General features: G+C 41.3%; 57 protein-coding genes and 2 pseudogenes. 27 read left to right on the forward strand and 32 right to left on the reverse strand.

Annotated elements, in window-relative coordinates:
* Positions 1-77: 77 nt before the first annotated feature.
* The 3 genes from V7K56_RS02190 to V7K56_RS02200 form a co-directional block, all read right to left on the reverse strand.
* Positions 78-473, reverse strand: a complete 396-nt coding sequence (locus V7K56_RS02190) for a hypothetical protein (RefSeq protein ID WP_334907166.1) — start codon at positions 471-473, stop codon at positions 78-80.
* 287 nt (positions 474-760) lie between these two features.
* The gene (rlmN, locus tag V7K56_RS02195) at positions 761-1,852 is read right to left on the reverse strand and encodes a 23S rRNA (adenine(2503)-C(2))-methyltransferase RlmN (protein ID WP_334907168.1); all 1,092 of its coding nucleotides are present in this window, start codon (positions 1,850-1,852) and stop codon (positions 761-763) included.
* Between the two features lie 79 nt (positions 1,853-1,931).
* Positions 1,932-2,285, reverse strand: coding sequence for a phenylpyruvate tautomerase MIF-related protein (locus V7K56_RS02200; protein ID WP_334907169.1), 354 nt, complete (start codon positions 2,283-2,285; stop codon positions 1,932-1,934).
* A 197-nt stretch (positions 2,286-2,482) separates the two neighbouring features.
* On the opposite strand from V7K56_RS02200, the gene V7K56_RS02205 reads away from it, so the two are divergent.
* Positions 2,483-2,698 carry a hypothetical protein gene (locus tag V7K56_RS02205; RefSeq protein ID WP_334907171.1) on the forward strand — a complete coding sequence of 72 codons (216 nt, stop codon included), beginning with the start codon at positions 2,483-2,485 and terminating at the stop codon, positions 2,696-2,698.
* A 79-nt stretch (positions 2,699-2,777) separates the two neighbouring features.
* Here the strand turns inward: V7K56_RS02205 and V7K56_RS02210 are convergent, their stop codons facing one another.
* Positions 2,778-3,713 (reverse strand): putative 2-dehydropantoate 2-reductase, encoded by a 936-nt coding sequence (locus V7K56_RS02210; protein ID WP_334907173.1) that lies wholly within the window; start codon positions 3,711-3,713, stop codon positions 2,778-2,780.
* A gap of 164 nt (positions 3,714-3,877) precedes the next feature.
* On the opposite strand from V7K56_RS02210, the gene V7K56_RS02215 reads away from it, so the two are divergent.
* Both V7K56_RS02215 and V7K56_RS02220 read left to right on the forward strand, forming a co-directional pair.
* On the forward strand, positions 3,878-4,279 hold the full coding sequence (locus V7K56_RS02215) for a fasciclin domain-containing protein (protein WP_334907175.1): 402 nt from the start codon (positions 3,878-3,880) through the stop codon (positions 4,277-4,279).
* Positions 4,280-4,481: 202 nt separating this feature from the next.
* Positions 4,482-4,817 (forward strand): hypothetical protein, encoded by a 336-nt coding sequence (locus V7K56_RS02220; RefSeq protein ID WP_334907177.1) that lies wholly within the window; start codon positions 4,482-4,484, stop codon positions 4,815-4,817.
* A gap of 209 nt (positions 4,818-5,026) precedes the next feature.
* Here the strand turns inward: V7K56_RS02220 and V7K56_RS02225 are convergent.
* The 6 genes and pseudogenes from V7K56_RS02225 to V7K56_RS02250 form a co-directional block, all read right to left on the reverse strand.
* Positions 5,027-5,272, reverse strand: a pseudogene (locus V7K56_RS02225) (GNAT family N-acetyltransferase); the annotation flags it as partial.
* Positions 5,251-6,606, reverse strand: coding sequence for a UDP-N-acetylmuramoyl-tripeptide--D-alanyl-D-alanine ligase (locus V7K56_RS02230; protein ID WP_334907179.1), 1,356 nt, complete (start codon positions 6,604-6,606; stop codon positions 5,251-5,253). The pseudogene V7K56_RS02225 and the gene V7K56_RS02230, both read right to left, overlap by 22 nt.
* 338 nt (positions 6,607-6,944) lie before the next feature.
* Positions 6,945-7,097: a hypothetical protein gene (locus tag V7K56_RS02235; RefSeq protein ID WP_334907181.1), complete on the reverse strand. Its 153-nt coding sequence runs from the start codon at positions 7,095-7,097 to the stop codon at positions 6,945-6,947.
* 673 nt (positions 7,098-7,770) lie between these two features.
* On the reverse strand, positions 7,771-7,974 hold the full coding sequence (locus tag V7K56_RS02240; protein ID WP_334907293.1) for a DUF5615 family PIN-like protein: 204 nt from the start codon (positions 7,972-7,974) through the stop codon (positions 7,771-7,773).
* A gap of 145 nt (positions 7,975-8,119) precedes the next feature.
* Positions 8,120-10,768, reverse strand: a complete 2,649-nt coding sequence (leuS, locus tag V7K56_RS02245; RefSeq protein WP_334907183.1) for a leucine--tRNA ligase — start codon at positions 10,766-10,768, stop codon at positions 8,120-8,122.
* A gap of 264 nt (positions 10,769-11,032) precedes the next feature.
* Entirely contained in the window at positions 11,033-11,485 is a 453-nt protein-coding gene (locus tag V7K56_RS02250; RefSeq protein WP_334907185.1) for a hypothetical protein, read from the reverse strand.
* A gap of 44 nt (positions 11,486-11,529) precedes the next feature.
* Here V7K56_RS02250 and V7K56_RS02255 point away from each other — a divergent pair, with 44 nt between their 5' ends.
* A complete protein-coding gene (locus tag V7K56_RS02255; RefSeq protein ID WP_334907187.1) occupies positions 11,530-11,718 on the forward strand; it encodes a hypothetical protein in 189 nt (62 codons plus the stop codon).
* 17 nt (positions 11,719-11,735) lie between these two features.
* Here the strand turns inward: V7K56_RS02255 and V7K56_RS02260 are convergent, their stop codons facing one another.
* Complete coding sequence (locus tag V7K56_RS02260; RefSeq protein WP_334907188.1) at positions 11,736-12,407, reverse strand: alpha-ketoglutarate-dependent dioxygenase AlkB family protein; 672 nt, start codon at positions 12,405-12,407, stop codon at positions 11,736-11,738.
* 478 nt (positions 12,408-12,885) lie between these two features.
* Here V7K56_RS02260 and V7K56_RS02265 point away from each other — a divergent pair.
* Positions 12,886-13,020, forward strand: a pseudogene (locus V7K56_RS02265) (gamma-glutamylcyclotransferase); the annotation flags it as partial.
* Between the two features lie 16 nt (positions 13,021-13,036).
* Here the strand turns inward: V7K56_RS02265 and V7K56_RS02270 are convergent.
* From V7K56_RS02270 to V7K56_RS02280, 3 genes are all read right to left on the reverse strand, one after another.
* Positions 13,037-13,651: an anti-sigma factor family protein gene (locus tag V7K56_RS02270; RefSeq protein WP_334907190.1), complete on the reverse strand. Its 615-nt coding sequence runs from the start codon at positions 13,649-13,651 to the stop codon at positions 13,037-13,039.
* A 157-nt stretch (positions 13,652-13,808) separates the two neighbouring features.
* Positions 13,809-14,465 carry a sigma-70 family RNA polymerase sigma factor gene (locus V7K56_RS02275; protein ID WP_322730156.1) on the reverse strand — a complete coding sequence of 219 codons (657 nt, stop codon included), beginning with the start codon at positions 14,463-14,465 and terminating at the stop codon, positions 13,809-13,811.
* A 365-nt stretch (positions 14,466-14,830) separates the two neighbouring features.
* Complete coding sequence (locus V7K56_RS02280; RefSeq protein WP_199784648.1) at positions 14,831-14,983, reverse strand: hypothetical protein; 153 nt, start codon at positions 14,981-14,983, stop codon at positions 14,831-14,833.
* 684 nt (positions 14,984-15,667) lie between these two features.
* Between V7K56_RS02280 and V7K56_RS02285 the strand changes: the two genes are divergently transcribed.
* On the forward strand, positions 15,668-16,285 hold the full coding sequence (locus V7K56_RS02285; protein WP_334907295.1) for a L,D-transpeptidase: 618 nt from the start codon (positions 15,668-15,670) through the stop codon (positions 16,283-16,285).
* Positions 16,286-16,367: 82 nt separating this feature from the next.
* On the opposite strand, the gene V7K56_RS02290 is transcribed toward V7K56_RS02285, so the two are convergent.
* From V7K56_RS02290 to V7K56_RS02310, 5 genes are all read right to left on the reverse strand, one after another.
* The gene (locus tag V7K56_RS02290) at positions 16,368-16,907 is read right to left on the reverse strand and encodes a late competence development ComFB family protein (protein WP_190909652.1); all 540 of its coding nucleotides are present in this window, start codon (positions 16,905-16,907) and stop codon (positions 16,368-16,370) included.
* Positions 16,908-17,028: 121 nt separating this feature from the next.
* Positions 17,029-17,964 (reverse strand): M23 family metallopeptidase, encoded by a 936-nt coding sequence (locus V7K56_RS02295; protein ID WP_334907196.1) that lies wholly within the window; start codon positions 17,962-17,964, stop codon positions 17,029-17,031.
* Between the two features lie 518 nt (positions 17,965-18,482).
* Complete coding sequence (locus tag V7K56_RS02300) at positions 18,483-19,175, reverse strand: DevA family ABC transporter ATP-binding protein (RefSeq protein ID WP_334907297.1); 693 nt, start codon at positions 19,173-19,175, stop codon at positions 18,483-18,485.
* An 80-nt stretch (positions 19,176-19,255) separates the two neighbouring features.
* A complete protein-coding gene (gene devC, locus V7K56_RS02305) occupies positions 19,256-20,428 on the reverse strand; it encodes an ABC transporter permease DevC (protein ID WP_334907299.1) in 1,173 nt (390 codons plus the stop codon).
* Between the two features lie 72 nt (positions 20,429-20,500).
* Positions 20,501-21,697, reverse strand: coding sequence for an ABC exporter membrane fusion protein (locus tag V7K56_RS02310; protein WP_334907301.1), 1,197 nt, complete (start codon positions 21,695-21,697; stop codon positions 20,501-20,503).
* An 826-nt stretch (positions 21,698-22,523) separates the two neighbouring features.
* Between V7K56_RS02310 and V7K56_RS02315 the strand changes: the two genes are divergently transcribed.
* The 9 genes from V7K56_RS02315 to V7K56_RS02355 all read left to right on the forward strand — a co-directional run bounded on the left by V7K56_RS02315 (position 22,524) and on the right by V7K56_RS02355 (position 28,246).
* Positions 22,524-22,673: a hypothetical protein gene (locus V7K56_RS02315; protein ID WP_334907197.1), complete on the forward strand. Its 150-nt coding sequence runs from the start codon at positions 22,524-22,526 to the stop codon at positions 22,671-22,673.
* 127 nt (positions 22,674-22,800) lie between these two features.
* Positions 22,801-23,325: a hypothetical protein gene (locus V7K56_RS02320; RefSeq protein ID WP_334907199.1), complete on the forward strand. Its 525-nt coding sequence runs from the start codon at positions 22,801-22,803 to the stop codon at positions 23,323-23,325.
* Positions 23,222-23,482, forward strand: a complete 261-nt coding sequence (locus tag V7K56_RS02325) for a hypothetical protein (protein WP_442939902.1) — start codon at positions 23,222-23,224, stop codon at positions 23,480-23,482. Before V7K56_RS02320 ends, V7K56_RS02325 begins: the two co-directional genes overlap by 104 nt.
* Positions 23,479-24,516: a variant leucine-rich repeat-containing protein gene (locus V7K56_RS02330; RefSeq protein ID WP_334907203.1), complete on the forward strand. Its 1,038-nt coding sequence runs from the start codon at positions 23,479-23,481 to the stop codon at positions 24,514-24,516. Before V7K56_RS02325 ends, V7K56_RS02330 begins: the two co-directional genes overlap by 4 nt.
* A 24-nt stretch (positions 24,517-24,540) precedes the next feature.
* Positions 24,541-25,938: a hypothetical protein gene (locus V7K56_RS02335; RefSeq protein WP_334907205.1), complete on the forward strand. Its 1,398-nt coding sequence runs from the start codon at positions 24,541-24,543 to the stop codon at positions 25,936-25,938.
* Between the two features lie 27 nt (positions 25,939-25,965).
* Positions 25,966-26,657, forward strand: a protein-coding gene (locus V7K56_RS02340) for an IS1 family transposase (RefSeq protein ID WP_334907207.1) whose coding sequence is annotated in 2 segments (ribosomal slippage) — positions 25,966-26,290 and positions 26,290-26,657 — 693 coding nt in all. Because the reading frame shifts where the segments join, the coding sequence is not laid out codon by codon here.
* Positions 26,654-27,109: a hypothetical protein gene (locus V7K56_RS02345; RefSeq protein WP_334907209.1), complete on the forward strand. Its 456-nt coding sequence runs from the start codon at positions 26,654-26,656 to the stop codon at positions 27,107-27,109. The genes V7K56_RS02340 and V7K56_RS02345 overlap by 4 nt, the downstream gene beginning before the upstream one ends.
* A 25-nt stretch (positions 27,110-27,134) precedes the next feature.
* On the forward strand, positions 27,135-27,755 hold the full coding sequence (locus tag V7K56_RS02350; protein ID WP_334907211.1) for a hypothetical protein: 621 nt from the start codon (positions 27,135-27,137) through the stop codon (positions 27,753-27,755).
* A 98-nt stretch (positions 27,756-27,853) separates the two neighbouring features.
* Positions 27,854-28,246, forward strand: coding sequence for a hypothetical protein (locus tag V7K56_RS02355; RefSeq protein WP_334907213.1), 393 nt, complete (start codon positions 27,854-27,856; stop codon positions 28,244-28,246).
* Positions 28,247-28,454: 208 nt separating this feature from the next.
* Here V7K56_RS02355 and V7K56_RS02360 read toward each other — a convergent pair whose 3' ends face one another.
* From V7K56_RS02360 to V7K56_RS02370, 3 genes are all read right to left on the reverse strand, one after another.
* The gene (locus V7K56_RS02360; RefSeq protein WP_334907215.1) at positions 28,455-29,159 is read right to left on the reverse strand and encodes a DevA family ABC transporter ATP-binding protein; all 705 of its coding nucleotides are present in this window, start codon (positions 29,157-29,159) and stop codon (positions 28,455-28,457) included.
* Between the two features lie 67 nt (positions 29,160-29,226).
* Positions 29,227-30,402 (reverse strand): ABC transporter permease DevC, encoded by a 1,176-nt coding sequence (gene devC, locus V7K56_RS02365; RefSeq protein ID WP_334907217.1) that lies wholly within the window; start codon positions 30,400-30,402, stop codon positions 29,227-29,229.
* Positions 30,399-31,709: an HlyD family efflux transporter periplasmic adaptor subunit gene (locus tag V7K56_RS02370; protein WP_334907219.1), complete on the reverse strand. Its 1,311-nt coding sequence runs from the start codon at positions 31,707-31,709 to the stop codon at positions 30,399-30,401. The genes devC (V7K56_RS02365) and V7K56_RS02370 overlap by 4 nt, the downstream gene beginning before the upstream one ends.
* Positions 31,710-32,117: 408 nt before the next feature.
* Here V7K56_RS02370 and V7K56_RS02375 point away from each other — a divergent pair, with 408 nt between their 5' ends.
* Positions 32,118-32,732, forward strand: a complete 615-nt coding sequence (locus V7K56_RS02375) for a TetR/AcrR family transcriptional regulator (RefSeq protein WP_334907221.1) — start codon at positions 32,118-32,120, stop codon at positions 32,730-32,732.
* Between the two features lie 159 nt (positions 32,733-32,891).
* Here V7K56_RS02375 and infC read toward each other — a convergent pair whose 3' ends face one another.
* Positions 32,892-33,404 (reverse strand): translation initiation factor IF-3, encoded by a 513-nt coding sequence (gene infC / locus V7K56_RS02380; RefSeq protein WP_334907223.1) that lies wholly within the window; start codon positions 33,402-33,404, stop codon positions 32,892-32,894.
* Between the two features lie 43 nt (positions 33,405-33,447).
* Here infC and V7K56_RS02385 point away from each other — a divergent pair, with 43 nt between their 5' ends.
* Complete coding sequence (locus V7K56_RS02385) at positions 33,448-33,669, forward strand: hypothetical protein (protein ID WP_334907225.1); 222 nt, start codon at positions 33,448-33,450, stop codon at positions 33,667-33,669.
* Positions 33,670-33,811: 142 nt separating this feature from the next.
* Positions 33,812-35,464 carry an adenylate/guanylate cyclase domain-containing protein gene (locus tag V7K56_RS02390; protein WP_334907226.1) on the forward strand — a complete coding sequence of 551 codons (1,653 nt, stop codon included), beginning with the start codon at positions 33,812-33,814 and terminating at the stop codon, positions 35,462-35,464.
* Between the two features lie 155 nt (positions 35,465-35,619).
* Here the strand turns inward: V7K56_RS02390 and V7K56_RS02395 are convergent, their stop codons facing one another.
* Positions 35,620-36,243 (reverse strand): Uma2 family endonuclease, encoded by a 624-nt coding sequence (locus V7K56_RS02395; RefSeq protein WP_334907228.1) that lies wholly within the window; start codon positions 36,241-36,243, stop codon positions 35,620-35,622.
* Positions 36,244-36,502: 259 nt separating this feature from the next.
* On the opposite strand from V7K56_RS02395, the gene V7K56_RS02400 reads away from it, so the two are divergent.
* The 4 genes from V7K56_RS02400 to V7K56_RS02415 all read left to right on the forward strand — a co-directional run bounded on the left by V7K56_RS02400 (position 36,503) and on the right by V7K56_RS02415 (position 44,366).
* Positions 36,503-37,870, forward strand: coding sequence for an NAD-dependent succinate-semialdehyde dehydrogenase (locus tag V7K56_RS02400; RefSeq protein WP_334907230.1), 1,368 nt, complete (start codon positions 36,503-36,505; stop codon positions 37,868-37,870).
* 155 nt (positions 37,871-38,025) lie between these two features.
* On the forward strand, positions 38,026-39,669 hold the full coding sequence (locus V7K56_RS02405) for an acetolactate synthase large subunit (RefSeq protein WP_334907232.1): 1,644 nt from the start codon (positions 38,026-38,028) through the stop codon (positions 39,667-39,669).
* Between the two features lie 428 nt (positions 39,670-40,097).
* Positions 40,098-41,189, forward strand: a complete 1,092-nt coding sequence (locus V7K56_RS02410) for an ATP-binding protein (protein ID WP_334907234.1) — start codon at positions 40,098-40,100, stop codon at positions 41,187-41,189.
* 693 nt (positions 41,190-41,882) lie between these two features.
* Positions 41,883-44,366, forward strand: coding sequence for an AAA family ATPase (locus V7K56_RS02415; protein ID WP_334907236.1), 2,484 nt, complete (start codon positions 41,883-41,885; stop codon positions 44,364-44,366).
* Positions 44,367-44,398: 32 nt separating this feature from the next.
* Here V7K56_RS02415 and V7K56_RS02420 read toward each other — a convergent pair whose 3' ends face one another.
* Complete coding sequence (locus V7K56_RS02420) at positions 44,399-44,713, reverse strand: hypothetical protein (RefSeq protein ID WP_322691125.1); 315 nt, start codon at positions 44,711-44,713, stop codon at positions 44,399-44,401.
* 365 nt (positions 44,714-45,078) lie between these two features.
* On the opposite strand from V7K56_RS02420, the gene V7K56_RS02425 reads away from it, so the two are divergent.
* Complete coding sequence (locus V7K56_RS02425; RefSeq protein WP_334907240.1) at positions 45,079-46,161, forward strand: class I fructose-bisphosphate aldolase; 1,083 nt, start codon at positions 45,079-45,081, stop codon at positions 46,159-46,161.
* Positions 46,162-46,235: 74 nt separating this feature from the next.
* Here V7K56_RS02425 and V7K56_RS02430 read toward each other — a convergent pair whose 3' ends face one another.
* Both V7K56_RS02430 and V7K56_RS02435 read right to left on the reverse strand, forming a co-directional pair.
* Positions 46,236-47,696: an inorganic phosphate transporter gene (locus tag V7K56_RS02430; RefSeq protein ID WP_334907242.1), complete on the reverse strand. Its 1,461-nt coding sequence runs from the start codon at positions 47,694-47,696 to the stop codon at positions 46,236-46,238.
* A 428-nt stretch (positions 47,697-48,124) separates the two neighbouring features.
* Complete coding sequence (locus V7K56_RS02435; RefSeq protein WP_334907244.1) at positions 48,125-48,742, reverse strand: ribonuclease T2 family protein; 618 nt, start codon at positions 48,740-48,742, stop codon at positions 48,125-48,127.
* A 179-nt stretch (positions 48,743-48,921) separates the two neighbouring features.
* Between V7K56_RS02435 and V7K56_RS02440 the strand changes: the two genes are divergently transcribed.
* Positions 48,922-50,088: a pyridoxal phosphate-dependent aminotransferase gene (locus tag V7K56_RS02440; RefSeq protein ID WP_334907246.1), complete on the forward strand. Its 1,167-nt coding sequence runs from the start codon at positions 48,922-48,924 to the stop codon at positions 50,086-50,088.
* Between the two features lie 186 nt (positions 50,089-50,274).
* Positions 50,275-50,904 (forward strand): hypothetical protein, encoded by a 630-nt coding sequence (locus tag V7K56_RS02445; RefSeq protein ID WP_334907248.1) that lies wholly within the window; start codon positions 50,275-50,277, stop codon positions 50,902-50,904.
* Positions 50,905-50,919: 15 nt separating this feature from the next.
* Here the strand turns inward: V7K56_RS02445 and V7K56_RS02450 are convergent, their stop codons facing one another.
* The 5 genes from V7K56_RS02450 to V7K56_RS02470 form a co-directional block, all read right to left on the reverse strand.
* Positions 50,920-51,483, reverse strand: a complete 564-nt coding sequence (locus V7K56_RS02450) for a Uma2 family endonuclease (RefSeq protein WP_334907250.1) — start codon at positions 51,481-51,483, stop codon at positions 50,920-50,922.
* A gap of 124 nt (positions 51,484-51,607) precedes the next feature.
* Positions 51,608-52,741, reverse strand: coding sequence for a tetratricopeptide repeat protein (locus tag V7K56_RS02455; RefSeq protein ID WP_334907252.1), 1,134 nt, complete (start codon positions 52,739-52,741; stop codon positions 51,608-51,610).
* A gap of 187 nt (positions 52,742-52,928) precedes the next feature.
* Entirely contained in the window at positions 52,929-53,114 is a 186-nt protein-coding gene (locus V7K56_RS02460; protein WP_334907254.1) for a hypothetical protein, read from the reverse strand.
* 18 nt (positions 53,115-53,132) lie between these two features.
* Complete coding sequence (locus V7K56_RS02465; protein WP_334907256.1) at positions 53,133-53,699, reverse strand: Uma2 family endonuclease; 567 nt, start codon at positions 53,697-53,699, stop codon at positions 53,133-53,135.
* Positions 53,700-53,792: 93 nt separating this feature from the next.
* Complete coding sequence (locus V7K56_RS02470; RefSeq protein ID WP_334907258.1) at positions 53,793-54,980, reverse strand: tetratricopeptide repeat protein; 1,188 nt, start codon at positions 54,978-54,980, stop codon at positions 53,793-53,795.
* Between the two features lie 523 nt (positions 54,981-55,503).
* Here V7K56_RS02470 and V7K56_RS02475 point away from each other — a divergent pair.
* Both V7K56_RS02475 and V7K56_RS02480 read left to right on the forward strand, forming a co-directional pair.
* A complete protein-coding gene (locus V7K56_RS02475; RefSeq protein ID WP_334907260.1) occupies positions 55,504-56,787 on the forward strand; it encodes a proton extrusion protein PcxA in 1,284 nt (427 codons plus the stop codon).
* 151 nt (positions 56,788-56,938) lie between these two features.
* Positions 56,939-57,415, forward strand: coding sequence for a hypothetical protein (locus tag V7K56_RS02480; protein ID WP_334907262.1), 477 nt, complete (start codon positions 56,939-56,941; stop codon positions 57,413-57,415).
* The last annotated feature ends 256 nt before the right edge of the window (positions 57,416-57,671 follow it).

Genomic DNA, 57,671 nt, shown 5'->3' on the forward strand with positions numbered 1-57,671 from the left:
CCGAGAGTTCAGCCTTTAGTGTCAGTAATCTGCTGACGGGCTGGATTAGTTATGTACGGACTGATTACCGTGATTCACTAATCAACGAATCGCACGAGTTGTTGATCTTGTATTCTCAATTGTTGCTGTCGTGTAAATTCTTGCTGTTGTAGTCTTGTTTCTTGCTGTTGTAATCTAAATTGTTGCTGGCGTATCAGTTCTTCCCGTTGTCGTGTAAAATCTTGCTGTTGTATTTTCTGTTGTTGTAGTTGTTGTGGTTGTTGAAGGTTTAGGCGTAGCCATGTATCCTTAAATTGCTCTTGTGTTTGCTGAGTTCGCTCCTCTTGTTGTTGTCTCATTCTTTCTTGAAAAGACTCAGGTTGCTGAGGAATCGGTTGAATTATTTGTCCATAGGCAGGAGAATTCATCGGCAAAGCTTTTGCAAGAACAATCGCTAGTAGCCAAAGTTTAAGCGTCAATGATCGATTCAACATACAGTTACTTGTTATCGGTTGGGTTGAGCGATCGCTTAACCTTAATATAACAATTTCTACCGCTGCCTTATTGCACCAATTGGGACTAACGTCAAGATATTTGTGAGAGGATGTTTGAAAAGTCCTCAAGCGTATGTTTCACTACCCTGGCTACCAAGAAACTGCTACCAGAGAATCGGAGTTTTGGGATTTGAGAGTGTACCCCTGAGTCATACTTGAGGCTCAAGCCAACCCTTTTCAAACAACCTCTGAGATTAAAGTAATTAAATTTACTGACTGCAACAGATTTAATTCTTACTTGCTCTTAGTTGCCCACAAGCAGCATCAGCTTCTAAACCACGGGAATAACGGACACTAACAGCAGTATTTTGCTGCTTGAGAACGTTCACAAAAGCTTGAATGCGATCGCGGTTGGGGCGTTTATAGTCTACTTCTTGGATGGGGTTATAGGGAATTAAATTCACATGACTTTGGAATCCTCGCAAGCATTTTGAAAGTTCTAATGCATGTTCTGGTAAATCATTAACACCAGCAAGGAGAATATATTCAAAAGTAACCCGGCGCCCAGTGATTTCTACATATTCTCGACATTCAGCCAGTAAATCTTCCAGAGGATAGGCGCGGGCGCTGGGGACGAGTTTTTCTCGTAGTGCTTGGTTGGGTGCGTGGAGACTTACAGCCAGAGTGATTTGCAAATGGTTTTGCGCGAACTGACGGATGCGATCGCGAATCCCCACTGTAGAAACTGTAAGCGATCGCTGCCCAATACCGATATCTTGATTGAGAGATTTCAGGGCTGCTAGGACATTTTCAGTATTCAACAACGGTTCACCCAGTCCCATAAACACCACATTGCTAACTCGTTGCTGAAAATCTTCTTGCACAGTCAACACCTGATCGATAATTTCGTGCCGTGCTAGGTTGCGCTTGTAGCCTCCTTTACCAGTAGCGCAGAAATCACACGCCATTGGGCAACCCACCTGAGTAGAAACGCAAACTGTCAGACGGGCTTTTGGGCCTTCTCCCCTTTCTGCGAAGGTGGGAATGCCAACAGTTTCAATAATTTGCCCGTCTGCTAATTGTAAAAGATATTTCACCGTACCGTCGGGAGCCTCAGAGCGGTAATGTAAAATTGAGCGCCCAATAGGGATTTCTGCTACTTCTTTGCGCCATTGCTTGGAGAAGACAGAAATATCAGCTAGCGATCGCACCCCTTTGTCATAAATCCATTCATGCAGTTGCTTTCCTCTGTAAGCAGGTTGTCCTTGTTGCTGCACCCAAGTAGTTAACTCTGCCAGAGAAGCACCTAGAAGGGGAGGGATGAATTCTGATTTTTCTGGGTTGAAGTCAACCTGAGATACTAGAGGCGTAGCAGACATAAAAAGATCGCGAGTTGATGTTGGATCTCTATCCTACACCTGCTAGATCGAGTTAGTCTTGACTAAAGAAGATGAGGAATTAACCAAAAGTTGTGCTATTCCACCCCCACATTGCACCCTTTGCGTCTGCAAACTCTATGTAAATGCGATTTTTCGGTACACTTAGAGTTTGGTTAATCTGCTGGCAAAAGTCTTGACTCATTGCTGCGGTTTGCTCTGGTTTCATCGTGCCAACGCTCTTAATTTCAATGTAGCAAACTGGGTCTGTATTTCCTGCAAAAGTCATAGGAATTCCCGGTTCAAAAGCAGTCATTACATAGGATTCTGGTTTTCCCAAATGTTTCGCTAACTTGGCTGATAGGTTTAAAAGCATTGACTCAATTTCAGCTTTTTCAGGAGCAGATGCAGAAGTTTGCACTTTAATTAATGGCATAGTACGAAATTAGATTTTTGGATTTTATTTACATTGTTAAGTTTATCAAACGCAGAGGCACAGAGTACAAATATCAAGGAGATAAAGAGTAAGAGATAAGAGGACAAGGGGAATTAGATACTCGTTCATCCACCTTTGATACTCATTAATGAATTTCTAGATGCTCCCAGGACTGAAGTTGATGTTCGATTCGGTTAGTGCCTGATGCGTTTGTTGAGGAAGTTAACACTATCAGTTTAGATGAATTGAATGAACGTGGGTTAATTATTTGGGTTGAGGATCTTGATAGTGGTGCTGTTATTTTAGCTGAGGATTTGGAGCCAATTAATAACGAATTACTGAACTTTACAACAGTTTTTGCTTCCACTGGGAATTATCCTGTTGTGTTTAATGACAATAGCAGTCATTTTTGAATCCCTGCGTTAAAAATTGGAGGAGTGGCAAGTTAGGAGTTAGCAGTTAATAATTGCCTCTCTTATCTCCCCATCTTCCTCACTTTCCCTTGGCATCTAAAAACTTCAACTGGTGGTATAAACAGCTAATCTGCACTAAATCCACACCTACTGCTTGGGCTTTTCGTAATGGGTTGCCGAAAATTGCTTCTATCTCCAAGGGACGATGTTCGTCGTAGTCAATTTTCATACTGGGGCGGTAAGGTGTCATTTTGACAGTATAATCGAGCATTGTTTGAATGAAGCGATCGCTGATAATCCGCCCATAACTTTTCGCCCCCGCCGCTACTTCATACATCAACTGTTCAACTAACTTGCTAGTGTACTCATGCGCCATTAATTCATCTGTTCTAGCATTGAGAATCACAGAAAGCCCATTGTACGGGATATTCCACACCAACTTTTTCCAACGTGCTAGTAGTAAATCTTCAGCTAGTTCAATTGAGATACCAGCGCTTTCAAAGTCATCAGCAATTTGCTGCATCCTCTGAGTTATCCCACTAGGCTGATAATTAGGAGTATATTCACTGAAGGTAATTTGCCCATAGTCTAGATGATGTATATGCCCTGGCCCCACTTTGTTAGAACATAAAAAGCACAATCCACCGATAACAGTTACATTATCAATAATTTCAGCGACTTCCTCTTCTACACCAAGTCCATTTTGTAATACCAACACCGCCCCATTATCTTTAACTACAGGTGGCAACATCTTTGGTAGTAAATGGTTTTGCGTCGTCTTCAGTGCCACCACCACCACATCGCATTGTGGCATCTTTTCTACGTCGTTGTAGGCGTGGACTTTGGGAAGGTTAAAGTCACCGTCTTTGGACTCTACCACTAAACCATATTTCTTTACCTGTTCGTAATCACTCTTGAGCAAAAAGTGGACATCCAACCCAGCTTTTTGGAGTCTAGCGCCATAGAATCCACCTAATGCTCCAGTTCCCAGAATGGCATACGTGCGATCGGACATTTTTTCTCTAACGGAATTTTCCTAGAAACATCATAAGGTGATGTCTGACGGGAGTACGCGTCTAGGTGTAGTTTATTCAACGCCTGATTTTAAATTTATTTTGTTTAATAAAACTTAAAATAGGTTTATTATCCTTTAAAATTGCAGAGATTTAGGTAAGATATATGGCTGATATTGTTGATGTTGCAGTTACGGCTGAGTCGTTTAAAACACTAGTGGCGGCTGTACAAGCTGCTGGTTTAGTAGAAACATTAAAAAGTCCTGGGCCGTTCACTGTCTTTGCACCAAATGACGATGCTTTTGCAAAGTTACCAGCGGGAACTATCCAAACTCTGTTACAAAACATTCCCCAGCTAACGCGTATTTTAAAGTATCATGTCGTTCCAGGAAAGCTACTACAAAGTGATTTGGCACAACTCGGTACGGTTAATTCTGTAGAAGGTTCACCGATTAAAATTGATTCTTCTGATGGTTTTGAAGTTAAAAATGCCACAGTTTTAGCAGCAGATATTGAAGCTGACAATGGTGTGGTACACGTTATCGATACAGTGATTTTACCGGGTTAATTCAGCTAGGGTGGGTGTTTTCCACCCTACTTATCCAAAATCTTTATAATTAACTAACTATTGAGTAGTATCAAAACGCAATTCAATATTTTAATTTATGTTATGTTTGCAATGTGATTACTCACTCATCTGTTAATGTAAATTTAGTTATTTTAAAATAAATTAAGTTCTTAAAAAGCCAACATCTATCCCAAGAAAATTAATGCTCGATTTTAACACCTTAGTAGAGTTCTCTCGTGGCAACTGTATAAGTATTTGTGCGTTTCTCGTACCAGCAAACTTAATTGTCACAATTTTAACGATGAGCCTAGTAGCCTTACGTCGTCCATCGTATCAAGTGTGGCAATCTGCTGGAATTGCCGGCTTTTTCGCTTCTGTAATGATACTGCACGTATATACTTGGTTCATGATTGGTGTGGTGATGGCTCCTACTTATATCTTAATGTGGCTAGCAATCACCTGTTTAGTGACTAATTTGGCAGCAATTCTTTTTCAAAGACGCTACAGTAATAACCCTAGTCTTTCCAACAACGCCTGAAATCTATACATACTCCCGTTAGTTGTATTGACACCTCTTTCCATCCACAAATCAAACCATCATCGAATTTACTCCAAAAAGGGGAGAGAGGCCGCCTTGCAAAAAGCGAAAAAAATTCGGGGGTATGGTAATGGGGTATGGTCGCTCCCCCGACCGAACACCGAGCATCCAGTTTTACGCCACTCCACACCACGCTAAACCAGACTAAACTGCTTTCGGGGTTTTAAAGTTACTGCTAAGGCAAAATGTTGACGAGGTTCTTCCCCTTGCAATGAAATCTCTGTTTGCAAAAAGTTTTTGGTATCTTCTTCGCTATTCGGGCCAAAGGTTAAATAACACACAACTTTAGGATCGCTAGCGTATTTATGAACTGCTGGCCAATCTGATTCTACAAAGTCTCGCAGTATGAGACGTTGGGTTTCTAGTGGTAGATTCACTTGGGAAATTCTGCACATAACTGATTGACTACCCGATCTAGTCCTATAGAATGGGCGGCTTTGAACAATAAACGATCGCCTGTTTGCACAAATGTCTTCAACCTAGCCACCAACTCGGCATGAGTTGCAAAACACTCCGATGGGATACCTTCAGCACTAAGAGCGATCGCTTCGGCATCTTGTCCATCTACCAAAACCAACAAGCCGTCTAAATTCAACTTTTGCACTGTTTCTCCCACTCGCTGGTGCAACTGCTGCGATCGCTCTCCCAATTCTTTCATTGCACCCAATACGGCAATCTTCCGCTTTCCGGGTGTATCTGCCAATAATTGTAATGCTGCAATCATAGCTTCTGGTGCAGCATTATAAGTTTCATCTAAGATTACCACATCATTGGGTAAAGTAAATCGCTGCGATCGCCCTGTGGGCATATCCACCATTACACCTGCTTTTAAGGATGCCCAATCGATCCCTAACACCTTTGCCACCGCTAAAGCTGCCAAGAAATTAGTCGCATTATGACGACCTGGTAGAGGTAGAGGTAGTTGGATTCCTGCGACTTCTACAGTCTTGTTATCAATTAACTGCCCTTGAATATCCCCACCAGAAAAGCCGTAAGTTAAAACTTCTCCATGCCAAACTTTCGCCGCTGTGGCAATTAATAGGGGATTGTCGTAGTTGAGAATTGCCACGCTATCAGCAGACATTTTTGCTAATAACTCACATTTTGCCTCAGCGATCGCTTCTTCCGAACCCAATAACTCAATATGTGCCGTTCCCACATTAGTAATCACTCCAATTGTTGGCCGTGCTATTTGCGTTAGTTCGGCAATTTGTCCCCTACCCCGCATCGCCATTTCAATCACGGCATAGTCATTTTCGGCGCCAAGTTCTAGGAGAGTTTTCGGGACACCAATTTCGTTGTTGTAATTTCCATAAGTTTTGTGAACTCGTCCTTTTGTTCCTAAAACTGCGGCGATCAATTCTTTGGTTGTAGTTTTACCCACCGAACCAGTTACACCAATTACAGGAATATTAAAGCGATCACGCCACCATCTACCAAGCTTTTGATATGCCTTAAGGGTGTCTTTTACCTGTAATACAGGAAATCCCGGATTTTCATATTCAAAATCTACGATTGCAGCTATTGCACCCTTGGCGATCGCAGTTGGCACGAATTCATGTCCATCAAACTTATCGCCTCGGAAAGCGACAAATATTTCACCTGGCTTCAAGGTACGGCTATCTGTTTGGATACCGCTAGTTACTTGTGTTAAAGCAGTTTCAGATAAGTTTACAGAATGGGCAAAAATAACTTCAACCAGTTGGATTAGGGTGGCAGAACAACGCATAAGCAATTTACAATTTAAAGTTCAAAATCATAAAATCGAATTATGACATAATATTGTTGAGATGAGATAATTTATACGATCAATATAGAGACGTTGTAATGCAATATCTCTAAGAGGATGTCTGAAAAGTTCTTGATAGGTAATTTTAGTCACGCAAGTTGCTTGAGCATTAGACGAATCATAGGCATTCGCCACGCGCAACCCGCACTATAGCAAAGTGCTGAGTGCTGTTAGCGTCAGCGGGGCGTTTAGCCCGTGCTGAGCGGAGCCGGAGACTCCGAAGCTCCGGTCTGAGTACAAACCCAGTGAAATCAAGGCTTTTAGCAATCAACATTGTCCTAATCTATGTGGCTACGGCTATATAGGATGGCATTAATGATCGCCTGCATATCAACACTACGTTTTCGACCACCAGTTTTTGGCTGAGGAATTAGTCCTGATAGTAGTTCCCACTGTTGTAAAGTCAGATTACTTGGATACGATGGATTCATAGCTCTGGTAACGCTGTCATACTTAAGTATTTTTTCTACTGACAGGATACCGTTACGTGGGCTTTCTTACTTCTCAGACATCCTCTTAGTAGTAAGCGATGCTGACGGCAGGCACTAATAAACTATAAGTTTTTATACTATACTTATAAAATTGCTACAATCGTGCTTAGTCTTTTGAGTTACTATTCATGGTGAGTCGTTTTTAACTAGTGTTCAGTTCATAAACTGTCACTCACTAGATCCCCGGTATTGTTGCAAAAGAGATATTCTTAGTTAGTGCAAGGAGTGATACCATTTCACCACATGTTTGTCACAAGTTATCCCCGTAATACTCTCTTCTCAGGGAGTGTTGCAGAGTTCAAATTTTGCATCAAACGAGTGAGTTGGTATAAGCTTTTACGGAAAAGCGCTTGAGTGAGCAAAACTCTCAAGCGCTTTTTTGTGTATAAATAAAACAATCCAACTCTCTGCCCGATCGGATAAATGTTTTTAAATACACATACACCAGAGAAATCAACTACTGCTAAAAGAGTTGTTGCAACATATACTTGACGACTTTAGCATTTGGTGTTCCATCAAAACCTTTTTAAGTAAGTGGATGTACTACACGAATTAATTTTCTTTGCAACGATTCTTCTGCTGTTACAGCCTCATCTATCTGTGCTGCAAATTGTTACCAATTACGATTATTCGTGCAAACAATAATACTGAAGTGGTTAGAATCACGATGATACAAACAGATAAAATCAACTTTGTTGATACTTAATATTGAGCATTCTTGACTTATGGCAAATGCTAGTATTTCCCGATCAGGTATAGAAGTTGTTGTTCTAACTCTTTGAGTGTCACAGATGTAAATCCTCTGATGTTTTGTCAGGCTACATTTACAATTTTATCGATTCTAAGTACAACATTTTATTAATTCGTGGCGAATTATCTGCGCCCCTACCCTGCTGAAAGGCGAAGCGCACCTGCGTTTAAATTTAAACCATCAATTCGCCACGAATTTATGCAAACTATACTTAGCTAACTACAAAATTCACCAACTTTCCAGGCACTACAATTACCTTTTTAATCTCTTTGCCTTCGATGTAACGCTGGGCAATTTCTGATTCACGGGCATACTTCTCCTGTGCTGCTGCATCTGCTTGTGCTGGCACTTGAATTACGCCGCGAGTTTTGCCATTAATCTGAATCGCCAGAGTGATTTCATCAGCTACCAAAGCAGTCGGGTCAAATGATGGCCAGGTTTGAGTGTGAACTGAATTACTTTCACCTAATAAATGCCACAATTCATCAGCAATGTGTGGTGCAAAGGGTGCTAGTAACACCACCAAAGTCTGAATTCCTTCTGCGTAAATTGGTGAATTTTTCGTTTCGGCATCAGTTAAGGCATTACTTAACTTCATCAATTCTGAAATAGCTGTGTTGAATTGATATTCGTCTTCTACGTCTTCTGTCACCGCTTGAATAGCCATGTGAATTGCCCGCCGCAACTCCTTTTCTGCTTTAGTTAAATCAGAGAGTTGAGCTTTTTTACGAGATACCCCAGCCGCAATATAATCTGTTACCAAACGCCAAACCCGATTTAAAAAGCGGAATTGTCCTTCCACATCGGCTTCATCCCATTCCAAATCTTTTTCTGGCGGCGCTTTGAACAAGATGAACATCCGCGCTGTATCTACACCGTATTTGGAAATTACATCTTCTGGTGCTACACCGTTGCCCTTTGATTTAGACATGGTAGCATAGAGACGTTGTAACGGCTCACCTGTCTGGGGGTCACGCGGATCGGCTGAATTTACCAGATTAGAAGGAATCCATTTATCTTTACCACCCTTATTAGGATTTAGGTAAGTTAAACCTTGCACCATACCTTGAGTTAACAGGCGTTGGAAAGGTTCGTCAAAGTTTAACAAACCTCTGTCCCGCAGAACCTTAGTAAAGAACCGCGAATACAACAAATGTAAAATCGCGTGTTCAATCCCACCCACATACTGATTGACTGGCATCCAGTCATTGATTTTACTTGAATCGAAAACCTGTTGTTCATTCTTAGCGTCAGGGAAGCGCAAAAAATACCACGAGGAATCAATAAAAGTATCCATCGTGTCAGTTTCCCGCTTTGCCGGAGTGCCACAAGTCGGACAAAGTACATTTACCCAGTTCTTTAACTGAGTCAAAGGTGAACCGCCACGTCCAGTAAATTCTACCTCTTCCGGTAACTGTACAGGTAAATCTTTGTCAGGAACTGGTACTATCCCACAGTTGAAGCAGTGAATTACAGGTATCGGTGTGCCCCAGTAACGCTGCCGCGAAATCAACCAATCCCGCAAGCGATATTGCACCCGCACTTTACCAAAACCTTGTTGTTGGGCGTATTCAATTATTGCTTGTTTAGCATCTGTGGAAGTCATACCAGTAAAAGCCCCAGAATTAATTAAAATTCCTGGTTCAGTGTATGCCTGATTGTATTCAATTTGAATAAGTTGTGTGACTTCATCAATCTCTGATGTTGGGGTTAAGTCAAAACCTGCAACATCATCCGGGGAAACAATGACAAAATCAACTGGCAAATCGTAATTTTTGGCAAACTTAAAATCCCGGACATCGTGTGCTGGTACACCCATAACTGCTCCAGTACCATACTCATACAGTACATAGTCAGCAATCCAAATCGGCACTTCTTCCCCTGTAAATGGGTTAATTGCCTTACCACCTGTGGGGATACCCCGCTTGGGTTTATCTTCAGAGGTACGTTCCAACTCACTTTGATGGGAGACTTCTTTAATAAAGGCTTTTACCGCTGCTTGTTGTTCTTTTGTAGTGACGCGCTTTGTTAAGGGATGTTCTGGTGCTAAAACTAGGTAGCTGACACCATAAACTGTATCTGGGCGTGTGGTGTACACTCCGATTTTTTCATCTATCCCAATGATGGGAAATTCTAAGTAAGCGCCTGTAGATTTGCCAATCCAGTTTGCCTGCATCGATTTGACGCGTTCTGGCCAACCTGTCAATTGATGCAAGTCATTGAGTAATTCTTCGGCATAGTCGGTAATCTTGAAAAACCACTGGCGTAATAATTTGCGCTCAACTATTGCCCCACTCCGCCAAGAACGTCCTTCGTTATCAACTTGCTCATTTGCCAGTACAGTTTGATCAATCGGGTCCCAGTTTACAGCTGCTTCTTTTTGATAAGCTAATCCTGCTTGCAAAAACTGCAAGAAAATCCATTGTGTCCACTTATAATAATCTGGTGAACAGGTAGCAAGTTCACATTCCCAATCAATGGATAAACCAAGACGCTGCAATTGTTGCCGCATCTGAGCCATATTCTGATAAGTCCACTTTGCTGGTGGTACACCACGGTCAATGGCGGCGTTTTCTGCTGGTAAGCCAAAGGCATCCCAACCCATTGGGTGTATTACCCGATACCCTTGCATTCGCTTGAGGCGGGCAATCACATCGGTAATCGTATAATTACGGACGTGACCCATGTGTAGGCTGCCCGATGGATAAGGGAACATGGAAAGAGCATAAAATTTTGGCTTGTTACTAACTGTAGGTGTTTTATCTAAGCCAAGTTCTACCCATGTTTTTTGCCATTTTTCTTCAATTGCTGCGGGATTGTATCGGGAATCAACTGATTTTGGTATTTCCAATGGTTTCATGCCTATTACGCTTTATTTCTACTAATCCTAAGTATTTAGCTGTCTTTAGTACATATAAACTACTAAATAATTTTTATGTCTAGTAATTTTGAAAATTAAATTATAAAATAAATTTATAAATCTCCTATATTTTGTATTCTTATCTATCTTATATCGCTAAAGTTCTTAGGCTATCAGGGACAGTCTTTATTTGCCTATCGCGAAGTTTTATAAAAAACTCCCCATTGCTGAGGAGTGCGTTATGAATGCTGTAAGTGTGGACTACTAACTCACCAGTGCTATCACCTGTTCAAGCCTCATCTTAGCCAGATGTAAGTTCAGCAACCTTTCTTGCTCAAATCTATCTGGGTAACTCATTCGCCTACCTTCGAGTGTGATTTTAATCAGCGCTATTTGCTCATTAGTAGGTGTACCCATCTCATCTATCGCTGAACTAAAAACCTGGACAGAAGCAAGGGAAGGTGACTTTAACCCTCTCTCTATTTCCATCTGTTGAATCGCTAAAATTGGGAATGCCATTAAAGAAGTGATATAGCTTGCTTTGTACGCTGCACTCCCTGTAGGGCGAATACCGTATAGACGGCATAAATCCTGTAATTCAGGAACAGTCTTTATTTCGAGTTCTGAACGTGTAAACATAGAGTTACCACTTCTCAAAAGTGGTATCGGTGGTGAACCATTTGTCAGGTGAGAACACCACCGATTTAAAACTCTCATTGCTCGTTTGCACGCAGTTCAAGCTATATTTACATCTCTCAACAATGCCTAATCCTAAGAGTAGTCCAGAAAATTTAAAAAATTTCACTACAGACAGAGAGGAACCATTAACGACTACTATTAGTTTCCGTGCTACTGAAAAAATGAAGCAAGAGGTGAAAGCACAAGATGACCCTGCTGAATTCTGTAGAGAAGCGATTCAGAAAGCACTGGATGAAAAAAAAGGAAAGTAGTACTTACACTTAATTGTTTAACTATTAATTACCCGGAAAGTTAAATTGATTCTTGGTTGAACCCGCTTCGATGTCTTGGGGATTTGATGCTGCCAAAAATGCTGTGTTGCACCTGCCATCAAAAGGAAGCTACCATGTATTAACTCAATTTCAGCTTTTAAATCCTGATTGTGTTTATGCCTAAACATAAACCTTCTTGCTCCGCCAAAGCTAATAGAACCAACTACTGGATTGTTCCCTAGCTCTGATTCAGCATCTGTATGCCAAGAAATTCCATCCTTCCCATCTCGGTAAAGATTCAGTAAAACGCTGTTAAACTTAACTTTTGCAATCTTGTCAACTTTCTCTTTTACTTGTAGGAGTGTAGGTATCCAAGGTTCTGGATCAAGATGAATCCCTGAGAATTTATATGACATATTTCTATCTCCATACCAAGCTGTTTTTCTTGGTAAGTTTACTTCCTTGCCATAAATTTTCATCTTGTCTTGTCGCCATTGTATTTCATTAAGCAAGGTCTGAAAAAGCTCATCGCTATCTTGCTGATTAAAAAAATTTCTATAGAAACTAACATCTGCATCTGGCATAGATAAAACTTCTTTATGCATGCTCTCTATTGTCTCATCTACAACGGAGTTAAACCCGGAAAATAAGTCTCCCTGAATTGCATTACTACCTAGTCTATTTTTCATAAAGTTTTTCTCAAATTTTTATAAGAAACTGCCTTTCATACCTTTGTATTCTGCTAAGTTTAAATTTTCCTGTATTATTATAAAAAATCTCTTGGTAGATTGTTTCATCTGAGTAAAAGGAATTTTTAACTATAGTATACTCGTTGAAAAGTTGATAAAAACTATCTATTTTGTAATTCCTTCTATTATTATATGGACTTGTACAAATAATCCGATTAAATCCTGAAAATGAATTGATTATTAGCTGATATAGCTTATTTAAATCGAAATCTTCAACATCTAGTATATTTGAAAATAGATGAATCTTAATATTATTATAATTTGAAACCAAGTCACTATAATTTAAATTATCTATACGCTTGTTAACAGTTTGGATTAGAGAGTTATTAGAAAAAGCAGGTTGTAATATTTGGCGAATAAAGCTGTAGCCGCGCCACAGGGCAATCGAAGATGGCTCTATGAGTATAATTGATTGCCACAGTCGCTCTCTCTGGGTTGGGCTTGGGTTTATTTAATGACTTTAGAGAAAGTTGAGCAATTAGGAGGATTCCTCCAACCTGGGGGCTGGTGGAGCGGCTGTGGTTTAACCCCAAAGTACAGTTACGATCTTTAAACTGTTAACTTTGCGATTAGTTTATGTCCTGTTTGGGGTCGTGTCGTTGCGGCTGTACCTGATAAATTGAATTTTCTGGAGAGGCTACTGCTGCTTTCGGAATTTCAATTACCGGGTTATTTAGTCCCACCATCAGCGGCGAAGGGGGAACTATAGACGCTGAGGACGTTTGTATAGGTTCTCTTTGTGGTCGTTGTGCCAGCTGTGGCACCATCGAACCACCACCTACTAAGCCTGATACTGCACCGATCGCGCAAGCGGCAATGGCTGCAGCTCCCACCATCCAGTTTAAACGGGAGCGACGGCGCAAACGTGTCAATACTTGCTGAACTGTTTCTTCTGACGACTGCTGGGCTGCTGGCACCGGGAGCGTCCGCAAGCCTTGGCGCAGCTTTAACAGTCGAGCATACAGATATTGAACTGAGGCATCATTTGCTAGCCATTCTTCTACTTGCCTGCGTTCGGTGGCTGTGACTTCACCATCCAGGTAAGCACTTAATAATTCGAAGCGATCGCGCTTCACCATATCCATAAGACCCGTTGATTCATTGGTATGCTTGGCCATTCCATCTGACAAATCTTGAGGAAGTTGCAAAGGAGAACGGTCGTAAAACTGAGAATCAGTAGTCATCTTAACATTATTACCAATTCATACACGGGTAAACTGGGCGGGAATTTCGGGAAAATTAGCCAATTTTCTACCTTTAGGCAGATACTATCTATGTCTTTCTAGTAATTTTTAATCTATGCTTAAATACTACCCAATGGCAGAGGCAAGATACTGTAAATTAGGAATCTAGATAATTTTGCAAGTGGGCTTGCAACCTCGATCTAGCTCTGGCTATTCTTGACTTCACAGTTCCTAAGGAAACTCCAGTGATTTCGGCAATTTCTTCATAAGCCATGCCTTCGATTTCTCTGAGGACAATGGTAGTACGAAAAACTTCTGGTAAATCCGCGATCGCTTCCCGCAATTGCTCGTAAAATTCTCTAGTTGTCAGTTCTTCCTCAGGACCTGGGGTATCGCCGGCGATTTCCCAATCCATCTCGCCGTCCTCTAAGGAACGGGGAGCATCCAGTGACAAAGGACTCATAATCCGCTTGCGTTTCCGTAACTCGTCGTAAAACAAGTTGGTGGCAATGCGGCTTAACCAGCCCCGAAATTTAGCAGGCTCTTGTAATCGGTTAATATTCCGATACACTCGAATCCAAACTTCTTGAGCCAAATCAGCTCTGTCAGGCCAATCTGGAGCCAGGTGGTATAGAACTCGATCAACTTGACTTTGATAGCGGCGTAATAGTTCCGCAAAAGCAGCACGATCTGGTCGCAGTCCGGCTTGACAGCGCAAAATTAAATCGTGGTTAGGGAGTTTGTCAACTTGCACTGATGCTTCTGGATACTTTGCATCAACCGTTGACCAGGATACAGTAATCGATTGACTCATAGATCGTACTGGCTCTAAATCATCCCTATCTATTAGACCTGCTAATGGGACAGAAGTTCCATGCTCAGGTGACGGATTTATGACTGGAACACTGAAGCATACAATTTTGGATACATTTATAGCAATAAGCAGAGCCACTTTTCCTTATACTGCTCCCATAGTTGCCTAAGACCCATCAACGAACAAGGGCACGACACGATGCACATTTTAGTATTTTTAGCAACTGGATATATACGCTTGATCAAAATAATTAAATTTGGCTATAAAAATGAAGATAAAATTTTGTAATTTTAACTTCTTGATACCTTTAAAATTTGGGTAATAATTTCTGGAAGTTGGGTTGCTGTGGTTGCTAAGATGGTGATTTAATTTTTTGATTTTGTTACCAGAATAGTTGCTGATTGTTCTGCTTGTGGCCCGAAGGCAGCACTAGAGTTATGTTGCTCTGGTACGCGAACTTGAAAAAAGAAATTTAGGGAAAATGTAATTGTTACCGCTAGCAACAGTTTTTCAAACATGATTTTTCATCCACCCACACGATTAATGATTGATTGCTACATTTCAAGAGTTCCACCAAAAAGTCCCAGGAGAGGCTTACGACCCTCAGAACTTTTGAGGAATGAGGTTGCTCACTTGTTGGAATTTTGCTGCTGGGACAATTTGCATAGTCTTAGTTTGCCCAAAGGTGTTGGCAGATTTACAGCAGAAATGATAAGTATTGATAAATTTTTGATAATCGGATGATGAACTCATCCAATTGCTCAGCAGCTGGATATGTCAGGGATAAACAATAGGCGATGGCAATGGTAAGAAATGAATCTGTAGGGCGTATGGTAATGCTGCTTTGTTTTGGCACAGCATTTTTATCCTTAGCTGTCCATTGGCGCATTAGTACGGCGGAACGGCAATATGAGAAGTCTGCATCTACTTTGATGCGGCGAGATCCTACCCGAACCAATATTAAGGGAAGCCGGACAGAGGGAGTCTACAAAAATCTTTCCCAAGTGAGTTTGGGAGAAATTGCGTTGGCTGGATCTGTGCCACCTGATGAAGTTACCCAAGGCTCGACTGCCCAGAGGACGTTTACACCAAAGTCCTCTGTTATTAAACCTAAAACTAAATCAAAAATAATTAAGAAGAATCTAGCTAAAACAAATACTCGTAGAGTTTCTAAACTCAAGTATTCTGCTATTAAGTCGCAAATAATTAAGAAGAATCTAGCGAAAGCAACTACTCGTAAGCCTTCTACCATTAAGCCTCAAACTCAGCCCCAAACTATTAAGAATAATGTAGCTCAAGCAAGCAACCAACCAACTCAGACGCAGCTGGTGGCGCAAGTAGAAAGACAAAATCAAGTTGCGGATAGTTGGCCAAAAGGTCTGTGGTCTCAGGCTTCAGCCCAACAAATACCATCTAATAGGCTGGCAAATGTCAAGACGCAAGTAGTGGTTGATTTAAGCGATCGCCGCACCTATGTATATGCAGGAGACGAGGTGATCGCCAGCTACCCCATTGCTGTCGGTAAGAAAGGTTGGGAAACGCCTACAGGCTCTTTCCAGGTGATCCACATGCGACACTATCCAATCTGGCGTCACCCGATTACTGGCAAAGTATTTCAGGCTGGTACAGATAGTCCCTTGGGAGATAGATGGATTGGTTTTTGGTCAGATGGACGAAATGAAATTGGCTTTCATGGCACGCCGGATATTGATCTGGTAGGAACGGCTGTATCCCACGGCTGCTTAAGAATGCGTAATTCTGATGTCCGATTGTTATATGAGCAAGTGAGTTTAGGGACGAAAGTGTTAGTACGTGATTAATTTGTTAAGAGTTAAGAGTCATTAGTCCTTTGTCCTTTGTCTAAAACAAATGACCAATGACTAATGACAATGACTCTTAAAATTATAATTTTTGCTCAAAATTAGGTGCGTATGTTTGGAGTAAAGCACTAACTTGGCGTACAACCTCATTGCCAGTGTTTTTGCCCAAGGCTTGCCGTTCTGGGAAGAAATTGGGTCGATCGAGGTAACGGTTAATTGCCTCACTTATTTGTTGAGAAATTAAGTCTTGCAGTTGTGCCTGAGCTGTTTGGCGCTGGAAGTTAGCACCTTCTTCTGTAGTAGCATACAAAGGTGGTAGGCGGTTAAGAGCGTAAGCAGCAATATCCCCAACATCTAGAGAACTTTCGCTGGTGGCTTCAATTTCTGCAACTCGGGCGATCGCTTCTGTCAGTACCAATTCTTCCATAACGTTAATGAATTGTTTGCGAGGTACCGCCACTACCTCACCAGTCAATAGCGCACCCATCAGCCGATCCAACGCCATATACTCTTCAATTGAGAGTTCCGAGGCGTTATCACAGATTCTACCGACTTCTGCTTCCATTGCTGGTGTCAAATAACCATCCTGGAGAGCTTGTTCTACAATTTTTTCGATACTCATAACACTTATCATCACTTATGTTGGGCAAGCAAGGTAGGGACGGTATCAATCCAATTTATTTTGCCTAATTCTCAGCAAAAAATACACAAATTATGCAAAGACAAGATCGATTCTGCCTCTACTAGTTAATGACCTTAGTTCGCCAAGGTGTTGGATCAACAGATTGTCCGTTGACATACAGACCCCAGTGTAAATGTGGTCCCGTGGCAGCACCTGTTGAACCTACTGCACCAATTAGTTGACCAGCTTTCACAAAATCACCTTCTTTAACGTTAATACGACTCAGGTGCATGAAAATACTGGTTACTCCTTGACCGTGATCGATGCCAACTACGTTACCGTGTATCCGAAACCCTTGGGATACCCTACCTACCAAAGCAACTCGCCCAGCGGCTGGAGCAATTACCGGTGAACCGGCAGCACCAGCGTAGTCAAGACCACGATGATAGTAGTCTTTTGCAAATGTACCATTATAGTAGCGACGTACACCATAGTTTGTACTCATCCGCCCTGCATTTGGCTTCAGGAATACTCCATTCCAATACTTGGATGGTGTTTGTAGCGCCTTAAAAGCCGCCACACGCTTCAGTTCATACTCTGTGGCATCCACTCCAGCTTTGCCAGGTGGCAAAGTAATGCGTTGTACGGGGAATTTACGATTAAGCACATTCACGGCCAAGTTTCGCACTTGACCATCCCCTGCAACCCGAAGTGTTCTAGTTCCAGCTTTTTCTAGTGGAGTTGTGGGAACAAAAGCCCGATACTGATTAGGTGCAATTTCAAAAGATGGGTATGTATTTTTACCACTGGCTACTCTTGGATTTGTACGATTCTCTGGATTATCTAGATTAATCACTACCGAGAGTGTATCCCCTAATTTAGGATTAGTTGGGATCACCTTTACTTGCAAAGCATCTACAGGCAATGCCAAGGCGATCGGGAGAACAGCAAATATTCCCTTTAACATATCTATTGCACGGCAATTGGCTGTCAAAGTTTTGACATCAAAACCGAGCAACTTTTTGTTTGAACTAATAGCGCTATTCTCAATAATCATAGAATTATAAAAAACCCTTGCTTGTATTGGAAAATAGATTAGCTTATTATTGCTAGTGTTTCCTGCTTAAAGCCAATGTTGCTGACAACCATAAATTTTTGGAAATTCTTCAGGTACTTATGGATTGCAAGGGCGAATCATTTTATCTGTAATTTTAGGAAATTGGTCTTAACTCTAATAACCAAGGTGTATGACATTGGTAATGAGCATAAATTTTAACTGTTATTACATAAATAGTACTTGAAGGAAATCTTGGAATCAACTGGACACTTTTTCAACTGGACACTAATATCACATTGTTCGGTTGAAAGCGGTATGTGGAAATTACTTAAACTATGTTAAGTAAGTCAGTAAGGATAAATTAAATTATATATACAACTAAATATTTGAAAATTTGCTCATAATAGCGCTTAAATTAGCAAAAAACAATGATAGTAAAGCAGAAATAGGAGTTAGCCTCGCCTCACTTCAGATTTACTTTATAAATCAACTCTGAATATGGAATACGCTAATCAACTTTAGGCTGATAGTATTACTTTTGACTTGAGTTTGCCATCTTCCATCTGAACGATGCGATCGGCAATGTCTAAAATGCGGTTGTCATGAGTAACCATCAAAATGGTACAGCCTTGTTCTTTTGCCAGTTTTTGCATGAGATTGACTACATCTCGTCCTGATTGACTGTCAAGGGCGGCGGTGGGTTCATCTGCGAGGATTATTTGAGGATGACTGACTAAAGCACGAGCGATCGCAACTCTTTGTTTTTGTCCCCCAGACAGTTGATCGGGATAGTAATACAAATGATTTCCTAATCCTACCTGCTCTAACATCTGGGCTGACCTAGCTTGCATTTTTTTTAACCCAAGATGTTTGTGCAATTCTAAAGCCATTTTGACGTTTTGGAGTGCTGTTAAACTACCATGCAAGTTATGTCCTTGGAAAATATAACCGTTATGGCGTCGTGCTTGCACCAATTCTTCAGCACTAGCACCACAAAGTTCTCGTCCCAACACTTGCAAACTACCAGATTGGGCAGAACGCAACCCACCGACTAAGGTCAACAAGGTAGTCTTTCCAGAAGCAGAGGGCCCAGTCATGATAATAATTTCACCAGCGTTAATCTCTAAGTTGATATTACATAAAACTTGCTTGCGGAGTGAGCCGTGACCAAAGTAGTGGTCGAGATTCTGGATAGAAATGATGGGAAACATATTTTGATTGGATTGGGCATTGAGCATTGGGCATTGGGCATTGTTAAGTATTTCCATGCCCTATGTCCCATGTCCATTTTTTAAAACATATCAGCGGGATCGGTGGCATGGAGTTTGCGAGTGGCGATCGCACCGGAAATTGTACACATAATGACTGTCAGTACTAACACCTGCAATGCCCGAATCGCAGTCATGTACATGGGCAAATTTGTCGCACTACGAGTCAGTTGATAAAGCGCTAAGGACACTCCTAATCCAGGGAAGAAGCCCAGTGCTGCTAAAATCAACGATTCTTCAAGCACCACACTTAGCAAGTAGTAATTGCGATATCCCATTGCTTTGAAGGTGGCGTATTCTCGAACGTGGGCATTAACATCGTTAGAAAGTACTTGATAGACGATGATCACGCCCACTACAAACCCCATTGATACACCTAGACTGAAAATAAACCCAATTGGGGAATTTGTTCTCCAAAAGTTATTTTCAAATTCAATAAATTCGGCGTGGGTTAATACTCTGACATCATCTTTAAGGTAGGCTTTGAGCATTGCTGCTACTTTTTTCGGTTCATAACCTGGTTTTAGAAGAATCAAACCTAGACTGACACTGCTGGACTGTCGCCCAGAAAATAGCCGCAAAAAATTTTGATCGCTGGTAATCAGGTTGCCATCAAAGCCAAAGGAAGCCCCGACTTGGAATAAGCCACTAATGGTAATTGTGCGCCGTTCTATTTCGGTAGTCAGGGTTTTACCTTGTTCAATTTGAGCGATCGCTTTTTGATAATCTCCTCTTGCACCACGATCAAACAACACGGTATCCGGTATTTTGATCGCTTGTAATTGCTGGTTAACATCTGGTAAGTCAAAAGCTGGTTTGTCTGGGTTAAAACCGATAACTAACACCCCTGTTTCACGATGTGTTTGGGGATTCTTCCAAATTGTGTTGTTAAAATACATTGCTTGGGCTGACTTCACTCCTGGTATATCCATTGCTTGGTAAAGTCGCCGCCGAGAAAATATAGACAAGCTTGCTAAGTTACGGGCTTGGGGACTGGTTAAAACAATGTCTGCTTGCAAACTGCGATGTAGTCTAGTGTTACTGTCATACAGCGCAGTCTGAAAACCTAGCTGCATGAACATTAGAAGATCCGCAAAGGCAATGCCTGATAATGCCACTAAAAGACGGCTTTTTTCATGATTCAGTTGCAGCCATCCTAGAGGAGTTCGCCGTTGCAGTTGTTTGAGCAATCCCATCATAAGAAGTGGGGAGTGGGGGGATGAGGGGACAAGGGAGAAAAATTAATAACCAATGACAAATGACAAATTTCACAATTCAATTACTGCTTTAACTTGCATATTGGTTAAGGTGGCTGCTTTTTGGCTGGAAGTTTCATTTAATCGGATGTGAACTTCTACTACTCTGTTGTCAATATTGCTGACGGGATCTGTGTTAATGACATTCTGCCGTCGCACTTGCAAGCCTTTGCGATCTACAATTCCCTGCAATTCAATTGGGAGAGAATCACCAAGTACTTGCACTTGCTGCCCTGAATGCACTTTGCCGATATCGCTTTCGTAGACTTCGGCGATAACATACATCTGGCTGGTTTGTCCAATATCTGCAATACCATCATTTGATACCAATTCCCCAGGATGGGTATGGATCTCAAATACCTGTCCATTTTGGGGCGATCGCACTACAGCCTGTTCGAGATTGACTTTTGCCAGATTCATCGCTGCTAGGGCACGATTAACTTCTGCTTTAGCAGCTACTACATCCACTCCACGCACTTCGGCGATTTCATCAAGTGTTGCTGTGGCTTGTTTAACTTGTTGCTGACCGGTTGATTGGGTACGATTTAACTGTGCTTGGGCTTCTTGCAAGCTTTTTTGGGCGGTTTCCAAGTTTAAACGCTTGCTATCCCGTTGGGAGGCGGAAATTGCGCCTTGTTGATATAGTTGCTGATAGCGTTCGTCTTCTGCTTGGGCGTTACGCACTTCTGCTTGAAATCGCTCAATTGTCGCGGCTTGGGCATTAATATCACCTTGGCGTTCGGCTTCTAGACGAGCGATCGCAGCTTTTTGGGCGGCAATTTCACCCTGTTTAGCACCTGCTTGGATGCGGTTTAGATTTGCCTGGGCTACTTTTACCTGTTCCTGTGCCTCTTTAAATGCCGCTTGTAAGCGATCGCGGCTGTTCAAAATTGCGATCGTCTGTCCTGCCTTTACCCTATCCCCCTCCTTTACCAACAACTTTTCTACCCGACTTCCTTCCGCAGACACCGCAGCAGAAAGTTTAATTACCTTTCCCTGTGGTTCGAGTCGCCCTAAAGCTGTTACTGTTTTTAACTGTGGCAATTGTGTTGCTGGTACTTGTGCCTCTTGATTGGCATAATTTTGCCCACGTTTTACTATATAAAAACTTATGCCGCCAACCAATAAAGATATAGTTATACCTATAACAACGGATGGACGCAGAATAGACTTAGGGAACATTCTGTACCCTAGCTTTGAGTTTCGCACCATAGATTACCTCTTAACTAGTGGCGCAGAAAAAAGAACAGATTAAACTTTTATCCTTACTTGTTTGTTAATTCCTACTTCTTGAGTCAGTTATTGTTGATTTATCACTTCCAAGTCCATAAAATAATTTGGAATTTGTTGAGATTTTACTTAGATAAAGTGATTTAGCTGGTTAGGATAACAACGAATATCTCTACCAAATTAGAGGTTTATGTTTTTAGCAAACTACTTTTGTTTGATGAAAGTACTCAGGTATAGTAAACGGTTTTAAAATTCCGGGTTGTAACAGCGCCAACAATCATAATCAAATTAAGTAAATAACAAAAAATGTTTAGTGTGATTACGAGCAGTGGAAATTTACAGCAGTTTTCATTTGCATGAAGTACTTTCGTTACGGGTTTGGAGGCAGAAGGCAGGAGGCAGGAGGCAGGAGGCAGGAGGCAGGAGGGAAGAGGTAGAAAATCTTTATATCTGATAAATCAGTCCTGGATTTTGTACCTCATTTACTTGCAATCTGCTGTATATCAAATTTTGATGATAATAGCTTTTCCTAATCATGTTAGGTACATCATATTCCCCTCTTTGCTTGCGAGGAGGTTCTTTTACCTTATAAAGATCAAGAACTGCTATAATCCAATTCCAAAATTAAAACGTTAACCAAACCGGATTGGGACACCTGTAGCTTGCAATTCTCACAAATCAAATAGGATTGCTGTATTAATTATGTTTGCTATTGGGAATTATAAAGATAGCGATACAAAACTTTCACAATAGTTTTGACGTATATCTTTTATAGTACAAAAATACTATCAACAATTGTACAGCCATGCAACCTCTTCAGCCAGTTAGCGGATCGGATTTGCAAACATTTTTGTCAGCACCAGAGGAGTTATTGCAACAATCAGTAGCGTTGCAATTAGCTGTTGCTAGTTTCCACCAGACACCGCAAAGTCTTTTAAAGATTCTATCTAGTTAATAGTCCTGATGCACAAGTAGCAGAAGCAGCAAGCTTACACGTAAATTTGGCAGGAGAAATAACAGACAACTGGCAGCAAGTAGTTGATGAAATCCTGCAACAGCGTCAGCTAGGGCAAAACGACTGATTGGCTGTAGAATTACTCAAAATCGGGCCTGTACCTCCTTGCTTTTTCAGTGAATGGGTTCCAGCCGAGAGACTAATTCAAGGGTTGGGAAATTCCCAAATGCCCTTGCGTTATCGGTTGCAATTATTACAACGACTCTCACAGGAACCAAGCCTAGAAGCAAGGTTACAGGTAGCAGAGTCGCCAGAAACGCCGTCAACAATATTGGAACAGTTAGCGGGTGATTTAGAATTACCAGTGCAGTTGGCGGTGAAATTTAATCCTAGTTGTCCACCATCATTAATTGAACTAGTGGAAGGACAGTATGCCCTTGCATTTGACTGGAACACTGATAGCGAACAATTAGCAATGCTGGGGCAGAGTCGCTGGGCGGATCAGGTTGGCTGTGGCGCAAAATCCCTCAGCAACAGCAGAGACGCTGATGCAGTTGGCTGGGGATGCGGTGTACAAAATTCAGTTAGCGGTAGCAAAGAATCCAGAAACACCGGCAGATGTTTTGGCTGTGCTAGCAGAAAATCAAGATAAAGCGATACAAGCAGCTGTGGCAGAACATGGGAATGCAACTGAGGAGATATTGCATCAATTATTTCCAACTCAGCAGGAACTTTTGGAAAGAAAGAAAAATTTACCAACTAGTATTTTAGAGAGGTTTTTTAACGGAGGGAAATTTTACAACATTTGACACAATATCCTAATCCATATATACAGCTAGCCGTTGCTCAAAATTCCCAAACACCTGAAGCCTTGCGAGATATGCTATTACAACAATTAGCAGTAGGCTCAGAGATAGATATTCGGCTTCGACTTGCAAGCAATCCACAAACTCCTATCGCAATTTTAGACAAGCTGGCGGGTGTATCATCTTCGCTCAATACCATAATGGAAATGTTGCACCAAATTGCCCCTGATGCAACACCATCGCTGCTTAATCTTATCAAAACATTTATCGATAATCATCAGTCACCAGAATTAATTATTTTTTGGCTGCAACAGGGTGAAGAATTTCGCAATTCTATCTTAAAAGAATGGGATGATTTAATCGACGCTCTTAATGAATCAGAACAACAAACACTCGCATACTTAGCTAGCCAAAAATCATCAATCAAATGGGAAGGTAAATTTACAGCAGAAAGACGCGATCGCCCAGAAAAAAAATCAGTGCCTAGTGATGCTAGATTAGCAGCAAATTATCAAATGCTAGACGGACTGTTGCATTTATTAAATAGCTCTTACAACAGCGCTCGCAGCAATTTAGAAGTTGTAGCAGCATTATTAGGTAATCCATCTACACCAGCAATTTTACGAAAGCGATTGTGGCAACAATGTCAAAAAAGTCCTGACGAATTTGGCCGCTACTTAGAGGATACTGACCTTCGTATGGCACTAGCTCTTAATCCAAGTGTACCTGAAGCAGAGCGTAATGAATATTTACAACAACTGATTGCGACAAGCAACGACTTACGCGATAAATTAGCCAAAAATCCGGCTACACCTGAATATCTTCTCAGACGAATTGCAGATGAACGCAAAGAGTATTTATGGAGAAGATTGGCGGAAAATCCCAAGACTCCTCCTGATTTATTAATACGGTTTATACATGAAGAAGTTGAAAAAACGGTTTATAGTAATGAAACTATATTTGACATAGTTATTGCTAATCCCAATTTACCTGTTTTGGAACGTTATCGATTATTATTAGGTAAAGAAGAAGCTTAAGAAACCGCCAACGCTAATCAATTAATGGCGCGTCGCACTGATAGTCCTTATGCTTTGGGACAGGTTCTAGAAAAAGGCGATCAAAAAGCTCGTATGATTGCAGCAGGTAGCAATAAAACCCCCATTAATATATTGCAACAATTAGCAAAAGACGCAGATAAAAACTTGCGGCAAGCTGTCTCGCACAATCCCAATTTACCCTTCAATAACTTGCTAGAATTGGCACGAGATAAAAGTGTTAATGTACGCTCAACTCTTACTTACAAAGCATATCATAAGAAAACACCTACACCTATTCAACTATTAGAAATATTAGCACAAGACGAATCTGAACGAATCCGAGCTAGAGTTGCAGAACATCCCGATTCATCTGTTGAAATATTGATGCGGTTAGCCAACGATACCAGCCGTGAAGTCAAAACGAAACTGACTGCTAACCCCAATACTCCTGTGACAATTCTCACTCGCTTGGGCTTAGAAGAAAATCTTGTAAATCAACGCAATCTTAATACACCAGGAATTGTGCTTGCTCAAGCGGTTAAAAGCATGAATGGTAAAAATCTCGCTGATTTTATTAAACATCCTGTCACAGGTTCACAAATGCCTGCTGAAACTTTGTCACAGTTAGCAAGTCACACCGATAGTTCAGTGCGTTATCGAGTCGCATCTCACCCTAATACACCAGCCACCGTTTTAAGACAGTTAGCTAGAGACTCTTATGTAGCTACAGTTCGTGCTGTCGCCAGTAATGCTAATACATTTCCTGAAACTTTAGAAGTGCTAGCTAGTTACCCAGATTTTACAACTCGTTTGGAAGTTGTTCGCAATCCCAACACACCGCCTCGCACACTTGCTGAAATTGTTCTGAGTACCCAAAACTCAGGAAATACGCCAAATCAAACAGTGGATATCCTGAAAAGTGCATTTCCTGGCAATCATAATGATGTGCTGCAATCAATAGCTGGTAATCCTCGCACACCTATAGAAGCATTGGAGATTTTAGCAAGAAGAGAATTTATTGGTACAACACCCGATCACCACTCGATTCTTCCGCCGACAACCGATGATAATATAGTGCGATCGCTTGCATACAACCCCAGCTTAACACCACAACTACTGAGCATTCTTGTCCAAGACCCTTGTGTAGAAGTGCGGGTTTATTTAGTTCGACATCCCAATTTGACAGAGGCGTTGTGGTTGCAGTTAGCGGAAGATGCGGTAATATCCGTACGTGAAGCTGTTGCTGCTACAATTAACGCACCTGTAAGCGTTTTGGAATTACTGGCGCAGGATGAACAAGTAGAGGTGCAAACCAAAGTAGCGACTAACCGCAATACACCAATTACTATTTTACAACTCCTTGCAGGTGATGAAAACTCCAGTGTACGCACTGCTGCGGCTAGCAATTCTGGCGTTGCATAATGGCGGTATGAATTGAGGTGAAACTAGATGGAATGTCCGCGTTGTGGGTCGTCTCATATCCGTAAAAACGGAAAGAAAAGAGGTAAACAGAATCACATTTGCTGTGATTGCGCTCGCCAATTCATTGATCGCTATGAACCACCTCAAGGATACAGTGATCAAGTGAAACGAGAATGCCTGAAAATGTACCTCAATGGCATGGGATTTCGTGGCATCGAACGGGTCAAAGGTGTGCATCACACGACATTGATTACTTGGGTAAAACTTATGGGCGAACTGCTGCCTGATGCCTACCATCCACAGGCAATACCAGAAGTTGGTGAACTCGATGAATTAGAAACGTTCGTCGGCTCAAAAAAAACAAAATTTGGCTTTGGACAGCAGTGAACCACTTCACACAAGGTATTTTAGCGTGGGTTTTGGGCGATCATAGCAGCGAAACTTTCAAACCCTTATGGGATATCGTCAGTACTTGGCAGTGCTATTTCTATGTTACAGATGGATGGTTGGTCTATCCTAGCTTTATTCCAGAGGGCGACCAAATTGTGAGCAAGACTTATATGACGCGGGTTGAGGGGGAAAATACGCGCTTGCGTCACTATCTAGCTCGATTACATCGCAAGACGCTATGTTATTCAAAGTCAGCACAAATGCTGAGATACTCGGTTCGATTATTACTTTACTATCTGAAATTTTGGGATGTTCCAATTCCTCAATGATTCATACCGCTATTATGCAACGCCGCAATTCTAACCTACCTGAAACAATCTTGGCACAACTGGCAAATGATGAAAAAGTCGAAGTCCGTCGTGCAGTTGCTCAAAATCCCAACACCCCTGCACCCATCCGCGAAAGCCTCCGCGATTTGATTTTACAACCCACCACCCGCCAAACCAGTCCCACGTTGCGCGGACTCAACCGCCTCTACAACCCCAGCACTGATGATTTAGTAAGCATACTTGCAGAATACGCAAGTTCAGAAAATGCCTTTGTGCGGTTTGTGACACTCCTACACCCGCTAACTCCCTATGAAGTGCTAACTCAAGGAGCGCAGTCTGCATCCTGGCTGGAACGCTACGCCGTTGCTGATAATTCTGGGACTCCAAGCGTTTTACGCCAGCAACTTGCTCAAGATAGCAACCGAATTGTCCGCGCAGCCGCTAGAGTTTAGTTGTGAATAATTGAGGATGTTGCAGATGGCATACAGTGATTTCACACTTGCCAAAGTTCGAGAGACTTTTCAGCTTGTAATTGATGAAAAGCGCAATCTGTTTAAAGAAGTGTTGCCTATTCAACCTTCAGCCACCTTAATAACGCTCTTAGAAGAATATACTCAACTAGCAACTGCCATCAACACTGAAAAAGCCCGTTCAGAATTACTAATTATGCCAGTTTTAACGGAAGTTAGGCGGCAGTTAAATTATCAAATATCACTGTTTTCTGGAACAGATTTTGATGTAGATAGTAGTAAAGGATTGAATGGATTTTGTGATTTCATTCTCTCTGGTTCTGAAGAACAGTTTTATATTAAAGCGCCTGTCCTGACAATTGTTAAGGCGAAAAATGAAAATATCAAAGGTGGTTTAGGACAATGTATTGCCACTATGGTAGCTGCCCAATTATTCAATCAAAATACTCAACAAGAAGTTAAGACAATCTATGGAGTTGTCACTAGTGGAACAAACTGGCGGTTTTTAATGTTTGAAGGACTAACAACATACATTGATATAGTTGAATACTACATCAATGATGTTGATAAAATTCTTGGCATTCTGTTGCAACCATTTCAATCAGCTTTACTACAAGCATCTTTCTAAATCATTCATTTAATATAGGGAATAGGTGCAAAAGGAAAGTATACTCCTGATGTACGAAAGTATTTGTCAACAAAAAAATAAATTATACCTATTACACCATGCAAACAAAAACAGAGCAAATTCTAGCAACACTACAAGTTATTATTGAACCTAAATCAGGCTTTAATTTACCTGGACATGAAGATGGTGGATATATTTCTCCATTTGTTTGGGAGGTATCCCAAAATGGTGAATTTAATATACTGAATCTTAGCCGTTTTCAAGGCTGGTTAAAACTTACAGATAGCGATGTTACAATTAAGAACTGGCAGGCAATGGAATATGTAAATAAATTTAATGATTTTGCGTTAAATTCAACTGAGAAAATTGCTTGGTTAAATAAAATAGAAAGATTATCTCAAATACTGAGTAAGAGTTTGCAAGACCTGGAATGTTTTAAAGTGAATTTGTGTATAATCCCTAATTTTAAATCAGACACTTCAGCAAAATAACTTATACAATCCGAAATACAAAAACTGCTGAGTACATTAGAAATACTCTGCTCGGATTGATTCTTTGGAAAACCGCAAGCCAAGGTTAATTTAACATTTGGAATTTAATGATTTCTGAAGGTTTTGTTAATCTTAGCAACATAGAACTTGCTTTTAAGCATTGCCCCGACAAAATTCCTATAGCAATCCTATTTGATTTGCGATCTGCTTAAGATGCTGCAACAACAGCACGGTCATTTACTAACTTGCCATCTTCCATATAAACGATGCGATCAGCAATATCTAGAATGCGGTTGTCATGAGTAACTAAGAGAATAGTACAATCCTGTTCTTTAGCTAGTGTTTGCATCAAGTTGACCACATCTCGTCCCGATTTACTGTCAAGGGCGGCGGTAGGTTCATCCGCTAAAACAATTTTAGGATTACTAACTAGAGCACGAGCGATCGCAACTCTTTGTTTTTGTCCCCCAGATAAATCATCAGGATAATAATTCAAGCGGTCTCCTAATCCTACCTCTTCTAACATTAGGGCTGACCGGGTTTTCATTTCTGCCGCCGAAATATTATTATGCACTTCCAAACCCATTCTGACGTTCTGGAGCGCTGTTAAGCTACCGTGCAAGTTGTGAGCTTGGAAAATATAACCGTTATTGCGTCGTACTTGGGTAAGTTGTGCTTTGTTAGCGCCACACAGTTCTTGTTCTAATATCTGCAAACTGCCAGATTGGGCAGAACGCAAGCCGCCGACTAAAGTGAGAAGTGTAGTTTTACCAGAACCAGAAGGCCCAGTCATAATAATAATTTCGCCGGCGTTAATATCCAGGTTGATATCAAAGAGAACTTGCTTGCGGAGTTGACCATGACCAAAATAGTGATCGAGATTTTTCACAGATATTACGGTTTGACTATTCATAAATAGCTTAATTACTAGTAATGCTCGTCATTTGCAAATGACCAATGACCAATGACAAATGACAAATTTAAAACATATCTGCGGGGTCAGCAGACTGTAATTTACGAGTAGCGATCGCCCCCGAAATTACACACATGATCATCGTCAGTGTTAATACCGTCAAGGCCCGTGCTACGGTCATGTAAACTGGCAAATTGGTGGCATTACGAGTTAAATGATAAAGTCCTAAAGGTGCGATCGCTCCTGGGATAAAGCCTAAAATTGCCAAAATTATCGCCTCTTCAAACACCACACCTAATAAATAGAGATTGTTATACCCCATTGCTTTGAAAGTGGCGTATTCTTTGATATGAGAATTCACATCTGTAGAAAGAACTTGATAGACGATAATCACGCCCACCAAAAACCCCATTGCTACACCCAGGCTGAAGATAAACCCGATTGCTGTATTTGTTTTCCAGTAATTTATTTCAAATTCGAGAAATTCTGCTTTGGTTAAAACTTTAACATCATTATCTAAATGAGATTTTAAAGCTGCTTTCATCTGTTTTGGGTCATAGCCTGGTTGCAGCTGCACCAAACCTAGACTGACACTGCTCGCTTCTTGTCTAGGAAATAGTCGCAGAAAGTTCTGGTCGCTGGTGATTAAAGTACCATCGGCTATGAAAGAAGCCCCGACTGAAAATAAGCCGCTAACGGTAATTGTCCGTCGTTCTATTTCGGTTGTGACAGTTTTACCTTGTTCAATTTTGGCGATCGCTTCGTTGTAATATCCTCTAGAAGCGCGATCAAACAGAACGGTATCTGGTAACTTAATAGCATCTATTTGGCGATTCACATCCGCTAAGTTCAACACTTGCTGATCGGGATTGAACCCCATAACTAATATTGTCGTTTTCTGATGTGTTTGGGGATTTTTCCAATCAACAATGTTGACATACATTCCTTCTGCCGACTTTACACCTGGTATATCCATTGCTTGATATAGCCGCCGCCGCGTAAAGCTAGACATATATGCTAAGTTACGTGCTTGGGGGCTGATGACAAACATATCAGCCTGCATACTCCGATGCAGCATTGTGTTGCTTTCAAACAAGGCAGTCTGAAACCCTAGCTGCATGAACATCAGAACATCGGCAAAGGCAATACCTGACAATGCCACCAAAAGACGACCTTTTTCATGACTCAGTTGCAGCCATCCTAAAGGCGTTCGCCGCCGCAGCTGCTGGATAAATCCAATCACAATTCAATCACCGCCTTGACTTGTAAATTAGTTAAGTTAGAAGCATTTTTGCTGGATAGTTTATTTAGTTGCACATGCACTTCCACTACTCTGGCATCAATATTGCTAGAAGGATCGGCGTTGATCAGATTTTGCCGCTTTACCTGCATACCAATCCAATCCACTCTTCCCTCTAATTCATTGCGGAGAGAATCACTGCTTACCAGCACTGGTTGTCCCGGACGCACTCTCTTGATATCACTTTGGTAGACTTCTACTACTGCATACATCTGGTCGGTTTGACCTAAAGCCACAATTCCTTCATTGCCAACAGTTTCTCCGGCTCGGGTATTAATCTCCAAAATTCGACCGGCTTTAGGAGCCAGAACGTATGCCTGTGCCAGTTCTGCTCTAATTTTCTCCACAGTGGCTTGAGCACTGTCTATCTCTGCTTGTGCATTTGCTATATCTGTGGGACGAACTTCAGTGGTTTGATTTAGGTTAGCTTTTGCTTCGTTAATCTGCTGTTGCAAGCTGGCGAGGGTTTGATTTTGGTTAGCTTTTGCTTCGTTGAGCTGCTGTTGTAGGGTCGCTACAGTTCTTGTCTGGGTGGCTTGGCTTTCAATTAAGGCTTGAGTAGAAGTTTCCGCGCTTAGGCGTCTTTTATCAACTTCTTCGCTAGAAATTGCTCCTGCTTTGTATAAAGTCTCGTAGCGCTGCACGTCAGCTTGGGCATTACCTTTCTCGGCTGCGACGCGAGCCACTGTTGCTTGCAAGCTGCGTTGTTGCCCAAGGAGTTCTGCTTCTAGACGATTAATTGTAGCTTGCTGAGTTTTAATGTTTCCTTGTAGTTCTACTTGTACACGATTCACTGTAGCTTGACGCGCTCCAATTTCTCCCTGTTTGGCTCCAGCTTTTACCTGGTTAAGGCGGGATTTGGCAACTTGAACTTGTTTTTGTGCTTCAGCCAAAGTCGCTTGTAAGCGATCGCGGTTGTCCATAATCGCAACTACCTGCCCAGCTTTGACCTGATCGCCTTCTTTCACCAATAGTTGCTCTACCCGATTTCCTTCACCTATTGAAGAAGGTGCTGACAGTTTTATTACCTCTCCCTTTGGTTCCAACCGCCCCAATGCTGTTACTGTTTTTACCACAGGCTGAACTGCTACTGGTGCTTTTTGCTTTTCATTACCTGTAGCCTGAAGCTTCATTACTGTATAAACACTGAACCCACCTATGGCAAAAGATGCAATCATTGCAAGTAGAAGAGGCGATCGCAAAAGATTCTGAGAAGACCTTAAACCCTCTGAATTCCTGTATTGCTCCATACTATTTTCCCCTGACCACCAGTAGCAACTTGTACTAAACTGTACAGTTCAATTTATGCTAAACTAAACGGACTAGTTTAGTCAACATAATATAACTAAACTTGTTAATCAATTTGCTCGGCATTATGCAGCGGAATGCTATTTTTTATTGGAATTGATTGTTTACTACAAGAAAGTAGAACAGAGGAAAGCTGATAAAAGAGGCTGTTGAGCTTTATCGAAGGGTAAATAAGTTGGCACAATTAAACTAAACTATGTGAAGAAAAATAAACTACACTAAAACCCCCTTTCTGCCTTATTTCAACGACAAATTTTGATGCCGACCTACCTATGTTTATTTTCGCAATTTTGTACTGGGGCATTTTGCAGCATCTATTAATATTGTTTATAAGAAAGGATAATTAATAAATGATACGTATCAAAGCTGACGAAGTGGATCGAGACAATTCCGTTGATAAAGTGGAGCAAATTCTGCAAGGGGCAATGCAAGAATTCCTTCAACATGGTTATGCTGGTACAAGTATGGATCGGGTAGCAGTAGCAGCAGGTGTTTCTAAAGCGACAGTCTACAGCCACTTTCAAGATAAAGAAGGACTTTTTAAAGTACTGTTAGAGCAACTGACAAGCAAAAAGAACAGCTCCATTTTTGGTACAGAACCGATTGAGGGAGAACCAGTTGCCATACTGCACCAGATAGCAACCAAAGCATTAGAGCAAATGCTTAACGACAAAGAACATAGTGCTTTTATGCGAGTACTAATTGGGGAATCTGGGCGTTTTCCTGAGTTAGCTCAAATTTGTGTTCAAGCGATGATTAAGCCAGTAGCCCAAACTCTCACTCAATACTTGGCGGCTCCTGAATTAAACATACCTGACCCAGAGGCAACAGCGAGAATTCTCTTAGGAGCATTGGTGCATTTTCATCTTACTCAAAATGTGATGCATGGCAAGAACATTGTACCAATGGAAAGCGATCGCCTAATTAATGCCTGGACACACCTAATCGCTAAATGTGCTGATTAATTGGTTATATCCCGGTGCGTGGCGCTTGTCTGGTCGGAAAGTCAAATTTAGCTTGAGTAACAGTTGACTGTTTTTTCCATAGAAGCTACAGTGCTGTCCTTGGCTTTTTTCGTTCCTTACAAGCTGCCACAAATACATTCTCTAGCGATCGCCAGATAACTAGGCAGGAATGACTTGAATAACTAGGGCGCGTTTATCCAGTGACTGGATTTTACCTACTTGACTGAGATCGTTTGCAATTCGGTCTAGCATCTCTCCCGCTTTGTCACGATATTGATGTTCTCGGCCTCGTAAACGAATGGCAAACTTGACAGAATCGCCTTTACTCAACCACTGACCTGCTTGTTCGATGCGTAAATTGTAATCAGCTACACCCACATTTAGACCGAATCGAACTTCCTTTACCGTGGGTCTAGAACTTTGGCTTTGACGTTTTTTCTTTTGATACTGAAGCTTGCCATAGTTGAGAATCTTCGCGATTGGAGCGTCTTTACCTTGGGAGACTACAACTAAGTCAAGCTCTAAGCTTTCGGCTAGCTGTAACGCCTCATTGGTATCGATCAGACCACGATTGTTATTCTCATGGTCAATCAAGAAGACGCTAGGTGATTTGATTTGTGAATTAATCAGTTGCTTTTGGATTGCGATAATGAATTTCTCCCATTTGTTCAATACTTTGCTTTACAAGCAGGTAATGCCAATTTAACACAACACAGTGCCTGGCTTTGTGCCCAACCCCAATACTAACCCCGAACCAATCCTAAATGGACGGCAACACAGAGCCAAACCTGGAGATGATAAGTGTCCGGCTCGTACTCCTAAATCTTTACCACAGACATCGGCTAAACGTAAAGCAGCGCCACCTGCCACCAATGGCGAGAAACCTAGCGCTCGTTCATCGGCATCGCGCCGTTGTGCTAAACGCAGAGACTTTTAATCCAATACGCTGTAATATCTGTCACATACAGTTGTCGGAATGCAGTTAGCAATGTCATAAAGAAAAGGTGAAGGTTAACCTGTAGGGTATAACTTACCTTAAAGTTGCTTGACCTATAGCTTCGATGGATCGGATCACACTCATGACTGAACTCATGCTACGCCTACAAGAAGGAGATACCGAGACAACAATTGCAGTTGACCAAGATGTATTTACGATTGGTCGTTTGCCGGAATGTAACTTGTACTTACCTTTTGGTGGAGTATCCCGCAACCATGCTCGCTTGGTAAAAACGGCTGACGGTGTGTGGACTATTGAGGATCTGGGCAGCAAAAACGGGACGCAAGTTAATAAATATCTTGTTAACTATCCCCAAGAGTTACATCACGGCGATATCGTTTGGCTGGGCAATATCAGCCTAGTTGTACTGCTTACAACCCCTGTTTCTCAACCAACACCTGAGTATCCCGAAATTTCGGACATTAATGAGCAAAGAACAATCCTTCATAATGTTGAACAACTACAACAGCAATGGATTGCACCTGATAGTAAAGATGGCGACATCAATAATAAGGATAAAACCATTGCCCGTCTCAAAGACTTAGTGGACATAGCAAAAAATCTCTGTGCAGCCGCGTCTATAGAAGAGATTTTTTCTCAGGTGCAGCAAGTAGTTTTTCGTTACCTTGATAGTATTGATCGCTTGGCATTATTAATTGATGTCAATGGTCGCGGTCAGTTGGAATTAATGAATGCTGCCACTAGAAACGTTTCCCAACAGAAACATCTCCCCTCTGATGGTAGTTGGATTAGTCGTAGTATCTGTCAAAAGGTCTTTGACGAAAAAGTAGTCATTCAAACTGCTGATACTCATCAGGATGAACGGTTTGCTAGCGAACAGAGTATTTTAGTCAAAGGCATTCGCAGCGCGATGGCAGTGCCTTTATGGGATGAAAATAAAGTTGTGGGCGTACTGTATGCCGATGCCAATCTTTCTTCTTACCATTGGGCAAATGAAGGCGAGGAAGAATTAAGTTTTTTTTCAGCTTTAGCAAACCTTGTAGCTTCTAGCGTGCAGCGTTGGCTATTAGTAGAGAAACTCAAAACTGAAGAGATGATTCGTCACCGACTAGAACGCTATCATTCTCCAGCAGTTGTACAGCAGTTGATATCTATAGGCGGATTACCGAGTGGTCGTTTAGCTCCCACCGAAAGCGAAATCAGTATTTTGTTTGCTGATTTAGTTGGCTTTACGGCAATTTCTGAAAGGTTAACACCAACTGCGATCGCTCAACTATTAAATAATTTATTTGAAGAAATGCTAAAAGAAGTGTTTGCTTGCGGCGGCACTTTAGATAAATATATTGGCGATTGTATTATGGCATTTTTTGGCGCTCCAGAACCGCAAGCAGATCATGCCGATCGCGCTGTTACTGCTGCCAAAGGAATGCTTACTCGTCTCGAACATCTTAATTCCAATGGTTTTTGGCACGAACCCCTGCAATTACGTATTGCAATTAATAGCGGTAAAGCTGTGGTGGGAGATGTCGGTAGTTCCCAAAGGGTAGATTATACGGCATTAGGCGCGACGATTAATCTTGCTGCTCGGATGGAAGCAGTTTGTCCCCCTAGTGAATGCGTGATTAGTGAAGCCACCCATACAATGCTTTCCCAACCCTCAGACTTCCAAGAAATGGGAGATTATCGTTTCAAAGGTATTGAGCGATTAGTTAAAGTTTATCAAACAAAATTGCAGCCAGTGCCAACAATCATTGCTCCAATCATTAATTTTTAGGGATTGGGCATAATGGGGAATAAAAAATCACTAATTATGAATTACCTTAAAGGCTTCCAAATAAAAAATATCTAACTATCCTGGTTAGGATAAATCTGCTATACATAGCTGTGACAGCCTCTCTCTATGAAAAGTTGAATAGTTTCATGCTCAATTTAGCTGACTGTGCCAGCGCGAAAAATTTGCTCTGCGGTCAAATTAAACTCTGGAAATGTTGGCGACTGGATACGGTCATCTCCTCGAAACTTACTAACGCGATACTCACCTTCTTCTAAACAGCAAACCAAAATAGTAGGTTGTTTGGGCTTGCCAATAAATTCTCTACCGCCTAATGCAGCATAATCAATAATCCAGTATTCAGGAATTCCCATTTGTTCATAGTCGGCGTATTTTTTTAGATAATCATCACGCCAATTAGTACTTACTACCTCAACCACTAAAGAAATAGATGCTGCTTGAGTAACAGTTGATTCTTTTTTCCACTGAGGTTCATTAATTAAATTAGGAAGATTTAGGAGTAGCACATCTGGCGAGTAAGCTGATTCGTTTTCAAGTGGTTTAACTAATACTGTTTTTGGTATACCATAGGGCAGACTGAGGCGACTATATTCTAAAGTAATTTTTGTAGATAAAAATACAACAACCTCTTCATGGCCGCCTGTTGGTTGGGGCATTTCGACTACCACTCCGTCATATAGTTCGTAACGTTTAAGAGTGTTATCTGGATATTTAGCAACGAATTCATCAAATGTAACTAGTTTGCGTAAAGCTTGAGTCATAGCTTAATTCCTCTATGGCTTGCATGGTTGAGAATTGAAATGCTGCAATTGTCTGAATTCTAGCAACTCTACTTGCATTTATTTTATCACTATTAATACTTATTGATTGGTATATTTTATTTCTAAAATAATTGCAAAATTGTAATATTCAGCAACCAATTCTGGGTTATAAGACTAGAATTTGGGTGGTAGCTTCCAGAATTGATCTGTGTAACACTAAGAAGCCTAACAAAGCTATTTTTTAACGGGAGGTCAGGTAATGGCGATCGCCACCATTAATCCCGCCACTGGGGAGACGCTCAAAACCTTTGAGGCGCTCAATGATGCAGAAATCAACGCTAAACTCGATTTGGCTAATCAGGCTTTTGAACACTATCGCCAGACTAGTTTCTCTGAGCGAGCGCAGTGGCTGCAAAAGGCTGCTGATATTTTAGAGCAAGATAAAGCAGAATTTGCTAAGTCGATGACTCTAGAAATGGGTAAACCATTTAAAGCTGCGATCGCAGAAGTCGAAAAATGCGCCCTCGTCTGTCGCTACTATGCCGAACACGCCCCTGATTTTCTTGCTGATGTCAGTATAAAAACTGATGCCAGCCAAAGTTTTGTACGTTATCAACCAATGGGTGCAATTCTCGCGGTGATGCCGTGGAATTTTCCTTTTTGGCAAGTTTTTCGCTTTGCGGCACCAGCCCTGATGGCGGGAAATGTCGGCTTACTCAAACATGCTTCCAACGTGCCGCAGTGCGCCTTGGCAATTGAAGATATTATCCGACGGGCAGGTTTTCCTGAAGGTGCTTTTCAAACTCTATTAATAGACGCTGCCAAAGTTGCCGATTTGATGGCTGATGACCGCGTAAAAGCTGCTACCTTGACCGGAAGCGAACCAGCCGGCGCATCCCTCGCCGTCGCTGCCGGCAAACAAATTAAAAAAACAGTTTTGGAATTAGGAGGAAGTGACCCATTTATTGTGTTAGAAAGTGCTGACTTAGAGACAGCAGTTGTCACAGCTACTACAGCGCGGATGTTAAATAACGGGCAATCATGTATTGCAGCGAAACGTTTTATTGTCACAGAAGCGATCGCAGACAAATTTGAAAAATTGCTTTTAGAAAAATTTGAGGCGCTGAAAGTAGGCGATCCTATGCAACCAGATACCGATTTAGGCCCACTAGCAACACCTGGGATTCTCCAGGATTTAGACCAACAAGTGGAAGGTGCTATTAGCAGCGGTGGTAAAGTGATCATCGGCGGACATCCTTTATCAGATCGTCCAGGAAACTTTTATCCGCCAACGATTATCATAGATATCCCCCCTAACACACCAATTGCCAAAGAAGAATTCTTCGGCCCAGTAGCCTTGTTATTCCGGGTTCCAGATATCGATGCTGCCATTAAACTCGCCAATGACTCACCCTTTGGCTTAGGTGCAAGTGCTTGGACAACCAACGACCAAGAGAGCGATCGCTTGGTTGAAGAAATCGAAGCAGGTGCCGTGTTTATCAATGGTATGGTCAAATCCGATCCTCGGTTGCCCTTTGGTGGCATCAAGCGTTCTGGATATGGCAGAGAATTGAGTATCCAAGGTATACATGAGTTTGTCAATGTTAAAACTGTGTGGGTGAAGTGATTAGTCATTAGTCATTAGTCATTGGTCATTGGTCATTAGTTAAAGAACAAAAGACAAATGACAAAGCGCAAAGTCTGAGCCAAGGCTTCCTTGGATCAGAACTTTGTAAGAGAGGACAAAAGTCTTATTCGTTAATAGAGTTGTCAGAAAATAAAATGAATACAGCAGAGTTATTGGTGCAGTGCCTAGAAAATGAAGGAGTGCAATACATTTTTGGACTTCCTGGTGAAGAAAACCTTCACGTTTTGGAAGCGTTAAAAAATTCTTCGATTAAATTTATTACGACTCGTCATGAACAGGGTGCAGCATTCATGGCCGATGTCTATGGACGCTTAACAGGAAAAGCCGGAGTGTGTCTTTCTACTCTTGGTCCTGGAGCAACCAACTTGATGACTGGGGTAGCAGATGCTAACCTCGATGGTGCGCCTTTAGTAGCGATTACCGGTCAAGTGGGAACAGATAGAATGCATATTGAATCCCATCAATATTTAGATTTGGTGGCAATGTTTGCACCTGTTACCAAGTGGAATAAGCAGATTGTGCGACCGAGTATTACACCTGAAGTAGTACGAAAAGCATTTAAGCGATCGCAATCTGAAAAACCCGGTGCAGTTCACATTGATTTACCAGAAAATATTGCTGCCATGCCTGTAGAAGGCAACCCTTTGCGTAAGGATAATAGCGAAAAAACTTATGCATCTTTTGCTAGTATTCGGGCAGCAGCAGCTGCAATTTGCCAAGCAGTTAATCCATTAATCTTAGTTGGAAATGGGGCAATTCGTGCTCATGCCAGTGATGCAGTCACGCAATTTGCCACCTTACTGAATATACCTGTTGCTAATAGCTTCATGGGTAAAGGCGTGATTCCCTACACACATCAACTAGCTTTGTGGTCAGTGGGGTTACAGCAAAGAGACTTCATTACCTGTGCTTTTGATAATACAGATTTAGTAATTGCGATCGGCTATGATTTGATTGAGTTTTCCCCGAAGAAATGGAATCGTAATGGTGAAATTCCGATTGTGCATATTGGGGTAAATCCGGCAGAAATTGATAGTAGTTATATTCCCAATGCCGAAGTTGTGGGAGATATTTCAGATTCCCTTTATGAAATTTTAAAATTAGCAGATAGACAAGGCAAACCCGATCCCTTTGCTATTAGCTTAAGGTCAGATATTCGCGCTGATTACGAACAGTATGCCCATGATGACGAATTTCCAATTAAGCCGCAAAAGTTAATTTATGACTTACGGCAAGTGATGGGCCCAGATGATATCGTCATCTCTGATGTTGGCGCACATAAAATGTGGATGGCTCGTCATTATCATTGCCATAGCCCTAATACTTGCATAATTTCCAACGGCTTCGCAGCTATGGGTATTGCTATTCCTGGCGCTTTAGCTGCAAAACTCGTTCATCCCAAGCGCAAAGTCGTTGCTGTCACAGGCGATGGTGGCTTTATGATGAATTCTCAAGAATTAGAAACAGCCTTGCGTGTCGGTACGCCCTTTGTCACGATAATTTTCAATGATGGTGGCTATGGGTTAATTGAGTGGAAGCAAGAAAATCAATTTGGCAAAGGAAACTCATCCTTTGTGCATTTTAGCAATCCTGATTTTGTCAAATTAGCTGAAAGCATGGGTTTAAAAGGCTACCGAGTTGAATCGGCTTTAGATTTGATTCCCACTTTGAAAGAAGCCCTCGCTCAAGATGTACCTGCCGTGATAGATTGTCCCGTGGACTATCGGGAAAATCACCGCTTCAGTCAAAGAGCCGGCGAGTTGAGTTGTGCGCTGTAAAAAGTTAAAAGTTAGGAGTTAAGAGTTATACCGATTACCTGTGAGGTTGCATAGAACAATTTGCTCAAGCCCCAAGTCTTACCAAGCCTAATTTTGTGCAGCCTCTTAGAAAATTGGTATTAGGAGTTATTTATTCCTAACTTCTTTTTATTTGTACTCCCCATAATCGGATGCAACACAGGTATTGGTGTAAACTTGAGCTTACCTACCAATCCAGTATTCCCCTCAGTCCCCAAATCAAGTTAAATGCCCAACACATTTGGCCAGTTGGTACGCTGTTGTAACGGTCTTGGTAAGCTAGATTGGCATCTGGCTGAGTAGCAATATTGACTATGCGTTGATAAATAGTTGACTTTTAGCTGATTTATTGTTGACTTTAAGTCTCTTAAAAGAGCTAGAATATTAAGTAGTATTTCATATAAGGAGTAATGGCGCGATCGCTCCGAGTAGCCCCAGAGTATATTAATAAAGTTAAGTCAGCACCTCAGCGCAATGGCTATCGTAGCCAGCAATCATTGGCTGATGAATTAGAAATTTCTCTATCCACAGTCAAAAAGTTTCTTAATGGCGAACCTGTTGACTATCAGAATTTTGTAGAATTTAGCAAAAAGCTGGGGTTAGAGTGGCAAGACATTGCATACAAAGAACCAGAAACTCAACCGCCTAAACCTCAGCCAATTAACGGGGAAGCATCACCCTTCATCACTGGCGCACCCATCACCCAACCACGTTACTTTTTTGGACGAGAGAAAGAATTAAAACGCCTCTTCAACTTACTCAAACGCCATCCCCTACAAAATGCCGCCATTATCGGCAAAAAGCGTAGCGGTAAAACATCCCTGCTGCACTACCTCAAAAATATCACCACCACCCCAGCAGAACAGTTGCGTCCTGAGCAAAAATCTGATTGGCTACCGCATCCAGAAAATTATCGTTGGATTTTTGTAGACTTGCAAGACGCACGAATGCAAAGCCGAGAAGGACTACTAAAGTACATCCTAGAATCACTGAAGATGCAAGTGCCGATACCTTGCGATTTAGATCGTTTCATGGATGTAGTCAGCGATAATTTGCATTCTCCCACAGTCATCTTATTAGATGAGATTGGCGTTGGCTTGCAACGCTGTCCAGAATTAGATGATGGCTTTTGGGAAAGTTTGCGTTCCTTAGCAACTAACCATACAGGAGGGAATCTAGCATTTGTCTTAGCTACCCCTGAATCACCGATGGAACTGGCGCATAACACAGGACACAGTTCACCCTTTTTCAATATTTTCGGCTACACCGCATATCTGGAAGCATTGACTCAGACAGAAGCGCGGGAATTGATTGTAAGTTCGCCGATTGCTTTCACTGATAAAGATGTAGAGTGGATTTTGACACAAAGTTGTTGCTGGCCACTGTTGTTGCAAATTCTGTGTAGAGAAAGATTATTTAACTTAGAAGAAGGGGAGAATGATGATAATTGGCGGGAAGAAGGCTTAAGACAGATAAAGGCGTTTACTGATTTATTTAGTTAAGCGCTACGATAAATCAGTACATCTTAACATCCATAAGTCAACTAAAAGTCAACCAACGATTCAGCTATAATAAGCTTTATTATAAAGATGTAAATGAGTAAACCTAATTATGCTTGCGGTTTGCACAAAAAAACTAGGAGAGTCGTCACCTCGCCTAGTGAGTAGTCAAATACAGACATAACAATTGCTAAACCAAGCTAGGCAAGGTTACTTATTCATCTATCGCTTTTACTAGGTGGCTCCTCAATCTTAATCAGTTCGATAACAACTGGAATAAGAACAGGGTCATTTAATTTGATGTCACCAGAAATGACACCATAACCTAGCATCGCGATAATTAACAGTCGGTAAAAACGAGACACTGAACTCTCCTTATCTTTCAAAAGTTTTTAGACTTCTGGACTCAGCCCTTAAGGAGAGGGTTCAGAGGCAGCATAAGTGCCCGTGCCTGATTAAGTTGGGCACTTTTGACTGTTTACCTGAATTAAAAATAGCACAGTCATTAAAAAAGTCAACTAAAAATTAATCATAAGTTAGCCATATCTAAAACTTAAGTCAGCTAATAATCCAAAAACTATTAGGTTTCTTGATTACATCGCTGATTTACGTAGGCGCAGAATTATTCTCAAATAGGATACAAAAGCCCAAACCATAAAAATCCTGTAACAAAGGTAGGGAAATAGAAAAATCGACATGACACCTACTCGTGTTACAGATAATGCCTATACTCACGTACCCCAACACTACCCAAATTTGATACTGGGTAGCCTGCAACTACTTTTCTGGCTGTTTTTCCGTCCTTCAGCGTTGCGTAACCACCTTGAGCGTATCGACCCTGCTTTAGACTCTAACTCCTCTCTAATTATCTTGTTGAGACAAGGGCAATGGCGGAACCTTGCTCTGTGGCAGCTCTTTATCCAGGGATATTTTATCTTACCTATCCTAGTTAACTTATTATTGGGCTTGGTGCTGTGGACATTGGGTGAACCAATCGCAAATATAGCTTTTTGCGTAGCATCAGGCGTGGCATCAGGCGTGGCGTCAGGCGTGGCGTCAGGCGTAGCGTTTGGCGTAGCATTCGGCGTGGCGTCAGGCGTGGCGTCAGGCGTGGCGTCAGGCGTGGCGTCAGGCGTGGCGTCAGGCGTGGCGTTAGGCGTGGCGTTAGGCGTGGCGTTAGGCGTGGCGTTAGGCGTGGCGTCAGGCGTGGCAGAAAAAATTGATGATGAATATTTCAATACGCTGATGATAGCAGGCTTGTTCTTCGGTATACCAGGAGGTCTAGGCTTTGGTGTAGTTGGTAGTTTAGTAGATGGTGTAGCGTTAGGCATTGTGTATGGTGTTACTTCTGCTGTGCTGTTCTTTCTAGGTATCACTATCAACTTATGGCGACCAGTAGTTTTATACCCATTACTCCAATTATGGAATTTAGCACTTTATCGGTTGGAAAAAAACCGCATCAACCAGCCTTCCATTTTCTTAAGATTGTCTAATATATTTCCTTATCGAATTAATCAAAGGCTCAACAATGAGACATTTCCAGAGTCAATATTACCTTTCCCTTCTCAACAAATTGAGAGAAGTACCGATGAGTATTCAAGTTCATTACGCTATCATTCAGCCTTTTGGGATCAATTGCAGCGCATACCTTTATATGGCTTAGAGAAGTACTTACTTTTAGTGATAGAACATAACCCAAGTGAGGGTGAAGCAGCCATTGATTATCTCAATGAAAGTCTCCAAAATTGGGTTGTTCAAATTTGCAAAGATGCACTAAGCCTAAGAAACTGTGGTGATGTAGAAGCTATACGTCAGGTTCATCGCACCATAGAAATTGATGAATTAGGGAACTCAATTAATTCTGTGCTACGCATCTTTACTCGCATCAGTCAGGATGTAAACGCAGCATTAGAACAAAGAAGTAATTACAACCAGCGTATAGCTCTTAAAGCTGTAGCAGAAAAGTTAAATGAACAATTAGAAAGCTTCAATCGTAGTAATAATAAATATGCTCCTTTCTTTCTACCTTTTGCTAAAAGATGGCTGGAGATAATCAACAAATATATAGAAGAACTGGCTATCAAAGTTGAACAAAACAAAGAAATTGACAACCCTTATCTTATTGGTGTACCGCTCACACTAGAGCAAGAAATTTTCACGGGGCGTGATGACATTGGCTTACGCATTGAGCAGTTGCTTTTAGATCGCCGTCGTCCACCTCTGCTACTATACGGTCAGCGACGTATGGGTAAAACTTCCCTCCTCAATAACATCGGAAAGTTACTACCCAATTCCATCATCCCAATGTTTGTAGACTTGCAAGGCGCACCTTCATCAGCTAGTGACCATGCAGGTTTTCTCTACAACCTGGCTAAAGATATGGATAAGTCAGCGAAAAAGCAAGGTGTAACTCTACCGTCTCTAACCCGCGAAGTGTTAATAGCTGACCCCTTCACCTATTTCGATGAATGGCTAGATAAAGTAGAACAGGCTCTAGAACAAAATACCGCCTTACTAGCGCTAGATGAATTCGAGGTGCTAGAGAACGCCATAGCCAAAGGTCGCTTTGATGAACAGGATGTTTTGGGAATGCTGCGTCACCTTATCCAACATCGTCCCCGCTTCAAGGTGTTATTGGCTGGCTCCCATACTATCGAAGAATATCAGCGCTGGGCTAGTTATCTTATTAATGTCCAAGTTGTGCATATCTCCTACCTCAAAGAAGCGGAAGCACGACAATTAATTGAACGTCCCGTCAAAGATTTTACTCTGCGCTATGAACCCAACGCCGTTGAGCGAGTGCTACAGCTCACCCGTTGTCACCCGTTCTTAGTACAACTACTCTGCGCGGAAATTATTGTCCTTAAGAACGAACAAGACCCCTCTATCCGGCGATTGGCAACTTTAGCAGATGTGGAAGCAGCGATACCAGCAGCTTTGCAAAGTGGTGGCTTTTTCTTCGCTGACATTCAAAACAATCAAGTAGACGCCACTGGACAAGCTATTCTACGTTTTATCGCCGCTCAAGGGGAAGGGGCTATAGTTAGCCGCCAAACTTTATTGCAACAGTTTCCTGATGCTGATATTACACTCAAATTGCTGTTGCAACGGGAGTTAATTGAGGAAGTTAACGACGGCTATGGCTTCCAGGTGGAGTTGATTCGCTGCTGGTTTATTTGAATCATGTCTGATAAGTTAACTGATGACAAATACTATTTGTGCTGACGTAATTGCTCTACTATATAGTCTTCTAGTTCTTGTTTTTCTCTATTACTAGCATTTCGTTGATAAGTTCTTCCAGTTTCTTGAATAAACCTACGTTTCTCGCTGGGAGAAGATTTGAGTTTACCTCCAGTTCCTTGCAGCTTTTGCTGTAATTCTTCCCAAGTCTTTTCACCCACACTTTCACCTAGTTTGACCAGTGCCTTTGGGAGTAACATTTTTGCTTCTCTTTGAAAATCTTCTTCTGTCTCAAGGGAAGCTAAATCTATATTGCTGAAGTCGATATCGATTTGAAACTTACTCATAGAATTGTATTTATTCTGTTCAAAATTATTACTCCAATCGGGGGAAGATGGGTTTTCAATTTTCAACTATGAGCGCCAGATAGTATGATTGTACTGTCTGAAGTTGATAACTGAATTGAAAACATTAATTCCGAAAGTTAATTGAATACTTCCGGTAGTATAGCCCTACTTAATCATTCACAACAAGATTCCCGACTTCTTAAAAGTAAGTGGGGAATCGGAGCCTTTTGATTTTCATTTATACAATAAGATTGCTATATCTTCAGAAAGAAGACATATCACTAATCTTCGTACAACCAAGTTAGCAATATTAGAAATGCTATCTTAAAGGCAAAGTCATTTGCTCAAACTTTGAGGATAATACTATGACTACAACGCTCAAAGAGGCTAATTCTATTGAGTCATTGCTAGGTAAAGAGGCTGAAGACCTGCTTACTTACAAAGCAAAAGTTTCTCGTGATTTAATACATTTGCCGGGCCCAGACTTTGTAGATCGAATCTGGCTTAACAGCGATCGCAATCCTCAAGTATTGCGTAATCTCCAGTTACTTTATTCTACTGGTCGTCTGGCAAACACAGGTTATCTCTCGATTTTACCGGTAGACCAAGGGATTGAACACTCAGCAGGTGCGTCTTTTGCGCCCAATCCGATTTACTTCGATCCAGAAAATATTGTTAAGTTAGCGATCGCCGCAGATTGCAACGCTGTTGCTACCACTTTGGGAACATTAGGTATAGTTTCGCGCAAATATGCCCATAAAATTCCCTTTATTGTCAAAATCAATCACAACGAATTGCTAACTTTCCCCAATCAATTTGACCAGGTATTGTTTGCTGATGTCGAACAAGCTTGGAATTTAGGGGCCGCCGCCGTCGGTGCGACAATTTACTTTGGCTCAGAGCAGTCTACCAGGCAAATCCAAGAAATCAGCCGAGCTTTTAAACGCGCCCATGAACTCGGTTTAGTGACTATTCTCTGGTGTTATCTGCGGAACAATGCTTTTAAACAAGATAAAGATTACCACCTTGCAGCTGACCTCACCGGACAAGCGAATCATTTGGGTGTAACAATTGAAGCCGACATCATTAAGCAAAAGTTACCCGAAAATAACAATGGTTACGGTGCAGTTGCCAAAGCCAGTGGTAAAAGTTACGGCAAAACCGATGAGCGTGTTTACACAGAACTGACAACTGATCACCCAATTGATTTAACTCGTTACCAAGTACTGAATTGCTACTCTGGGCGTGTGGGGTTGATTAATTCTGGTGGCGCGACTGGTAAAAATGATTTCGCCGAAGCAATACGCACTGCCGTAATCAACAAACGCGCTGGTGGTTCAGGATTAATTTCTGGGCGAAAGACCTTCCAACGTCCTTTTGAGGAAGGTGTAAAACTGTTTCACAGCATTCAGGATGTTTACTTGTCGCCAGATGTGACGATAGCTTAGGAAGTCAAAAGGTAAAAGGCAAAAGTAAAAAGAAAAGAATCTTTTGCCTTTTTACTTTTCAATGTCCCATTGTCCTACTTCAAACCCAGAATATTTAAGACTATATACAAGCCCCCTGCGTATGTAGCAGAACCAAGCAGTACGCAAACTGGCAGTGTCAGCACCCAGGCTAGCAGCAAATTTCTCAGAGTGTCCATTTGCAAACCCGAATGGTTCGCCGCCATTGTACCTGCTACACCAGATGACAGCACGTGAGTAGTGCTGACTGGTAGACCAAAGTAATCCGCAGCACCAATGGTTGTCATAGCTACTAACTCGGCAGAAGCTCCTTGAGCGTAAGTAAGGTGGTCTTTGCCAATCTTTTCACCTACTGTCACTACGATCCGCTTCCAACCAATCATTGTGCCAAGACCTAGTGCAATGGCAACGGCAAATTTTACCCAATTGGGAATGAATTTGGTTACTTTATCCAACTGCGTTTTATAACTGGTAAGCACCTCTTCTTGTTTGGTATCGGTTAATTTTTTCTGTTTGTCCAACTTTGCAATTGTTCCAGCTACTAGATACATATCGGTTCGTAATGAGCCAAGCTCATCCTTTGAAAGCTGCTTGAAACTAGTCTTACCAGCAAGCTTATCTTTGATTGTACGACTCTTGGCAGCAAGGGCTGGTAATGTTTTTTTGGTGGCTTCGTTGCTTGGCTTGAGGAAGTCGGAAAGCTCATTTGTGATGTTTTGGTTGTTTGAGAATGTTCCAAGTACTGGTTGTTGCAGCACTGAAACTACAGAGTTGGACGTAGCAGCCAACTGAGCGATCGCTCCTGCATTAGTATCTATATTCAGTGCAAACATCCCTGGAAGAATGCCCACTAAGATGAGCATAATCAGCCCCATACCTTTTTGACCATCATTTGAACCGTGGGCAAAGCTGACACCAGTACATGTCAAGATTAACAAAGCACGTATCCAAGGCGGCGGTGCTTTACCATGATCTGGCGCACGGTATAACTCTGGTCGTTTGATTAGTATCTTCGCTAGTATTAACAGCAGTGCGGCGCAGGTAAATCCAACAATTGGCGAAACCAGTAGCGATGTGAAAACTTCCTGTGCCTTTGACCAATTTACACCCTCGCCAAAAATATGACCTGAAGATAACATTGAATTTGCTAAACCAACACCCATGATCGAGCCAATCAATGTGTGTGAACTGGATGCAGGTAAGCCCAAGTACCAGGTTCCCAAGTTCCACATGATTGCTGAAATCAAAAGTGCAAAAACCATTGCGAAGCCTGCACTTGAGCCAACATTGAGTACCAACTCAACCGGAAGCAGGGCAATAATACCAAAAGCAACGGCTCCAGTTGATGTCAGCACACCAATTAGGTTCCAACAGCCTGACCAAACAACGGCAATATTTGGCTTCAAGGTGTTAGTGTAAATGACTGTGGCAACTGCATTTGCAGTATCATGAAAGCCGTTGACAAACTCGAAGCTGAGTGCCAGACCCAGCACCAATGCCAGAAATAAGTATTCCATTTAGCACTCCTACTAAAACACAAGAATGCAGCCTGATAAAAATAATCTGTGTTGCAAAAAACTATTAAAACTGGGAAAAAACCTGGAGTTATTGTAATTCAGCGAGCTATACAAAAAGTTATGGTTATAAATACAACCTTTTCCTGAACATACTCTTTGATTACATCTGTTATCTTGAAATTAAGAATGGTTCTAATTCCAATTGAAGATTACAGTAGTTAGGTTAAGAAATAAATAAGAAACAGTAAATAATAAATTAAGAAATTTCAAATCATATTTGCAAAGAGTGAGGGAGCAAGGGGAAATTATAGCAAGTCTTTCCCCTCTGCCTTTTTCCATGCCTAATGCATACCTTATTTGGTAGCACTCGCTTGTTGTTATCTAACGTTTCTCACTAAGAAATCTGGCTGACCACAACTTTTTTGCGATCACTTTAAAATCTCGGCGCTACAAATACCAGGTTCGCCGTTTTTGGAATAACAAAAGAAGACTTCTTGCAAAAATCTTCCTGAACCTGAACAAAAAGGTGCTACACCATCAGCAGTAATTTGATTATTCGCACTCACAAATGAATTTTTAAAATTTGTAATTGTGGTACGTACGGGTTTATTAGGACGATTATAAGCTGCGGGAATAGCGATCGCATCTTTTAATTGTTTACTCAATCCCAAGTATTCCGCAGGAGTTTTCCCCGAACAAGTACCGTGTTTTTCCCACTCATGATCGTAAAGTTTATTACTAGGATACAAATTGGGAAACCGCCGCTTTACTTCCGACGGTAATTTTTGCGTGGAACAATTAGCAGGATAACCAGTTTGATATTGCGGCCACAAACCATGTAGTACAAAACCAAGTTTCCTTCCAGAACCGCACTGCTGCTGGTCACGATTACCATTTGTCGCACAATAATCCGGCGACCAAGAGAGTGTAAGGACATAAAAATCAAATTTACCCGGAGTACCGCGATTTTGAGCAATGGCAGCATTAGGTATAAAAAGACCAGTAATTAGCAGAGAAGATGCAATTAAAAGTTTCTTAATCTGCATAAAAACAGTTAGTTTCCACTAAAAATAAAGTTATATACGATACATTATCAAGAGTCAATAATCAAAGTTCAGAAATTCTTTCCCAGTCTCCAATCCTCAACGAATTCAGAAAAAGCAAATCTTGGTAGGGATTCTGGGATATCCTTAAATAAGTGAAAGATTTGCCAAAAATAGTAAGAATGAAGCTGGCAGCAAGAGTAAGTCAGGTAACACCTTCATTAACCTTAGCGATCGCAGCCAAGGCTAAGGCACTGAAGGCAGATGGAATAGATGTTTGTAGTTTTAGCGCTGGAGAACCAGATTTTGATACTCCGGCGCATATTAAGACCGCAGCAGTCAAAGCTTTGGATGAAGGCAAAACCAAGTATGGTGCAGCCGCCGGAGAACCAAAGTTAAGGGAAGCGATCGCCCACAAGCTTAAAACCGACAACGGTCTTGATTACAAGTCAGAGAATGTGATTGTCACCAATGGCGGTAAGCATTCTCTATACAACTTAATTGTGGCATTGATCGATCCAGGTGATGAGGTAATTATCCCCGCTCCTTACTGGCTAAGTTATCCCGAAATGGTGACTTTGGTCGGTGGAGTTTCAGTGATTGTCCCTACAGATGCAACGACGGGTTATAAAATTACTCCTGAACAACTCCGTAAAGCAATCACACCAAAGACGAAGTTATTTATCCTCAACTCCCCATCTAATCCCACAGGCATGGTTTACACACCAGATGAAATTAAAGCACTGGCGCAGGTAGTAGTTGATGCAGATATCTTTGTTGTCTCTGATGAGATTTACGAAAAGATTCTCTACGACGGTGCAGAACATATCAGCATCGGTTCTTTGGGGAAGGAAATTTTTGACCGCACTTTGATTAGTAATGGGTTCGCGAAGGCTTACTCCATGACTGGGTGGCGTATCGGTTATTTAGCAGGGCCTGTGGAAATTATTAAAGCAGCCAGTACCATTCAAGGGCATAGTACATCTAACGTATGTACCTTTGCCCAATATGGTGCGATCGCGGCGCTACAGAGTTCTCAAGATTGTGTCGAAGAAATGCGCCAAGCCTTCGCCAAACGCCGACAGGTAATGTTAGACAGACTCAACGCCATTCCCGGATTGAGTACTGCAAAACCAGATGGCGCTTTTTATCTGTTCCCTGATATCAGCAAAACCGGTCTAAAATCTCTAGGATTTTGTGACGCTTTGTTGGAAGAACATCAAGTTGCAGTCATTCCCGGAATTGCTTTTGGCGCTGATGAAAATATCCGCCTTTCCTACGCCACAGATATGGCGACGATTGAAAAAGGAATGGATAGATTAGAGAAATTTGTCAAGTCGCGTATTTAGTTGGTTGTCATTTGTAAGGAGAATTTATCAACTCTTATACTTTTTTACTCCACTTTTTCGACTCAGAAAAGGTGGAGTTCATTTTCAAGCTTGAAGTTCCAAACCTTAAGTTACGTTATTGTATTCTTGATTCGTTGCAATCAAACGAATAAAAATAATTTTAATATCATAACTGCGGATTTTGTTATGACTGAACGTCACCGTCCCCCGATACTTAAACCAAATGAATTCTACACATTCCGCAGCTATTTCCAAATGAAATTCGCTCCCGCTGATATTTTGCGGGAATTAGGAGTAACTTTAACTAAATCTTCAATCAATTTACCTGTCGCTGCTTCAGAATTACTGACTCGACTACCAGACTTACAACAACGGCTAGAAGAAGCGATCGCTCGTGTTAGTTTAACTAGTGAAGCGGCTAGACGAGAGGTACTAATCGCACCCATCTTATTAGAAGTAGCCCACATCACAAAAGCAATAGTTAATATTGAGTACCCGATTGAGGTTAACCAGTATCTTAGAGGTGACTTAGATTACTATCTTCAGTCAAAACACAATGTCTTAGTGGTAGAAGCAAAACAGGCAGACTTAACACGGGGATTTACTCAGTTAGCGACGGAGTTGATTGCCTTGGATACATGGGTAGAATCAGATGAGCTAATCTTGTATGGTGCTGTAACTACTGGGGATATTTGGCAGTTTGGTAGTTTTGATCGCCAAGAGAGGAAAGTGAGTCAAGATTTAATGTTGTATCGGGTACCAACTGATTTGGAAATCTTGATGCAGATTTTAGTAGGAATTTTGATGCAAGGCTAAATAGATAAAGTCGAGCTAATTACTCATTTTTAGCCAACCAAACACCTGAGCAACTGTTAACTCCAAGTCTATCCCGACTAACACTGGCAAACGCTGATCACCCTGCAAAAGTTCTGGTTGTTGATTGGGACAGAAGACCAAAATGGAACGATCTTCTGGGTCTATCAACCAACCTAATTGGCAACCATGATCTAAGCAATAGAGAATATTGCCTGTGACTCGATTTGAACTTTGTTCTGGGGAAAGAATTTCAATTGTCCAATCTGGAGAAAGCAGAAAATCATTAGGTACTTCCCCATCAGCAGCAAAGGGAATACGCGACCAGATAAAGACTGCTACATCAGGTACTATTGAACGGATACCAAAACTACAGCGTAGTTCGGGAAAGGCATAGGCACTCTTGAGACTTTCGGTAACATCATTGATACTGTTGCACAATCTTAACTGCAATCGACTATGCTTCCCTTTTGGCATTGGCTTAGTAATAATCTTACCGTTGATATATTCGCTGGCAGGTTTTGTTTCTGGTAGGTCGAGAAACTCCTCCAGTGTCAAGGATTGCCTAACTACTGTGGACATGGCTCCTGAAGAAAAGCAAACGGGAATGCTTTTAGTCTAGCAATACCTACCCTTGGCGATTAGAAATCGCTTGGTGCAAGAAAACCATCAAAATCATCCTGCACAGATGCAACACCTCAAGTATCTACTTCTGAAGTTGGTTGATGATTTCCAGTGTTTTTTGGTAATCCTCTATTTTTCCTTGTTGTTTAAAGATATCTGCGGCTTGTTGCAAGTCAGTAATTGCCCCGTTGTTATCTTTAAATTTAGCGCGGACAATGCCCCGATTGTAGTAAGCTATGGCATCGTTGGGATTAATCCGCAAAGCTTGGTTGTAATCTTCCATTGCCCCTTTGTTATCTCCGAAATGAACGCGGGCAAGACCCCGGTTGCTGTAAGCTATGGCATAGTTGGGATTAATCCGCAAAGCTTGGTTGTAATCTTCCATTGCCCTCTTGTTATCTCCCAATTTAGCGCGGACAATACCCCGATTACCGTAAGCTTCGGCATAGTTGGGATTAATCCGCAAAACTTGGTTGAAATCTTCCATTGCCCCTTTGTTATCTCCGAAATGAACGCGGGCATTTCCCCGATTGTAGTAAGTTTGGCCATCGTTGGGATCAATCCGCAAAGCTTGGTTGAAATCTTCCATTGCCCCCTTTTTATCTCCCAATTGGGCGCGGACAACACCCCGGTTGGTGTAGGCTTCGGCATAGTTGGGATCAATCCGCAAAGCTTGGTTGAAATCTTCCATTGCCCTCTTTTTATCTCCCAAATCAGCGCGGGCATTTCCCCGGTTGTAGTAGGCTAGGGCATAGTTGGGATTAATCCGCAAAGCTTGGTTATAGTCTTCGATTGCTCCCTTTTGATCTCCCAAATCAGCGCGGACAACACCCCGATTGTAGTAAGCTTGGGCATAGTTGGGATTAATCCGCAAAGCTTGGTTGTAATCTTCGATTGCCCCCTTGTTATCTCCCAATTTAGCGCGGGCAACACCCCGGTTGATGTAGGCTAGGGCATAGTTAGGATTGAGGCGAATTGCTTCAGTATAAGCTGCGATCGCTCCTTGCAAATCTCCTTTCTTTTGCTTATCCAAACCCTGATTAAAAAAGTCTTTAGCCGTAAGTGTTACAACTTTGGGAGCATCAGTTAGACGAATTCCCAAGAAATTTATGTCGCTAGCATAACTAGGCTGATTGATGGTCGCAGTAGTAGTAAATGTAGTCAAGGTTGCTATGGCAAAGGCTTTTGCAACCCCTATCGACAATTGAGGAAACAAGAATTGTCTTATAAATAACATAAAGAATAAATGTTATTGTTGAGTATTTATACAAAATAATACAGGCTTACTAAGGAACTTTATGCCGATTTATCTCTAAGCACCACAATATGTAAGATCGTGCATTACGCTACTGGACATTTTTTTAATTGCAAGTCTTTTAACCTGATGTTCAGGGTTCTCAGCCTTATGTTTTCTGTTCCGAGCTAGTAGTTCCGAGTTCTAAGCCTGAAGTTCCGAGTTCTAAGCCTGAAGTTTTGAGTTCTAAGCCTGAAGTTCCGAGTTCTGAAGCTGAAGTTCCACTTTCTGAGACTAAACTTTCAGCTTGCGAAGCTGAAGCTTCATGTTCCGAACTGGAACTTTCGAGAACCAAGCTTGAAGTTCCACGTATTTACACAAACAACCGCGCCACGCTGCAAACAAAATTTGGTAACAGAGGTGAAGAGAGGTCATCTGTTGCGAATAATGTTGCCACTAATTTCAGAACTGCTTTTTCTCGGCGATAGACTTCAACTTGTTGTAATTGCCAGTTCAAAATCCAATATTCTTGAACTCCTCTAGAAGCATATAATTTTAACTTGACTTGGCGATCGCGTCGCTCGTTTTGGACTCCAGGGGAAAGTACTTCTACAACCAGTTCTGGCGCTCCCGTTAAATGTCCTTCATTATCAAGTAAAATGGCGAGGCGTTCTTTACTTACCCAAACCACATCAGGAATAACGTTATCTGCGTCAGTAAAAATAATTCCTGGATTAGGAACAGCTTCACCAAGACCTGATGAGAGCGACCAACCTCTTAATTCTCCACAAATATTTGCTGTGGCTTTTTGATGTCCCCAATGAGGTGCCCTAGTCACAAATAATTCCCCATCGATAATTTCGTAGCGATTACCGTTATCTGGCAATAACTCTAAGTCTGCACTTGTCCAGCGTATCCGTTCATCAATGGTTTGGCTCATCGAAACCTCTGAAATATTGATAATAATATCTTAATGTCATTTGTCATTTGTCATTTGTCAATGCCCAATGCCCCATGCCCAATGCCCAATGCCCTACATCAATTTCATCTCCTGCAATCCCTGGCGTAGCCTCTTCGCCTCTTCGGGATTATACCTTTCATGAAGGGCGATCGCTTTGTTAAAAGCTGTTAAACTATCTTGATGATTGCCAATTTTCAGCAATACTACTCCTAAATTTTGATATGCTTCGGCATAGTTAGGATTTAAGGTGATTGCATGTTGATAATATACGATCGCATCTGCAAATAAACCCAAAGCCTTAAATGTCATCGCCAAATTATAATGTCCAAAAACAAAAGTGGGATCGATTTTCAAAGCTGTGGTATAAGCAGTTTTCGCGCCGTTGAAATCTCCTGCTGCTTTGAGTAAGTTACCCAAGTTGTTGTATGCTCCTAACTTGAGCATGGGATAAATTGGCAATTTGATCGCAGCTTGATAGTGAGAAATTGCTTGTGGGGATTTTTGCAACCGACTGTAGGCAATGCCTAAATGATAGTGGAGTTCATATAAAATGTCGTAGTTGTCTTCAGCAAGGGTGATTCCTCGTCTCAGTAAATCCATACCTTGAGAAATTTTCCCAGTTTGCACATACAACGCCCCTAATTTACTGCAAACATAGGGATCGTTAGGATGAGTTGCAAAAAACCCTTCCATCGCCGTAGCGGCTTTGGCATATTTGTTATTTTGAGCGATCACACTTTTTTGATATCCTGTATGTACAAGGGCAACGCCAGGTAAATAACCTATTTGCCAATGGGGTTCTCTGGTTAAAATTTCTGACACACTATCATCTACCAAGGCATGGTAAGGACGGTCAAAACGAATGTCTGGATGATTGCGGAATAGCCTGGAAACCAGAGAATAGGGAGATTGTTCTGCACCAACTTCCTGGCGGACGAGGTTGATCAGCAAATATTCATCTGTTGCGATCGCCTCTCGTAACTGCGGTACAATTGCTGGAGTCAGAGTTTCATCAGCATCTAATACCAAAATCCAATCACTAGTGACATATTTGAGAGCCGCATTGCGGGCAGCACTGAAGTCATTACACCATTTAAAATGATGGACTTTTGCACCGAGTTGTTGGGCAATATTAGGAGTGCGATCAATTGAGCCTGTATCCAAGACTATCATTTCATCCACTACTTTTCTCACACTGCTCAAGCATTTAGGCAGTGTTGCTGCTTCGTTTTTCACAATCATGCATAGACTCAAACTCATAATTTACAGCTTGGGAGTGGGGATGAGGGAAATGAGGGGGTTAACAATTCAAAATTCAAAATTCAAGACATTTTGAGTTGGAGATTTAAACCCCGACTCAAAATATGCTACGTGTATGGTTGGGGTCTTGAACCCTTGAATGTACGATAAGGGAGATGAGAAAGCAATATCTCTACTTCCTATTTTCTTTGATAGTGATAGACTCTACATAGTGGAAAATTTGCTTTGATTGTGAAATGTTACAATCAAGGCTTTTGAATAAGACAGAAACACTGACAACTAGTGTCAATGATGACAGTGTAACGGAAAACTGCCAACCTAATATAACCAGTGTCAATTTATGCTAATCCATCTAATTTTACAGGTAATATAAAATTGCTAGCGTAGGCGTAGCCCGCCCTTAGACATCGCATCAGGGAGTGTTACCTGAATCTTGATTGGACTAACTATTTAGCTGTTCTTACCCATTTTTTTGGATTATATAACTATAATACACATTATCTAAATAGTCATAATATATGTAATGAAAAACTCACTTAGCAGAACAGCAAAATTACTCCGCCAAAATTTCCAAAAATATTTGCGATCGCTTAACCGTTGGTTTTTAGATACACCAGAAAGAGCACTTTTAGAAGCTTACCAAGCAGCTCAGAGAATTAAAAACATTGAGACCGAGCATTTTGATAGTAAAAAAATATCTTCACAATCAGTAAAATATACTGAAAATGTTATGTCTTATTGGCAAGTATATCTTAATAAAAACCTAACTATTATTAAGATCAGGCTTGCAGAATTCCAGCTTAGTCGAGGAATTATTAATATCTCTAATCCTGTCTTGTTAGAAAAATTGAAGGTGATTGATGAAGTAGTAGAAAAGTACGCTATCAAATATGAAACAATTGACGAGCTTTCATTATCTTCAACTTATCAGCCTTTAAACATCAATGAGAAAGAAATCAAAAAAAAGTTAAAAATACCTAATATAGATGAAATTAAAGTTAAACCTCCAATTCAAAAGACTGGAGCGGCTCCAAGCTCTATTGGCAGAAGAATTAATAAAATTCAAGCAGATTTTGCACCGCAGACAGAAGAAGAGTTTGTCAGAAATTATCGAATTTCTAAAGGTAGAACAATAATTGCCCTGCGATTTTTGATAGTTCTCATTATTGTACCACTTTTAACTCAATATTTATCTAAAGAATTGATAGTAACTCCAATATTAGAAAGGGTTAGAGGAGATAATACAACTAAAATATTCATCAATTCTGACATGGAAAAAGAAGCTCTCCATGAATTACATAATTTTCAAGAAGCATTGAGATTTGAATATTTTATTAATCAAGCACCACCAATTTCTTCAGAGCTAACACAAGAAAAAATTAAAAGTAAAGCAATTGAAATATCTGAAGAATTTAGCAAAAAAAGTAATAGTAGTATTAGTAATGTTTTTGCTGATTTAATATCACTCTTTTCTTTTGGTATAGTTATCGCCATGAGCAAAAGAGAAATTGTGATTCTTAAGTCTTTTATGGATACCATTGTCTCTGGTCTCAGCGATAGTGCCAAGGCTTTTTTTATTATTCTGTTTACAGATATATTTGTAGGATTTCACTCACCAGATGGGTGGGAAGTCCTTCTTGCGGGATTTGCAGAACATTTAGGTCTACCAGCCGATAGAAATCTAATCTTTTTCTTTATTGCTACATTTCCTGTGATTTTAAACACTATCTTTAAATACTGGATATTTCGCTATCTCAGTCGTTTATCTCCATCGGCATTAGCTACATTAAAAGAGATGGACGAGTAATTTTTAATTATTTAACATCCAAATTCACTTACTTTGAGCAAAGAATATATTTATTCTCATAAATCAATTAATTACAAATTACGAATTATTTTCACGCATTTGTCTTTTGATTCGCTAGGCTATGTATATCCTGGTTTTTCCGAAGTATACTATGGATTTTGAAAGCAAAGCTAATGCCTCAACTCCTACAGACAACATAGAGTTTGCTCAACCAACTACTACCCGTAAGCCGCTGGAACTGCTGCGAGATACTGAGGCTTTGCTTCGTCGCCCAACTGTAGCGAAACTGTCGCCGATTTTGCCACCAAAACTGAGCAATAGATTCCAAGCAATCTCATCTTTGGCAGATGACTCCTTTAAGGAACTGGCAGAAATTGACCTAAATACTATTAGTGATTTTGAACTGCGTTCCGCACGAATTCTTGTTGGCTTAAGCCTTGTTGGTTTTGGGGCACTCATGATATTGGTACTGCTGCTATACTTAAACACATTGCATCCAAAAACCAGTACAGTTGTGCATATTCGGCAATATTGGTATCAATATATTTGGTTTGTCTGTTTAGGGATTACAGGGATGTTTATCTTGGGACGTGAAGCAATGCGTCCTATATCAAAGCGACGGAAGTAATTCGTAATTAAGTTTTGTCATTGAGATATCAGTAAAAAAGAATGTAGAGAGGTAACAATGCTATCTCTCTACAAAAGTTCTGAATAACGCATATTTAATTTCACTCCTATCTCTAATAGGAATTTACAAAAAGTCACAAAACTAGTTGATGACCAATTCTGGGAAGTTAAATCACCAGAATCGGTTAAAAGTTATGAATTTTGAATCAAAATTTTAATAAATTATAACTTTCAGGAATTAATACTTCAAAATGTGC

The organism is Nostoc sp. (assembly GCF_036917535.1).
GTDB lineage: Bacteria > Cyanobacteriota > Cyanobacteriia > Cyanobacteriales > Nostocaceae > Nostoc.

Bases quoted from the DNA above. Each gene is read 5' to 3' on its own strand.
- V7K56_RS02350 (WP_334907211.1), top strand. From the start codon at position 27,135: ATGGCATACAGTGATTTCACACTTGCCAAAGTTCGAGAGACTTTTCAG.
- V7K56_RS02215 (WP_334907175.1), top strand. From the start codon at position 3,878: ATGGCTGATATTGTTGATGTTGCAGTTACGGCTGAGTCGTTTAAAACA.
- V7K56_RS02470 (WP_334907258.1), bottom strand. From the start codon at position 54,980: ATGAGTTTGAGTCTATGCATGATTGTGAAAAACGAAGCAGCAACACTG.
- V7K56_RS02300 (WP_334907297.1), bottom strand. From the start codon at position 19,175: ATGTTTCCCATCATTTCTATCCAGAATCTCGACCACTACTTTGGTCAC.
- devC (WP_334907299.1), bottom strand. From the start codon at position 20,428: ATGGGATTGCTCAAACAACTGCAACGGCGAACTCCTCTAGGATGGCTG.
- V7K56_RS02400 (WP_334907230.1), top strand. From the start codon at position 36,503: ATGGCGATCGCCACCATTAATCCCGCCACTGGGGAGACGCTCAAAACC.
- V7K56_RS02475 (WP_334907260.1), top strand. From the start codon at position 55,504: ATGAAAAACTCACTTAGCAGAACAGCAAAATTACTCCGCCAAAATTTC.
- V7K56_RS02280 (WP_199784648.1), bottom strand. From the start codon at position 14,983: ATGTTTGAAAAACTGTTGCTAGCGGTAACAATTACATTTTCCCTAAAT.
- V7K56_RS02200 (WP_334907169.1), bottom strand. From the start codon at position 2,285: ATGCCATTAATTAAAGTGCAAACTTCTGCATCTGCTCCTGAAAAAGCT.
- V7K56_RS02270 (WP_334907190.1), bottom strand. From the start codon at position 13,651: ATGACTACTGATTCTCAGTTTTACGACCGTTCTCCTTTGCAACTTCCT.
- V7K56_RS02465 (WP_334907256.1), bottom strand. From the start codon at position 53,699: ATGAGCCAAACCATTGATGAACGGATACGCTGGACAAGTGCAGACTTA.
- V7K56_RS02445 (WP_334907248.1), top strand. From the start codon at position 50,275: ATGACTGAACGTCACCGTCCCCCGATACTTAAACCAAATGAATTCTAC.
- V7K56_RS02255 (WP_334907187.1), top strand. From the start codon at position 11,530: ATGCCTAATCCTAAGAGTAGTCCAGAAAATTTAAAAAATTTCACTACA.
- V7K56_RS02210 (WP_334907173.1), bottom strand. From the start codon at position 3,713: ATGTCCGATCGCACGTATGCCATTCTGGGAACTGGAGCATTAGGTGGA.
- V7K56_RS02335 (WP_334907205.1), top strand. From the start codon at position 24,541: ATGGCGCGTCGCACTGATAGTCCTTATGCTTTGGGACAGGTTCTAGAA.
- V7K56_RS02220 (WP_334907177.1), top strand. From the start codon at position 4,482: ATGCTCGATTTTAACACCTTAGTAGAGTTCTCTCGTGGCAACTGTATA.
- V7K56_RS02295 (WP_334907196.1), bottom strand. From the start codon at position 17,964: ATGATTATTGAGAATAGCGCTATTAGTTCAAACAAAAAGTTGCTCGGT.
- V7K56_RS02480 (WP_334907262.1), top strand. From the start codon at position 56,939: ATGGATTTTGAAAGCAAAGCTAATGCCTCAACTCCTACAGACAACATA.
- V7K56_RS02390 (WP_334907226.1), top strand. From the start codon at position 33,812: ATGACTGAACTCATGCTACGCCTACAAGAAGGAGATACCGAGACAACA.
- V7K56_RS02325 (WP_442939902.1), top strand. From the start codon at position 23,222: ATGCAGTTGGCTGGGGATGCGGTGTACAAAATTCAGTTAGCGGTAGCA.
- leuS (WP_334907183.1), bottom strand. From the start codon at position 10,768: ATGAAACCATTGGAAATACCAAAATCAGTTGATTCCCGATACAATCCC.
- V7K56_RS02415 (WP_334907236.1), top strand. From the start codon at position 41,883: ATGACACCTACTCGTGTTACAGATAATGCCTATACTCACGTACCCCAA.
- V7K56_RS02395 (WP_334907228.1), bottom strand. From the start codon at position 36,243: ATGACTCAAGCTTTACGCAAACTAGTTACATTTGATGAATTCGTTGCT.
- V7K56_RS02435 (WP_334907244.1), bottom strand. From the start codon at position 48,742: ATGCAGATTAAGAAACTTTTAATTGCATCTTCTCTGCTAATTACTGGT.
- V7K56_RS02275 (WP_322730156.1), bottom strand. From the start codon at position 14,465: ATGAGTCAATCGATTACTGTATCCTGGTCAACGGTTGATGCAAAGTAT.
- V7K56_RS02230 (WP_334907179.1), bottom strand. From the start codon at position 6,606: ATGCGTTGTTCTGCCACCCTAATCCAACTGGTTGAAGTTATTTTTGCC.
- V7K56_RS02315 (WP_334907197.1), top strand. From the start codon at position 22,524: ATGCAACCTCTTCAGCCAGTTAGCGGATCGGATTTGCAAACATTTTTG.
- V7K56_RS02250 (WP_334907185.1), bottom strand. From the start codon at position 11,485: ATGAGAGTTTTAAATCGGTGGTGTTCTCACCTGACAAATGGTTCACCA.
- V7K56_RS02190 (WP_334907166.1), bottom strand. From the start codon at position 473: ATGTTGAATCGATCATTGACGCTTAAACTTTGGCTACTAGCGATTGTT.
- V7K56_RS02260 (WP_334907188.1), bottom strand. From the start codon at position 12,407: ATGAAAAATAGACTAGGTAGTAATGCAATTCAGGGAGACTTATTTTCC.
- rlmN (WP_334907168.1), bottom strand. From the start codon at position 1,852: ATGTCTGCTACGCCTCTAGTATCTCAGGTTGACTTCAACCCAGAAAAA.
- V7K56_RS02345 (WP_334907209.1), top strand. From the start codon at position 26,654: ATGATTCATACCGCTATTATGCAACGCCGCAATTCTAACCTACCTGAA.
- V7K56_RS02375 (WP_334907221.1), top strand. From the start codon at position 32,118: ATGATACGTATCAAAGCTGACGAAGTGGATCGAGACAATTCCGTTGAT.
- V7K56_RS02440 (WP_334907246.1), top strand. From the start codon at position 48,922: ATGAAGCTGGCAGCAAGAGTAAGTCAGGTAACACCTTCATTAACCTTA.
- V7K56_RS02290 (WP_190909652.1), bottom strand. From the start codon at position 16,907: ATGAGTATCGAAAAAATTGTAGAACAAGCTCTCCAGGATGGTTATTTG.
- V7K56_RS02360 (WP_334907215.1), bottom strand. From the start codon at position 29,159: ATGAATAGTCAAACCGTAATATCTGTGAAAAATCTCGATCACTATTTT.
- V7K56_RS02425 (WP_334907240.1), top strand. From the start codon at position 45,079: ATGACTACAACGCTCAAAGAGGCTAATTCTATTGAGTCATTGCTAGGT.
- V7K56_RS02405 (WP_334907232.1), top strand. From the start codon at position 38,026: ATGAATACAGCAGAGTTATTGGTGCAGTGCCTAGAAAATGAAGGAGTG.
- V7K56_RS02235 (WP_334907181.1), bottom strand. From the start codon at position 7,097: ATGAATCCATCGTATCCAAGTAATCTGACTTTACAACAGTGGGAACTA.
- V7K56_RS02420 (WP_322691125.1), bottom strand. From the start codon at position 44,713: ATGAGTAAGTTTCAAATCGATATCGACTTCAGCAATATAGATTTAGCT.
- V7K56_RS02430 (WP_334907242.1), bottom strand. From the start codon at position 47,696: ATGGAATACTTATTTCTGGCATTGGTGCTGGGTCTGGCACTCAGCTTC.
- V7K56_RS02410 (WP_334907234.1), top strand. From the start codon at position 40,098: ATGGCGCGATCGCTCCGAGTAGCCCCAGAGTATATTAATAAAGTTAAG.
- V7K56_RS02370 (WP_334907219.1), bottom strand. From the start codon at position 31,709: ATGGAGCAATACAGGAATTCAGAGGGTTTAAGGTCTTCTCAGAATCTT.
- V7K56_RS02355 (WP_334907213.1), top strand. From the start codon at position 27,854: ATGCAAACAAAAACAGAGCAAATTCTAGCAACACTACAAGTTATTATT.
- V7K56_RS02450 (WP_334907250.1), bottom strand. From the start codon at position 51,483: ATGTCCACAGTAGTTAGGCAATCCTTGACACTGGAGGAGTTTCTCGAC.